This window comes from Streptococcus sp. M143 (genome assembly GCF_000162495.1).
Taxonomy (GTDB): domain Bacteria; phylum Bacillota; class Bacilli; order Lactobacillales; family Streptococcaceae; genus Streptococcus; species Streptococcus dentisani.
This window is the reverse complement of record NZ_GG730097.1, coordinates 237,714-294,481: the sequence shown is the minus strand read 5'-3', so window position 1 is coordinate 294,481 and position 56,768 is coordinate 237,714. Positions and strand designations below refer to the sequence as shown.

Here is a 56,768-nt window from a genome sequence, read left to right as displayed (position 1 = left end):
CATGAGTCAGATTTGCATAGGCTGCTGAGTGAGCAAAGCCCCAACCTGCTATCAAAGCTCCTATGATGTTGAACAAGGTACAGTAAAGTAAAATCTCAGCTGTTTTTTTCCAAGAGATTTTTTTCAAGAAACTACCCGCAGTCAAAAACATCATGTTGGAAGTTACCAACTCAGCATTTAAGAAAACAATGTAAGCCAATCCCCAAGCAAAAACGAATGGGAAGAGGAAACGTCCACTACCGGGTGCAATTTTATTAATCAAATCAGCACCAACTGCACCCGCAGCTGTACTAAATGTTAGAAAGGCACCTGCAAACATGGAACGAATCGCATATTTGAATTTACTTTGACTATAAAGACTTTCTTTCTTCTTACAAGCAAATTCAATCTTTGAGATAAATTCTGAAGAGACCATAAAAAACTCCTAAAACTTTTATTTGTGAATATTATAACATAAAGCACGCATTTTGAAAAGCCTTTCTTGTATACGTTTTCTACAAAGAAAATCAAGGCATTGGGGGAATTCCATAAATCTCTCCTTTACCCATTAACAGAAAAACATTTCAATGTTTCAAATTGATCATCCAAAAATTCAAACTCAAATAGGTGCCAGTCATCGAAGGTTTGCTCACAATAACTAACTATTCCTTGATTGTAGTCAATGATAGGTTTCCCCAGCTTGTTCTTCACATCTTCCTCGCTGACTTCTCCATACATTTCCTTAAGATCAGCTAGCATGAAGTTGATAATTCTATTGAGATTTTCCTGATAATTTTTTGATAACAGTTCAACTTTATCTATAAAGTCACAATCAGGCTCTTCGTCCCAAACAAAGGTCACTCCCTCATGCTCATAAGTGTATTGCTGTAAACTCTCATCAAAATTCATTGTTCACTCTCCAAATCATTATCATTTACTAAAAATTTATTAACATTAATCAAAATGTTCAAATGCTTTCATAAAAACGTCTTCCACACACGCGTATGATAAAATAACAACACTTGCAATGATTAGAAGATATCATCATAATGTTCACTCGCTTGTTGCACAAACTCGAAAATATTCAAAGATATGGGTTTCATTTCCAGTGAACCTAATGCCCCCAAATCATTCATATAAATAGTGTCGTCAGAATCTTTCTTTATAAAAAAAGCGACATCCCCATCTTGTCCAATCAGGAAAAAATCAGGTTCCCACTCTTCTATTTGGTAGGTGGAGTTTCTTTCTAGCAAATCTAACCTCGAATATAAGGTAATACCTGTATTCTCTATGACAAAGTCTCCTGCTTTGTCGATTTTGCTCAAGAATTCTGCGTATAGGTTTGGAAGTACCAAGTCAATCTGATTATTCATTATCAACTCCTCATCTATTTTTCCTACTGCGAAAGCTCTATACCTCATCTTCACCTAGTTCTCTAAAATGTGGAATATGGTATCCAAAATAACACTTCCCCGATTTTCCTATGAAGATTCCATGTCCAGCCATATTGGTAATTTCTCCCAAGAATATCATACGATAGATCTTTCAACCTACTGACCAGCTTCCTCTCACATTGAAAAAATACCATTAAAGCTGAATGATCATCTTACATTATCAAATTTTATAGTTTTCGATTTCTTCTCTACTCATACCTACAAGTTCTGTCGTCCACAATCCTACAATGTCTGACAAGACTGGATCGCAGGTATACTCTTCTTCCCCATCGATATACTTACAGGAAAATACAGGCTCCCTTGTCGCTGCTCGGTAAAATGTCATGGCTACTTCTTCTAGTTTTTCAGAGTTGAAATCAAGTGATAGTTTTTGATCCATATTTCCTCGTATCTGATCCCAATCTTCCTGCTTAATCTGATAGCTTTCTCGTATTTTAGACACATAACCTTTACAAAATGCTTTCAATAAGTCTGTGTTCTGATAAAGATACCGACAATTAAAATCCGAAATACAACCTGCATGAAGTAGGAATGTCAGTAAGTCATCCAGACTTTCTGCTACTCTCCCCACTTGACCCTCACTTCCGATAAAGCCTATGCTATTATCTTCGAGAAAAACATATTCGCCCCCACTACCGTCTTGAGCAAATGCCCTACAGGCAAGAGAGTATTCCTCATTGTTCCCTGAAAACTGGACTTCACTTACATTGTCATAAAAATAAATATCACACTCGATCATCAGTAAGGCCCTTAACTGTTCATTTTGTCTGACTTCTTGTAGTTTATCCATGATCATTCCTTTCTTAAACTAAACACTTATCCATCTATTACAATTCTAATATGGTAGTTTTTAGTTTCATTCTTTAGATTCTTCACAAGGAGATCATTCTGTTTTGATTTGCCACAGAAAAACGATAGGGGCTTTCTGTCTTTCTGTTCAATACACACATGATACCTTGCCCCATTCAATTTGATACTTTGAACACATTTGACATCAATCCTTCTGATGTCATTCAGAGGGATGATTCGCTTTGAAAACACATAGGCATTATGGATATAAAACCTGCCTTTGGCGATATGAAATGGGGAGAAAAAGTTTCCACCACTACGACGGACAATTATAAAACGACGCCAAAGGATTAGTAAAAGAATAGCTGCCAATAAATAAATGGAAAAACTAAAGACAGGATTTTTCCACAACGTTTTCATTCCAATCCAAAGATATTCGAACATGCATTATTCTCCTTTGACCGACGGTTCTATCTGACAAAAACCAGTGAAAAATACAATTCACTGGTTTTTGAGGTTAATAACGTTGTTTATATGGCTGATTAAAGGCGCTTAGGATATCATCAGATGTTTCAGAATAAGCTTTAACTTCTTTAAAATCACCTTTAACAATAATCCGCTCTGTCGCATTATAGTCCACACAAGTTACCAGCGTAATCTCCTTAACTCCTTCACGATCCTCGATTTCATCTACCCGATCGGGGGTTACGTGCTTCACTTCACGAATCTCATAGGTGTATACTTTATCTTTATCAGTCAGATAGATTTTCATCCCCGCTTTGGCATTGACCAAAGGTGAGAAGAGCATTTGACTTGCATTTTCAGCAGTAAAGATATGGTGACTAGCTAGAGAATAGTTGCCTTCCCCCATTTTCTGATTTGCTTTCATGGTTCCTGCTCCGTAGAACAAGTTTACATTATCCAAACCTTTAAAAATAGGCAGGTTAATCTCTACTTCAGGAATGGCAATCCCTCCGATAACTGGAAGTTGCTGAGCATCCCACTGGGCAGCTAACACCGCTTCCGATGAAATGGATTTGACAGAATCAAAATCGAAATTTCCCTCTGTCTCTTTATTTTCCTCAATCCTTTCCTTAGTCACCTGACTGACTTGATATTTATTGGTATTCCAAACCATAAAGATATCACGAATTTGAGCATTAAAAATCAAGACCAAGGACAAGAGGATGAGAAAGACTGCTAAGATATTGGTCAGCAGATTCCTGCGTTTCTTTTTTTTCTTTTTACTATCTTTTTCAGACATTATACTTCACTCTCTGTTTCAATTTCAGTCCTAACTTCTTCTTTTTCTGCTGCAGCAACCGTTGTAAAGGTCACAATCTTGGCATCTTGGTCTAGACGCATCACCTTAACTCCCATCGTTGAGCGTCCTGTTTGTGAAATATTGGCAACATTTGTTCGAATCATGACACCTGTATCCGTGATAATCATCAGGTCTTCATCCCCTTTAACAGTGAGGAGACCTGCAAGAGGACCATTCTTCTCAGCAACATTGGCTGTCTTCATCCCTTTACCACCACGACATTTAGTAGGATATTCAGTAGCAAGTGTACGTTTACCGTATCCTTTTTCAGTGATGATAAGGACCTCATCCTGGTCAGTAATAACACTTGCGCCAACTACTGTATCACCTTCACGAAGATTGACCCCTCGAACACCAGTCGCGATACGGCTCATGCCACGAACGGCTGACTGATTAAAGCGAACAGCATAACCAAACTTAGTACCAATGATAATATCTGTGTCTTCTTCTGTCAATAGAACATTAATCAATTCGTCCTCATCCTTAAGATTCAAAGCCTTGAGTCCATTTTGACGAATATTGGCAAATTCTTTGACGCTGGTTCTCTTCACGATTCCGTGACGAGTTGTAAAGAAGAGATAGGCATCATCACTACGTTCAGACTCAACGTTGATAATGGTCTGAATGCTCTCACCCTCGTCCAACTTCAAAAGATTGACAACCGGCAATCCTTTGGCTGTACGACCATATTCAGGGATTTCATAACCTTTTAGTCGGTATACTCGTCCTTTATTGGTAAAGAAGAGCAAATGATCATGGGTGCTGGTTGACACCAACTCACGCACAAAGTCATCATCCTTAACTCCCGTACCTTGGACTCCACGACCACCACGTTTTTGAGCAGTGAACTCACCTTGGTCCAGACGTTTGATGTAGCCCTTATTAGAAAGGGTAATCAAAACATCTGTCTCTTCAATCAAGTCCTCATCTTCAAGGGTTAAGACCTCTCCGACCATCAACTCGGTACGACGTTTGTCACCAAACTTGCGTTTGACTTCGTCCAATTCCTCTTTGATGATTTGAGCCACGCGCTCAGGCTTGACAAGAATATCTGCCAAATCTGCAATCAAGGCAATCAATTCATCATACTCTGACTGAATCTTATCTCGTTCCAATCCTGTCAAACGACGAAGACGCATATCAAGGATAGCCTGACTTTGACGTTCAGAAAGCCTGAACTTGCTCATCAACTCAGCTTGCGCTTCCGCATCCGTTTCACTAGCACGGATGATACGAATCACTTCATCAATATGGTCAAGTGCGATTAAAAGACCTTCTAAGATGTGCGCACGCGCTTCTGCTTTTTCCTTGTCAAAACGGGTACGGCGAACAACCACTTCTTTTTGGTGCTCGATATAAGCATCCAAGATTTGACGAAGGGACAAGATCTTCGGTACGCCATTCTGAATCGCCAACATATTGAAACCAAAATTGGTTTGCATCTGGGTCATCTTGAAGAGGTTGTTAAGGATAACATTCGCAGACGCATCGCGTTTGACCTCTATCACAAAGCGAACCCCTTCACGGTTGGACTCATCACGTACTGCTGTAATGCCCTCAAGACGTTTTTCCTGAACCAAACGAACAATATGTTCATGCACCTTAGTTTTATTGACCATGTAAGGAAATTCCGTTACAACAATCCGTTCGCGACCCGTCTTAGTGGTTTCAATCTCTGTACGAGAACGAAGAACAATCGATCCTTTACCAGTCTCATATGCCTTATGAATACCTGATTTCCCCATGACAAGAGCACCAGTTGGAAAATCTGGACCGGGCAAGACTTCCATCAAGTCCTTAGTCGTCACTTCAGGATTATCCATAACCAACTTCACTGCATCAATGGTTTCACCCAAGTTGTGAGGTGGAATGTTGGTAGCCATCCCTACGGCAATCCCAGTTGCCCCATTGACCAAAAGGTTTGGAAAACGAGCTGGCAAGACCAAGGGCTCACGTTCGTTAGCATCGTAGTTGTCTACGAAATCAACTGTGTTTTTATTGATATCACGAAGCATTTCAAGAGCAATCTTGCTCATACGTGCCTCAGTGTAACGCTGTGCGGCAGCACCGTCTCCATCCATGGAACCAAAGTTTCCATGCCCATCGACAAGCATGTAACGGTAGCTCCACCACTGAGCCATACGAACCATGGCTTCATAAATAGATGAATCCCCGTGTGGGTGGTATTTACCCATAACATCCCCTGTAATACGGGCTGATTTTTTATGAGGTTTGTCTGGTGTAACACCTAATTCATTCATTCCGTAAAGAATACGACGGTGAACAGGTTTTAAGCCATCTCGAACATCAGGAAGGGCCCGCGCTACGATAACACTCATGGCGTAATCGATAAAGCTGGTCTTCATCTCCTTTGTCAGATTGACATTCACTAAATTTTTATCCTGCATTAATAAATGCCTCATTTCACTATTAGTAATTAGATATATTATACCATAAAATGTCCTTTATTTCAGGCTTCTGAAACTACTAAAACGTTTACATCGATAACCGAATAGAATATTCGTGACAAAGCTTTTTAAAAGTGATAGAATGAAAGTGTCTGGGGATTCCCCTAAAAAAAATGAAGGAGATGTTTAGATAATGACTTCAACTAAACAACACAAAAAAGTGATCCTTGTTGGTGACGGTGCCGTGGGTTCATCTTACGCTTTCGCACTTGTTAACCAAGGAATTGCACAAGAGCTTGGAATTATCGAAATTCCACAATTACACGAAAAAGCTGTTGGTGATGCGCTTGACCTTAGCCACGCCCTTGCCTTCACTTCACCTAAAAAAATCTACGCTGCTCAATACTCTGACTGTGCAGACGCTGACCTTGTTGTTATCACTGCAGGTGCTCCTCAAAAACCAGGTGAAACTCGCCTTGACCTTGTAGGTAAAAACTTGGCTATCAACAAATCAATCGTAACACAAGTTGTTGAATCAGGTTTTGATGGTATCTTCCTTGTTGCGGCTAACCCAGTTGACGTTTTGACTTACTCAACTTGGAAATTCTCTGGATTTCCTAAAGAACGCGTTATCGGTTCAGGTACTTCACTTGACTCAGCACGTTTCCGTCAAGCACTTGCTGAAAAATTGGATGTTGATGCTCGTTCAGTTCACGCCTACATCATGGGTGAACACGGAGATTCTGAATTTGCCGTTTGGTCACACGCCAACATCGCTGGTGTAAACCTTGAAGAATTCCTTAAAGACACTCAAAACGTTCAAGAAGCTGAATTGATTGAATTGTTCGAAGGTGTTCGTGATGCTGCCTACACAATCATCAACAAAAAAGGAGCTACATACTATGGTATCGCCGTAGCGCTTGCTCGTATCACAAAAGCAATCCTTGATGACGAAAATGCAGTACTTCCACTTTCTGTATTCCAAGAAGGTCAATACGGAGTTGAAAACGTCTTTATCGGTCAACCAGCTGTCGTTGGTGCACACGGTATCGTTCGTCCAGTAAACATCCCATTGAACGATGCGGAAACTCAAAAAATGCAAGCATCTGCTAAAGAATTGCAAGCAATCATTGATGAAGCATGGAAAAATCCTGAGTTCCAAGCAGCTTCTAAAAACTAATCATAACCACCCGTCTAACGGGTGGTTTGCACCAGGGCTATAAGCCCAAATTACCAGCCAGCGTCTAAAGGCGCTGGCTTTCACGTTGTTCAAGCCTCATTGCTCTTGACTCGTCACTTACCTCTTAAAGAGGCTTTAGTATTACTTACCACTATCCCTAAAGAGATCCTCATATTCTTTTACACTTAATTTATCTAGTGCTATATCATGCTTTTCCTGTTCTTGAATATATTTCTTAATTGTGGCTTCATTAAGCCCTACTGTACTTACATAATAACCTTCTGCCCAGAAATGCCGATTCCCAAACTTGTACTTGAGGTTGGCGTGTTTGTCAAACATCATGAGTGCACTTTTACCTTTTAAATACCCCATGAAACTTGAAACACTTATCCTCGGTGGAATACTGACTAACATATGTACATGGTCTGGCATTAAGTGACCTTCGATAATCTCAACACCTTTATAACTACATAATCGATGGAATATTTCTCCCAAACTGCTTCGATATTGATTATAAATTACTTTTCGTCTATACTTAGGGGTGAACACAATGTGATATTTACACATCCACTTTGTGTGTGATAAACTATGTGCCTTTTGTGCCATATTTTTCTCCTTTCGCTTTACAATTGGCTTGAACACCTTTATTGTATCGCGTTTGGAGTTTTTTTGGGTATAAACTTCGACGCGCACCCGCATAGCGGGTGGTTTATTTGTCTCGCACCTTGCGGTGCGAGACGGACTAATAGTCACATAACAATTAAAATAAGGTTCTCATTTCATGGGAACCTTTTTCTTTTTGCCCCAAAAATACCCCAAAGCAACAAAAAAAGCCTGTCGCACAAGCTAGAAAGCTTGATACAATAGGCTTTTTGAAAATTCATTATTTAACAGCGTCTTTAAGAGCTTTACCAGCTTTGAATGCTGGAACTTTAGAAGCTGCGATTTTGATTTCTTTACCAGTTTGTGGGTTGCGACCTTTACGTGCTGCACGCTCACGAACTTCAAAGTTACCGAAACCAATCAATTGAACTTTTTCACCAGCTGCAAGGTATTCAGTTACTGCTGCAAATACAGCGTCAACTGCTGCTGCTGAATCTTTCTTAGTCAATTCTGTAGCTTCCGCTACTTTAGCGATCAAATCTTGTTTGTTTGCCATGTTAATAATTCCTCCAAATAATTTCTAATTAACAAATATAATCATATCCTAAAATTGCCCACAGGTCAAGTCAAAAACGCTATTTCTAACGATTTTTCTCTATTTTTTTAGGAATGATATCGAACCAAGACAGCCCACGCATTTTCACCTGTATGGGTTTGAATGATGGAGCCTGTTTCCAGTACTGAGATTGGTTTTTCAACATAAGTTTGTAAAACATTCTTCATCTCATTGGCCCATTCATTGGTACCAGCGTAGGAAATTCCAATTTCCGCAACGGATTTATGAGAAAGGGTCTCGGCCAACTCGTCAAGCCATTTTTTAAATGTCTTAGCACCGCGCCCCTTTACAATAGGTTGCAGTTCATGATCCTTCATCTGCATAACAACTCGGATATTCAAAAGAGAGCTTAGCAAACCTGTCACACGTCCGATACGTCCACCCTTAACTAGGTTTTCTAATGTCGAAACACCGATATAAAGTTCGGTATGATTTTTCACATCTTCCACACGTGCCAAGATAGTTTCTAAATCTTTGCCTTCTTGGGCAAGTTTAGCAGCTTCAACAACTTGAAACTTCATAGCTTGGTCAGTAAAAGAACTATCAATAACGGTCACATCAGCAGTTGAGAGACTTGCTCCTTGGCGAGCAGCTTCAACAGTTCCAGACAAGGCATGGGACATGTGAATAGCGAGTATCTGACTGCCGTCTTTACCTAGTTCTTCAAAAACTTCAGCAAATACTCCCACTGGAGGCTGACTGGTTTTGGGCAGGTTTTTACTTTGCTGCATAAGATGAAGGAATTCCCCTTCTTTCAAATCTGCATCAGAATAAAGGATACCATCAATCATCACAGATAAAGGAACAACGGTGATATTTAATTCTTTAACCACTTCTGGTTCAATAGTAACAGAGGAATCCGTTACAATTTTTACTTGTGTCATATCTTCAATCTTTCTATTCTTCTCAATAAGATAGGGATTTATCACTTTTATTATATCAAAAAATTGTTAAAAAATCATGATGAATCCAATGAAAAAGCTTGGAATTTTGGTATAATCTATCTATAGAAAAGCGAGGAAGAGTCATGATCCGAAAAGTCCAGCCTATTATCACTATCATACTTGGGGCAGCTATTTATGCCTTTGGTCTTACCTACTTTGTAGTTCCTCATCATTTGTTTGAAGGCGGAGCAACTGGTATCACATTGATTACCTTCTATCTCTTTAAAATTCCTGTCTCAGTGATGAATCTCTTGATTAACATCCCTCTCTTTATCCTCGCTTGGAAGATATTTGGTCCGAAAACTCTCTACTCCAGCCTTTTGGGAACCATTTCCCTCTCGATCTGGCTTGCTGTCTTTGAACGAATTCCTTTACAATTTGACTTGCAAGGTGATCTCATTATTGTCTCTTTAGTTTCTGGTGTTTTACTGGGAGTTGGTTTAGGAATTATCTTTAATGCTGGTGGTACAACAGGTGGATCAGATATTGTTGCTCGCATCCTCAACAAATACACCAATATTTCAATTGGAAAATTGCTTTTTGGGATTGACTTTTTTATCCTGATGTTAATTTTGATCATCTTCCAGGACCTTCGTCTGGTTACCTATACCCTCTTATTTGACTTTATCATCGCTCGTGTTATCGACCTGATCGGTGAAGGAGGTTATGCTGGTAAAGGATTTATGATTATAACTCAATTTCCAGATCGGTTAGCCGAAAAAATTAACGATGAACTCGGACGCGGCGTAACCTTTATATCTGGTCAAGGTTACTACAGCAAAAAGGATTTAAAAATTATCTACTGTATCGTCGGTCGAAATGAAATCGTTAAAATGAAGGATGTGATTCACCAAGTCGATCCTCAAGCCTTTATCACCATCACAGAGGCTCATGAAATTCTGGGGGAAGGATTTACTTATGTAAAAGATTAAAAAAGCTGGGAATTCCCAGCTTTTATTCTTCTTCAGAAAGTGTAGAGTGACGATAGCCATAAGTAAAGTAAATCACTAGTCCAACCAACAAAGCAAGTCCAAAGGCAATCCATGTTTCCTTGGTATACTGAAGCATAAAGGAAAGACAGATAAGAATGGAAAGGATTGGCAAAAGCGGCACTAAAGGAGTTTTGAATTCTCCTTCTTTTGGCATGCCCTTATCCTTTCTGAGCTTGATAATACCGTAGGCTAGCAAAATGAGATAAGCTAGCGTACAGATATTTAAAAAGGCAGCGATACTGGCTAGCGGAAAGACTCCTGCTGCAATGGCTGAAGCAACTCCTGTTAAGATGGTCGCATTTTTAGGAACGCGACTGGTCTTGCTTAATTGTTTGAAGCTTTGAGGTAAAAGTCCATCACGTGCTAAGCTATAAATCATCCGAGACAGAGCGTAGGTCATGGAAATACATACGGTTATCAGGGTTAGAATGGCCACCAATGAAACGTAGTTGGCTGCCCAGCCAATTCCGATACTACGCAATGAAAAGGCCACTGCATCGTCCACATTGAGTTGGCTATAGTGAACAATCCCAGTCAATACTATTGTTACCAAGGCATAGAGAATGGTGACAATTGTCAGAGAAAGCACAATTCCGCGAGGAATATTTTTTTGCGGACTTTGAATTTCATCAACTGCCATGGAAATCGACTCAAAACCGAGAAAACCGAAGAACATCAAAGAGGCTCCTGCCATAACCCCGGTACTTCCTCCATAAAGCTGACCAAAACCAAAAGGAGCAAGATTCGACCAATTTTCTGGCTTGATGTACCAAATACCAACTAGGATAAATAAGGCAAGAGCAGAGAATTTCAAAACTACTAAAAGCGAATTAAAGCGTAAGGCTGCCTTGGAATTTAATAAAACCAATCCTGTTACCAAAGCAAGCACCAAAATAGGTAAAAGGTCGATATAGGTACCTTGTTCAGGGTTAAAGGTGCCATTCAAGGCTTGGGGCATGGAAATACCATAATTACTGAGTAAGCCCTTAAAGTAAGCTGCCCAACCAGACGCCACACCTGAAACAGCTGTCATAAATTCCATGATGGTCAACCAACCAGCAATCCATGCTGGTAATTCTCCTAAAATCGCATAGAGATAACTATAAGCGCCACCAGTTGCAGGCACACGCGAGGCAAATTCTGCAAAAAAGAGAGCTGATAGAGAAACACACAGGGCAGAAATCACGATGGAAACCACTAGTGATGGACCAGCTAGTGTAGCTGCCGCTGTTCCTGTAATGGTGAAAATCCCCGTCCCTACCATGGCACCGATCCCTAATAGAATCAAATCCCATAATTTCAAATGGCGATGCATTTCCGTTCGTCCCAGACTAACATCCTTGGTTCTAAAAATATTCATACTTCATCTCCACTAAATATAGTTGTTTTATTTTACCATATAAAAGCATTTTTGTGAATATTTATTAGGTTCTTTTTTGAAAAAAATTCTGAACAGGAAGACTTCCTGTTCAGATTTTGCATATTCTTACCCAACAGACCCTTCCATTTCATAGCTAATCAAGCGGTTCAGCTCAACTGCGTATTCCATTGGTAGTTCTTTGGTGAAGGGCTCTACAAATCCCATAACGATCATCTCAGTAGCCTCAGATTCTGACAAACCACGACTCATGAGGTAGTAGAGTTGTTCCTCTGAAATCTTAGATACCTTGGCTTCGTGTTCCAAAGCAACTTGCGAGTTGTGAATTTCATTAAATGGAATAGTATCTGACGCTGATAAGTCATCCATGATAATCGTATCACACTCGATGTGAGAAACAGATTTCTTAGAGTTCTTGTTAAAGGTCACTTGTCCACGGTAGTCAACCTTTCCTCCACCTTTAGCGATGGATTTAGAAACGATAGACGAGCTTGTATGTGGAGCGTTGTGGATCATCTTAGCACCAGTATCCTGGTGTTGACCAACATTGGCAAAAGCAATCGAAAGCATGGTACCACGCGCCCCTTCTCCATCTAGGTAAACAGATGGGTATTTCATGGTTGTTTTGGCACCCAAGTTACCATCAATCCACTCAACAGTCGCATCTTTCAAAGCTTTAGCACGTTTTGTTACCAAGTTATAGACATTATCAGACCAGTTTTGGATGGTTGTATAACGCATATAAGCTCCGTCCAAGGCAAAGATTTCTACAATGGCCGCATGTAAGCTATTGCTTGAATAAGTTGGCGCTGTACATCCTTCTACGTAGTGGACACTTGCTCCCTCGTCAACGATAATCAAGGTACGTTCGAACTGACCTGTATTTTCGTTGTTGATACGGAAATAAGTTTGAAGCGGAATGTCTACCTTGACTCCTTTTGGTACATAGATAAAGGTTCCACCAGACCATACTGCTGAGTTAAGGGCTGCCAACTTGTTATCAGTCGGCGGTACCAACTTAGCAAAGTATTGTTTAAACAAGTCTGGGTATTCCTTGAGGGCAGAATCCGTATCTGTAAAGATAATACCTAACTTCTCAAATTCTTCTTTCATGTTATGATAAACCACTTCCGACTCGTACTGGGCAGAGGCTCCTGCTAGATAAGCACGTTCAGCTTCTGGAATCCCGATACGTTCAAAGGTTTCTTTAATCTTTTCAGGTACATCATCCCAAGAACGGGCTGGTTTGTCAGATGGTTTTTGGTAGTAGATCAAATCATCAAAGTCAATCTCTGACAAGTCTGCTCCCCATGTTTGCATAGGCATTTTCTTGAAGGTTTCATAAGATTTCAAACGGAATTCTAGCATCCACTCAGGTTCACCCTTGGCAGCTGATAGTTCACGAATAACACCTTCGTTGAGTCCTTTTCCTGTCGATAGGACAGGCTCTACATCATCATGGAAACCAAATTTATATTCACCAAGATCAATTGGTTTTGGTTCTACTCTTTCTTCAGCCATAATATCCTTTCTTTCATTATATATTTCTATGTTTCTTATTTATCTTCTTGATTTTCAATTGTCTTCTTAAGAGCGTTCCAAGCTAGGGTTACACACTTGATTCGTTGAGGGAATTTGGCAACACCTGACAAGAAGGCTGCATCGCCTAGTTGATCTTGGCGGTCATCTTTTTGTCCTTGAACCATTTCAGAAAAAATGGTCGCAAGTTCTAAAATTTCTTGCTTGGTCTTCCCTAAAACGGCATCTGTCATCATACTAGCAGAGGCAGTTGAAATCGTGCATCCTGAATTTAGAAAAGCAATATCTTCCAAACGATTTTCTGCATCAAACTTGACAGATAGGTTGATGACATCCCCACAGGTTGGATTATTGAGACTAATCTGCTCAGCATCTTCCAGCTTCCCTTGGTGATGTGGATTTTTCGAATGGTCCGTTACCACTGCCATATAAAGGCTATCTAGTTTAGAAAGTGCCATTGAAAAACTCCTTTGTCTTTTGTAGGGCATCGATCAACTTGTCGCAATCTGCCTTGGTATTGTAGATATAAAAACTTGCACGAGCTGTTGCAGGGACTTCCAAATACTGAAGCAAGGGTTGCGCACAGTGGTGACCTGCACGAACTGCTACTCCTTCATAATCCAGAGCCGTCGCAAGATCGTGAGGATGAAGATCTCCTAAGTTAAAGGCAATAACACCTGAACGTTGAGCCAAGTCCTGAGAACCATAAATAGTCAATCCTTCAATGGCCTGCAGTTTTGGAAATACGTATGAGATTAATTCCTGTTCATGGGCTTCAATCGCATCCATACCAAGATTTTCAAGATAATCCACTGCTGCAGCAAGTCCGATAGCACCTGCCATATTTGGCGTTCCAGCCTCAAATTTCCAAGGCAATTCCTTCCAACTAGCAGATTGCTCATAGACGAAATCAATCATCTCGCCGCCAAATTCTACGGGTGACATTTGTTCCAGATACTTTTCTTTACCATAAAGAACACCGATACCAGTCGGACCAGTCATCTTGTGACCTGAAAAGGCAAAGAAGTCCACATCCAAATCCTGGACATCAATCTTCATATGTGGTGTAGATTGAGCACCATCCACCACCATGATAGCTCCAACTTGGTGGGCTAATTGGGTGATTTCTTTGATCGGATTGACCACACCAAGAACATTTGAAGCATGAGCTAGGGAGACAAACTTAACTTTATCAGTCAATTTAGCTCGCAAGTCATCCATATCCAGAGCTCCGTCCTTGAGATAGACATAGACAAGTTCTGCTCCAGCCTTGCGACAGGCCTCCTGCCAAGGAATGATATTGGAATGGTGTTCCATTACTGAAATCAAGACTTGGTCTCCCTCAGTCAGAATTTCCTCAGCAAAGCGTGCCACCCAGTTAAGGCTGGTTGTCGTTCCTCTGGTAAAGAGAACTTCCTTTGTAGAGCCTGCATTGATAAACTTACGAATGGTTTCACGAGCAGCTTCATAAGAAGCTGTCGCACGCTCTGCCAAGGTATGAACACCACGGTGAACATTGGCATTGTCCTGCTCATAGTAGCGGTTGATTGTTTCCAGAACTGCTAGTGGTTTTTGTGTCGTCGCAGCATTGTCCAGATAGACCAGAGGTTCATCGTTGACAATCTGGTCTAAAATTGGAAAATCCTTACGAATCGCTTCTACATCTAACATAGGCTTCCCCTTAGCGTTTTGACAATTTTTCTTCTATAGTTGCAATCATTTCGTCACGAACTTCTTTGACTGGAATCTCAACAATAACGGAACCAAGGAAACCACGAACAACCAAACGCTCAGCTGTCGCCTTATCCAAACCACGGCTCATGAGGTAGTACATATCTTCTGGATCCACCTGCCCGATAGAAGCCGCGTGACCTGCAGTTACGTCATTTTCATCAATCAAAAGAATTGGGTTGGCATCTGAACGTGCTTGGTCTGAAAGCATGAGAACACGGCTCTCTTGTTGCGCATCTGCTCCCTTAGCACCCTTGATAATGTGGCCAATACCGTTGAAAGTCAAAGTTGCTTTTTCAAGAATAACCCCATGTTGGAGGATATTTCCGATTGAGTTACATCCGTAGTTAGTCACTCGAGTATCAATCCCTTGAATCTGACGGCCACTTGATAAGGCGACAACCTTAAGATCAGCATGGCTACCATTTCCAATCAAGTCACTATCAAAGTCCGCAACGACATTTCCTTCGTTCATGACACCGATTGCCCAGTCAATGCTTGCATCGTTGCCAAGTTTACCACGACGGCTAATGTAGGCAGTGACATTTTCACCTAAACGGTCAATAGCAGCAAATTTCACTTGCGCACCAGAACGAGCAATCACTTCTACAGTAATATTAGCAGTTGCCTTAGCACTACCTTCACCTCGTGACTCTAAACGTTCAAGATAACTAATCTTGCTGTTTTTACCAGCGATGATGAGGATATGCTTGTTAAATGGCACATCGCTATCGCTATCTTGGTAGAAAATTCCTTCGATAGGCTCTGTGATTTCTACGTTATCTGGAATATAGAGAACAGCACCACTGTTAAAGTAAGCTGTATGGTAGGCTGCCAACTTGTCGTCATCATACTTAACTGATGACATGAAGAATTCCTCGATAAGCTCTGGAATTTCTTCTAAAGCTGAGTGAAAGTCTGTAAAGACTACTCCTTGTTCAGCTAACTCAACTGGAGTTTGCTCAAAAACAGTTTGGGTTCCTACTTGCACCAATTTCAAGTGATTGTCTAGAGCTGTAAAATCTGGAACATTTGCTGATGGTTCGCTTTCTGTAATCGTACCATCTCCCAGATTCCAACGGTGGAATTTGACACGCTCAATAACTGGTAATTCCAAACTCTCAATCTTATCAAAAGCCTTTTGACGGAGGTCTGACAACCAGCTTGGTTCAGCGTGCATTTCTGAAAAAAGTTTAATAGTTTCTTTAGTCATTTACTTCTCCTAAAAGATACGAGGAAATTACAATTCTTCCTTGTAGTCGTAGCCAAGTTCTTCAGCTAGTTTTGCGTATCCTTCACGTTCCAAACGGGCTGCCAATTCTGGACCTCCAGAAAGGACAACACGACCTTCCATCATCACGTGTACCACGTCTGGTGTGATGTAGTTCAAAAGACGTTGGTAGTGAGTGATGATCATAGCACCAAAGCCTTCACCACGCATAGCATTGACACCTTTCGATACAACTTTAAGGGCGTCAATATCAAGACCTGAGTCAATCTCATCCAAAAGGGCAAATGTTGGTTCCAACATCAAGAGTTGAAGAATTTCATTACGTTTTTTCTCACCACCAGAGAAACCTTCGTTGAGGTAGCGCTCAGCCATTTCTTCTTTCATGTTGAGCAATTCCATTTTCTCGTCTAGTTTAGTGATAAACTCACGAACTGAAATCTTCTCGTCATCTTCTTTACCAGCATTCATAGCTGCACGAAGAAACTCAGCATTGGTAATTCCTGGAATTTCTGATGGGTACTGCATGGCAAGGAAAAGTCCCATACGCGCGCGTTCGTCCACTTCCAATTCAAGGATGTTTACGCCATCAAACAAGACTTCACCTTTGGTAACTTCGTAGTTAGGATTCCCCATGATAGCGGCAGAAAGAGTTGATTTACCAGTACCATTTGGTCCCATGATAGCTGCGATTTCTCCTGTTTTCAGAGTCAGATTGACTCCTTTCAAAATTTCTTTTCCTTCAATCTCAACGTGAAGATCTTTGATCTCTAATACTGACATGATAATTCCTTTCTTTTTCAAACATTTTGCTCAATACTTTAGGAAATTGCTTACAATCCCTAAAAAATAGGACAAAAGGTCAATAAATATACTCTACTAGTATAACAAAAAAAAGCCTAAAAGGCTTTGATTTTGTCTAGAAGCTGGGGGGCTAATCCTTGCGGTTTAAGTGTTGATCAATAGCATCTACGATTTTTCCCATCACGTAACTTAATCTAAAATTTCGAAAGAGTAGAATGGCCCAAAAGGCTGCCATAACGTAGCGACCAGTCATCAAAGATTCATTGAAAAAATAAGTCTCAGCAGCCGTGAATAATGCTATTATGATAAATTGTTGTCTATTCATAGGATTATTGTACCATGAAATCCACTTTTAGTCTTCTTCGACCATGACTTTATCAGCCAGAAATTCGAATCCTTCTGGAATCAGGCTCTCTTCTTCAACCTCTTGCTCGACTTGAGAAGACTTGTTTTTAGCTGAAAATGCTGCTCGAACCCCTTTCCATTCCTCTAGGGAAATAGCCAGAATTTCAGGTGAAAATCCAGCAGCTTGGCTAAGAATATTGCCAAACATGGTATTGAGATTGTCCCTTTTCATGGTTTGCCCAGCATTGAAATTAGACTCAAAGGCTAAAATAGCATGGTGTTCATTGGCCGCAACTGGTTGAGAACCTACGAGAAGAGCTTTATCAGGTCCAGCTAAGCTTTCGATCACTTCTCCCCATGCATTCTGGAGGCGAATCAAGTTTTGTCGCGCTAAATCAGGATTTTCGACAGCTTCTTGCAGGATAGACTGAACTTTATTACGATCTACTCGATAGACAGTCTTAGAAGTGGCTGGACGACTAGGAACTGGCGCAACTTGTTTAGGAGCTGTGCCCACATTGGCAAGTTCTTGTTTGAGACGGGCGACTTCCTGTCTCAGTGCAGAAATTTCACTTTCAACAGCTCCTGAAAGCGCTGGCTCAGGCTTAATCTCAGCTAAACGAATGGTCATCATCTCAGCATAAATCTTGGGTTGCAAGCTAGCCTTCATATCTGCTAAACTCACTGTCGCTAGATGAATCATTTCAAAGAGACTTTCCTGGGAAAGAGCTAGATTGTCCATAAAAACTGAACTATGATGAGTATTTTCGCCACCTGTCTGAACAACCAGTAGATCACGCAAATACTGCAAGAGATCCGTCACAAAACGAGTCATGCTCTTGCCATTTTCAAACAAAAGATTCAAAGAATCAAGCGCTTTTGGAACATCCTGCTGGGACAAGGCAGCTACATAATCATCAAGTGCTGATAAACTAATAGTACCTGTAATCTCCTCAGAGATGGCAGTCGTGAGCTCATTCCCTTGCGTCAAACTCAAGGCTTGATCCAAAATAGACAAGGCATCCCTCATCCCACCTTCAGCCCGTCTAGCGATAATTTCCACAGCCTCTGGTTCAGAACTGATATTTTCTTTTTCTAAAATATGATGAATATGTTCCTTGATATCTTGCGTTCTAATCGATTTAAACTCAAAACGTTGGACACGCGATAAAATGGTTGCTGGAATCTTGTGCAATTCGGTGGTCGCCAAGATAAAGACAACATTCTGAGTTGGTTCTTCCAAAGTCTTCAAAAGCGCATTAAAGGCTCCTGTAGACAGCATATGAACCTCGTCGATAATGTAGACCTTATAACGTGCCAAACTAGGTGCATAGGTGGATTTATCACGAATTTCACGGATTTCATCAACTCCATTATTTGAAGCCGCATCCATTTCAATAACATCTTCTAGGCTACCTTCTGTCACTGCCTGACAGATATAGCAGTGATTACATGGTTCTCCATCCACTTGGTTTGGACAGTTCATGGCCTTGGCAAAAATCTTGGCTACGCTGGTTTTCCCAGTCCCACGAGGGCCTGAAAAAAGATAAGCGTGACTAATCTTTTCCTGCTCAACCGCTTGTTTTAGGGTTTTAGCCACAACCTCTTGACCTACCAGTTGTGAAAAAGTCTGGCTTCTATATTTTCGATAAAGTGCTTGATACATTAGGCTTTCTCCTCAAACATCGTAAAGTCCCATTCTGTCTTCTCAAGCAAAATAGCGACAAATTGTTCCAAGTAATCGCGGTCAACGGCATTGTAATCATCAATAAGTGAAGAATCCAGGTCTAAGACACCCAGCAATTGACCATTCTTGAGCATGGGAACCACGATTTCACTCTTGGCCATACTATCACAAGAAATGTAGTTTGGATAGGTGCTCACGTCCCCTACTAAAACAGTCTCTTGAAACTCAGCAGCTTCTCCACACACGCCTTTTCCAAGCGGAATGCGAATGCAAGAAACACCACCCTGAAAAGGCCCTAAAACCAACTCGCTTCCATCAAACAGATAAAATCCTGCAAATACAGTATTCGGAAAGCGAGATTTTAGGAGGGCACTAACATTAGAAAGATTGGCAAGAACGTTGCTCTCACCTTCAAGTAAAGAAGAGAGTTCCTCGTTTAACAATTGATATTGTGATTGTTTTTCTGAATCTAACATAGAACTATTATATCAAAAATGGGAAAGAGACAAAAGAAAAATCCCTTGTTTTAAACAAAGGATTTTGTGATTATCAATTGATTAAAGTTCGATATCACCGAACAAGTCAGCCATTGAGAATCCTGTTTGTGTTTCTGGAAGTTCGAAATCACGTTTTTCTTGACGTTTTGGACGACGTGGACGAGCAGCACGTTTTTCTTCTTTTTGTCCTTCTTCTTGAGCTGGACGCTCTTCAAGAGCTTTGATAGAAAGTGATACACGTTCTGCGTCAGCGTTAACATCAAGGACTTTAACAGTAACTTCTTGACCAACAGTAAGAGCTTCTTTTGGATTTTCGATACGTTTGTGTGAAATTTGTGATACGTGAACAAGTCCATCGATACCTGGCAATACTTCAACAAATGCACCGAAGTCAGTCAAACGTTTAACTGTTCCTTCTACTACATCACCTTTAGCCAATTTTTGCTCAACGCCATCCCATGGTCCAGGTGTTGTTGCTTTAAGTGAAAGTGATACGCGTCCTTCTTCTTCGTTAAGATCAAGGATCTTCACTTCAATTTCTTCACCAACAGTTACAACTGATTTAGGTGATACGTTACGTTCGTGTGACAATTCAGTCAAGTGAACCAATCCATCAACACCACCAAGGTCGATGAAAGCACCAAAGCTAGTGATACGAGCAACTTTACCAGTTACGACATCACCAACAGCCAATTTACCGAATACTTCAGCACGAGCCGCTGCAGTAGCTGCTTCAACAACTTCACGACGTGAAAGGATGAAGCGGTTTTCTTTAGGATCAACTTCTTTGATTTTAGCATCAAATTCTTGACCTACGAAACGCTCAGTGTTACGTACGAAACGAGTATCCAACATTGAAGCTGGGATAAATCCACGAACACCTTCAAATTCTACTGAAAGTCCACCTTTAACGGCACGAGTTCCTTTAACAGTAACAACTTCTTCTTCGCGTCCTACAAGTTTGTCCCATGCTTTGCGAGCTTCAAGGCGTTTTTTAGATACAAGGTATGTAACTGTATCAGTATCTTTACCAACTACTTGACGAAGTACAAGAACATCCAATACTTCTCCTACTTTCACAAAGTCATTGATATCTGCATCGCGATCGTTTGTCAATTCGCGGAGAGTCAAGACACCTTCAACACCAGTCCCAGAGATTGCAACGTTAGCTTGAGTCGCATCAACTGTCAATACTTCAGCACTAACAACATCACCAGGCTCAACTTGGCTAACGCTATTTAGCAAATCTTCAAATTCGTTCATCTAAAAAATCCTCCAACAATCAAGTTTTTTCAAAAACTTGACATACTTATAATTTTTTCCTAAGCACCCGCAAAGACATGTTCATATCGTTCACGTCTTTCAATTATAAAAATAAAATACCCTAAGATATTTTTCTTTTTATCTTGAATTTATTACCTAAGAACTGGGGTAGCTGGATTCGAACCAACGCATGAGGGAGTCAAAGTCCCTTGCCTTACCGCTTGGCTATACCCCATTGATGAATGGAGAGAGAGGGATTCGAACCCCCGAACCCGAAGGAGCGGATTTACAGTCCGCCGCGTTTAGCCTCTTCGCTATCTCTCCAATGTTTAACGAGAACTATTATATCATGAAATTTTCAATAAAACAAGTATTATTTTGTCAAATTATAGTTTTCAATCAAAATTTCCACAGCTTTTTCAAGTTTTTTATAAAAACTATCGACATTTCCATTCTTTATGATGGCAAATTGGCTATCTAATTCGGCAATTTCCCCAATAACCTTTTTCCCGATCGTCAAAACGTATCCTTCATAGCTGTCTTTTCCAACAGTCACTTTTGCATCCGTTAATTGAATTTCAATTTTCTTATCTTTTTTACTCATACTCTACCTCTTTTCACTTTTTCTATTGTACAAGAAAATGCTCAAACTAGCAAGAAAAAACTCCATTTCAGCCATTACAACTGCTACGGAGTTCTTCTTTACTTCATGACTTTTAGTCTACTTTGACACTCCATCCTTCAGGCGCTTCTACATCACCAAATTGGATACCGGTCAATTCATCATAAAGTTTACGTGTCACAGGACCTACTTCTGTTTCGCTATAGAAAACATGGAAATCATCGCCATGTTGGATGCCTCCAATTGGAGAAATGACCGCTGCTGTACCACAAGCTCCTGCCTCTACAAAACGCTCCAAATTATCAATCGGAACATCACCTTCGATCGGTGTCAAGCCCAAGCGGTGTTCAGCCAAGTACAGCAATGAGTACTTGGTAATAGATGGTAAGATAGATGGGCTTAATGGCGTTACAAATTCGTTGTTCGCTGTAATTCCAAAGAAGTTGGCTGATCCGACTTCTTCAATCTTTGTATGTGTAGATGGGTCTAGGTAGATAACGTCAGAAAAGTTGTGAGACTTGGCCATTTTACCTGGAAGGAGACTAGCAGCATAGTTCCCACCTACCTTGGCCGCACCTGTACCATTTGGAGCTGCACGGTCGTATTCATCCTGAATCAAGAAATTTGTTGGAACCAATCCACCCTTAAAGTAATTTCCAACTGGCATAGCAAAAATGGTGAAAATATACTCTTCTGCTGGTTTAACCCCGATAATATCCCCAACACCAATCAAAAGTGGACGAAGATAAAGGGTGCCACCTGTTCCATACGGTGGGACGTATTCTTCATTTGCACGCACAACTGCTTTACAAGCTTCTACAAACATTTCTATCGGAACTTGTGGCATCAAGAGACGGTCGCAGGTACGTTGCAGACGCTTGGCATTTTCGTCAGGACGGAACAGTTGAATACTGCCATCTTTAGTACGGTAGGCTTTTAATCCCTCAAATGCTTGCTGTCCATAATGGAGACTTGGAGAAGACTCTGAAATATGCAAGGTTGCATCCTCTGTCAATTCTCCTTGATCCCATTGACCATTTTTGTAGTGAGCGATATAACGGTAAGGTAATTTCATATAAGAAAATCCAAGGTTTTCCCAATCAATTGCAACTGTCATGTGTTTCTCCTTTATACTATTCAAACTATGTGTTCTATTCTACACTTTTCTAGTAAAATTTCAAGTATTATTTGTAATTTTCTGAAAATTTTTTCAACACAAAGAAATCAGCCCCTTGGACTGATTCTTTTTAAGGATTTGCTTTATCATCTTTAAAGACTTCTTTGAGGTAAGCATCGAAAACTTCTTCATCTGAAATGGTGTCTGAGATAAAGCTTCCGTTGCTAGTACGTTCTGACAAGTTCAAATCTTGCAATCGGCTTTCATAGATTGTTCCCTTGTTAGATTGGACAAGCAAAATTTGGTCGTTTTCTTCCACTTCTGTACTAAAGAGATCACCGATGAAGCCTTGCTCTACAACTGCTCCAGCCAAGAAGACACGGTGCGGTTTGTTTTTCAACTCACGCAAAACTTGTAGGCCTCGTTTGGCACGGCTGGTCGCTGGAATTTCCTCAATGGAAACGCGTTTCAAGCTTCCGCGTTGGGTTAGGAGGTAGAATGATGAGGTGTTACAGATAAAGGCTGCCTGAAGCGCATCATTTGCTTTTAGGTTCATAGCCTTGACACCTGCAGCCTTGGCTCCGACAACCGGAACCTCTTCGATATTGAAACGAAGGGCGTAACCGTTTTGACTAATCAAGAGTACATCATCTAGTTTAATCGGAGCCACTGCTACAATTTGGTCTGTCTCGTCTTTGAGTTTAGCGTACTTGACAGATTTAGACTTATAAGTTCTCCATGGAGAGAACTCTTTGCGTTCTACACGCTTGATTTGACCAAGGCGAGTCGCTGCAAAATAGGTAGTTGCATCATCAAACTGATCCACGACTTCTGCATAGAGAATTTCTTCGTTAGTTTCAAAGTTTGTAATGGTCTGACTCAGATGCTCTCCGATATCCTTCCAACGAATATCTGCCAATTCATGAATTGGACGATAGATAACATTTCCAAGACTTGTGAACATCAAGAGGTGCTGGGTTGTCTTGGCAGTTTGTACAAAGATCAAACGATCATCATCACGTTTGCCAATTTCTTCCAGAGTGGATGCTGCAAAGGAACGTGGACTGGTACGCTTGATATAACCTGCCTTAGTCACGCTGACATAGGTATCTTCCTCGGCAATCAAACTAGCTGTATCAATCTCGATTACTTTTGCTGTATCTTCCAAAGTACTCAAACGTGGTGTCGCAAATTTCTTTTTGACCTCACGGAGTTCTTTCTTCATGAGATTGTACATAGTTCGTTCATCACCAATGATAGCCGCCAGCATGGCAATCTTTTCACGCAATTCTGCTTCTTCTTCCTGCAAGACAACGACGTCTGTATTGGTCAAACGGTAAAGTTGTAAGGTCACGATGGCTTCAGCCTGCTCTTCTGTAAAATCATAGCTAACCTTAAGATTTTCCTTAGCGTCAGCCTTGTTCTCAGAAGCACGGATAAGGGCAATGACTTCATCCAAAATCGAAATCACGCGAATCAAACCTTCGACGATATGGAGACGTTTCTCAGCCTTTTCCTTGTCAAAGCGGGAACGTGCCAAAATCACTTCACGACGGTGGGCAATATAGCTAGACAAGATTGGGACAATCCCCACCTGACGAGGTGTGAAATTGTCAATCGCCACCATGTTAAAGTTGTAGTTGATTTGTAAGTCGGTGTATTTGAAGAGATAGTTAAGAATGAGCTCGGTATTAGCGTCTTTCTTGAGTTCGATAGCGATACGAAGACCGTCACGGTCAGACTCATCACGAACCTCAGCAATACCTGCCACCTTGTTATTGACACGAACATCATCGATTTTCTTGACCAGATTGGCTTTATTGATTTCATAAGGAATCTCGGTAATAACGATTTGTTCCTTACCACCTTTTAGCTTTTCAATCTCCGTCTTAGATCGAACAACCACGCGCCCTTTCCCAGTTTCATAGGCCTTCTTGATTTCGTCACGCCCTTGGATGATAGCTCCTGTAGGGAAGTCTGGTCCAGGCAAGAATTCCATGAGTTTGTCCACCTTGGCTGTTGGGTGATCAATCATGTAAACCGTCGCATCAATGACCTCAGCCAAATTATGCGGTGGAATATCTGTGGCATAACCAGCCGAAATCCCAGTAGATCCATTGACCAAGAGGTTTGGAAATGCTGCTGGCAAAACCGTCGGTTCTTTCTCGGTATCGTCAAAGTTCCAAGCAAAGGGAACTGTCTTTTTCTCTATATCTTGAAGAAGATAACCAGCAATCTCAGACAAGCGCGCCTCAGTATAACGCATAGCTGCAGGCGGATCTCCGTCCATAGAACCGTTATTACCGTGCATTTCAACTAGAATCTCACGATTTTTCCAGTCCTGTGACATACGAACCATGGCATCATAGATAGAAGAATCCCCGTGTGGGTGGAAATTCCCCATGATATTCCCGACAGACTTAGCTGACTTACGGTAGCTCTTTTCAAAAGTATTGCCATCCTTATTCATCGAATAAAGAATACGACGCTGAACCGGCTTCAATCCATCACGAATGTCTGGCAAAGCCCGATCTTGAATGATGTACTTGGAGTAGCGACCAAAGCGCTCTCCCATGATGTCCTCCAAGGACATGTTTTGAATGTTACTCATATAGGATACAAAGCCCGTAAAATGCAAAGTGAAAATAGGAAATTCTTAAAGCGAGCGACGCTCTCAAGAGAATTTATCTTTTTCACACAGCATTTAGGACGTGTTCAACTCCTTTCAAAGAATGTAGAGTGGTTTTTACATTAAAATTGGTATTAAGAAAAATATTTTTAGATACTATTTAAGTCATTCACAAACACTTATTTAGATTAAGCAAAAGCATCTATTCCCTATGGATTGTTCTTTCTTCTTTGAAGTGTGTACAAATATAGACAAGGTAAATAAGAAATTATAGCAGTTAATATCAGCAAGATATCAAATACAAACTTTTGCCCTCGAAATAGCTCCTCCCAATGCATTGTATTAAGATAATGAAAAATTAAACCGAATAAATAACAGAAACTTACAGGGAAGACTCTCCACTTGATTGATTTGTATAAATAATATAAGCGTATTGAGTGATAGAGCGTGGAAGAAATAAGCATAGGTAAACAAAAAGAAATTAGAAAGAAAGAAAATCTTAAAGCATCATCAAAAAGCTCTGTGCGATCTATTGAAATAAGCCAAATATTACACATCGTTATAATAATCGGGAAAAATAATCCATACACCCTTTTATGTAACTTATTTCTTTTGATAGCTAGAAATATAGAGGACACCAATACTAAAATTTGTACTCCTGGGAATCCCATAAAAAATGTAGCAAATACATAATCTAACATACTAGTTCAACCTCTCCTCAGCATACTTAATCATCTTCTCAGCTACTTCTTTATCGTAGTCAAATCCCATCTTTTGGGCAAGGAATTGAGCTTCTTGGTGGAAAAGTTGCATCGTAGCAAATAAAGACTGAGTGATTTTGTCACTACTAGAGAAATCAAGCAGATTTGAGAATTCTTTCTCTTTCTCAGCAGACGAATAGTTAAAGAGATATTTATAGTTCTTGCCAATATCAATCGTCCCCTTATCTGCTGCAACTCGCCAAGCCAAGACCTTCAAGAGTTCTTGTTGACAAATTCCGTAGAGATGATCCGTGGCATAGATGGCTTGCTTGCGACAAATCCCTTTAACCACGTAGGCTGACACCCACCAAAATTCATTACAAGCTTTTTCGAAATCTATCTGACTAGCTGGACTTGTCCAGTAACGCTCTGGACTTGTAGTATAGGACTCAAACAAGCCCTTCTCGTCTACTAAAACTGTATAACCAGCTTCGCTATCTACCCATTCTTGGATGTGGTCTTTTGGGCAAAGGGTTAGATCAATCCTATTGCCATCTTCAAATAGCATCAGATAAAGTCGACGGTTTCCTAAGATATTATGCTGCTCAATCAGACGATTGCCAAACTGATCCAGCCAAGACAAGTCTGAAATTAGGTTTTCAAGATTATCAACAAGATAAACAACATCATAGTCTTGAAATTCATCTTTCGGAGCATGATCATTTGTTCTAGAACCCGATAAAGCAACAGCATCGACTTTTAAACTTTCAGCTATTTGTAAAATCAGATTCATCATTTCTGTTTCAGTTCTCATGGGAATACCTGCCTTTTTAGTGAAAACTCTTGATTCTGTAAAGGATATGTCTATAAAGAGGACTGACTGCTGGAACTTTTTCATTATCAAATTCTTTGACAAATTCCATGCCTAGCTTTTGCATGACTTTTTGCGAAGGGAGATTGTGCAAGGATGTAAAAGAGTAAACTTCTGACAAGCCAGCTTGCTGGAAAGCGAAGTCTAGACAGGCTTGGGCAGCCTCCGTCTCATAACCACGATTCCAAAACTCTTTTCGCAAACGCCAGCCGATTTCTACAGCTTCTTTTCCAGCAAAAATCCGTAAATCCGAATGGTGCAGACCTACCAAGCCGATAAACTCCTGATTGTCTAAGTCACTCAGGGACAAACTTTTTACTTCATATACTTTTTTCATTTTTCTTTTTGAATATTTTTGTGCCAGTCTCTCCCATGAGACAGACAAACTGACTTTTTTTCTGTCAGTCACTTTTTTAGGAAGATATTTTGGGGGAAGTGAGGTACGCAAGGGTATTTGTTAGTCAGTTTCTTCCCAAAGTAAAGAATACTCGCTAATTAGTGATAGTTTTTCTAATAATAAAAGTTGTTTTTCTCGTGATAGACCACAGAAATATTCCATGAAATCTTGCTCAATAATTTCAACTTTATCAATAGGGATTAAGTTATAAAACCACTCATCATTCTGTAAAATATTTTTAAAAAATAGAGTAGAAACTAACGACATCTCCGAAGTCCAAGGATAATCATAATCACTAATACGCTCCTCATTATATTTTAGCCATGATTTAATCCCATAAGAAATAACAAATTGAACTTGGTTGTCTCTGTAATGTGTCATACCATACTTCTGTTTATGTGTTACAGCTTTTTTTACTCCCTGATATAATATACAGTAGACTTTTGACGGCGAATATTCAAATAAAAGATTTTTAATTTCTGTTTTTATAAGTTGCTTAGCCTTATTTTCATCTTTCTCGCTATACCCTGAAGAATATTCAAAATGAAATTCCTCCCTAAATTGATAGTCAAATAGTTTAAACAATTCTTTTTCAGCCAACTCTAACCACAGTTGATTTATTTCAGTCTCAGTAAATTTAAGATTTGTTAAAAACTTAAAATTTGAAAACCAGTGTTCATCTTTCTCTGAATAAACATTTTTTAAATTTTGAAAAGAGAAACGTACTCTTGTCTTATAAAACACATTTGGAAATTTTTCATTTGCAAATTGGGGGTCTTGTTTAATTTCTTTATTACTACAAAATGCAGTTGTAGAGCTTCTTGGGGATATTTCTAAAATATTCTTTTCTTTCAGAAAGTATATTTCATCAATGGGATAATTACCATCAAAAAACATTTGTGGTAATTTTTGATTTTTGATTTTTGATTTCCGAGAAAGAAGGAATATCAAATTCATCTTCACTAATATTAAATCCCTGTAAAATAGTTGATAAATATAGCTGCTCTCGTAGCCCAAACCCGGATATATATCGAATTTCTTCAAGAAAATAAGTGTCCTGTATTTTTCGACGCTTTTCTTTTGAACAATAATCACAAGAGCAGTCATCATCATTATTTTTATGCCCACAACTGAAGCATCTATTGTCTTGAACGAAATAGTTATCTAACTGGTCATTATTAACTAGCTTGTCATAATCCCTTTTTGTCGGTAGTTGGATGTATTTTTCTTCACCACATATCTCACAAATAAACGAAGTAGAAACTTTTGGAAATTCTTTTCTTAAATTAGATGCTATAGTATGAATAGAATATTTTTTAATAATTTCGTTAAGTTTTAAATTGTTTTGATAGTAATCAATAAGAATATTTTTTACTACCTCATCAGTAAATCCCGATAACACATCACCTTTTGTGCTATAGTCAATATTCCTCAAAAATTTAATCATAAATTTCTCCTCATTTACGGCTATCACTCTTAATCTTACTAAATCATTAAAACACTGTCGCTTCTTCCAGCGTAAACTTGACATTATCCTCAATCCACTTACGGCGTGGTTCGACCTTATCTCCCATGAGGACATTAACACGGCGTTCAGCGCGTGCTAGGTCTTCGATCGTAACGCGGATGAGAGTACGTGTCTCAGGATTCATGGTTGTTTCCCAGAGTTGGTCCGCATTCATCTCACCAAGACCTTTGTAGCGTTGGAGGGTTGCGCCTTTACCGAACTGCTTACGAAGTTCTTCTAGTTCTCCGTCCGTCCAAGCATAAGCTACCTCTTCTTTCTTGCCTTTGCCTTTGGACATCTTGTAAAGAGGCGGAAGGGCGATATAGACATGGCCTGCCTCAACTAGCGGACGCATGTAGCGGTAGAAGAATGTTAAAAGAAGAGTTTGGATATGGGCACCATCGGTGTCCGCATCGGTCATGATAATGATCTTGTCATAGTTAGCATCTTCAATAGAAAAGTCTGCTCCCACACCCGCACCGATGGTATAAATCATGGTATTGATTTCTTCATTTTTGAGAATATCTGCCATCTTGGCCTTGGCTGTATTGATAACCTTACCTCGAAGGGGCAAAATAGCCTGGAACTTACGGTCACGACCTTGCTTAGCAGAACCGCCGGCAGAATCCCCCTCGACCAGATAGAGTTCATTCTTTGCAGGGTTTTTAGACTGAGCTGGAGTCAATTTCCCAGACAACAAGCCCTTGTCTTTCTTATTTTTCTTACCATTTCGGCTCTCGTCACGCGCCTTTCGTGCTGCTTCACGAGCATCACGCGCCTTGATAGCCTTGCGAATGAGATTGGAAGCCAGTTCACCATTTTCCATTAGGAAGAAGGTCAACTTATCAGCCACAATTCCATCCACAACCGGACGAGCCAGAGGGCTTCCAAGTTTGTCCTTGGTCTGACCCTCAAACTGGAGGTGTTCTTCCGGAACTAGGATAGAAAGAACAGCTGCTAGTCCTTCACGGTAATCTGACCCTTCTAGGTTTTTATCTTTTTCCTTGAGGAGTCCCGTCTTACGCGCGTAGTCATTCATAACCTTAGTAATGGCTGACTTGAGTCCTGTCTCATGCGTTCCACCATCTTTCGTACGAACGTTATTGACAAAGGATAGAATATTATCTGAAAATCCATCATTGTACTGGAGGGCAACTTCCACTTGGAAACCATTGTCTTCCCCCTCAAAGTACAGAACTGGTGTCAAGGTTTCCTTGTCTTCGTTCAGATAGGAAACAAAGTCCTGAACTCCATTTTCATAGTGGAACTCGATTGCTTCATCTGTACGCTTATCCGTCAAAGACAAGGTAACATTTTTCAAGAGAAAGGCAGACTCATTGAGACGTTCTGAAATGGTATTGTACTTGAAATCAGTCGTAGAAAAGATCGTCGCGTCAGGCATGAAGGTAACTTTGGTACCTGTCTTAGACTTGGGTGCTGTACCAATTTTTTTCAAGGTTGTGACGGGTTTCCCACCATTTTCAAAACGTTGCTTGTAGACTGTACCGTCACGAGTAATTTCAACTTCTAGCCAACTAGAAAGGGCATTAACGACTGAAGATCCCACCCCGTGGAGACCACCAGATGTCTTATAACCCCCTTGACCGAATTTCCCTCCAGCGTGGAGAATGGTAAAGATAACTTCAACAGTTGGAATTCCCATGGCGTGCATCCCAGTCGGCATTCCACGACCATGGTCCTCTACTGTCAAACTTCCGTCTTTATTGATAGTCACATCAATGCGGTCACCAAATCCAGACAAGGCCTCATCGACTGCATTGTCCACAATTTCCCAGACTAGGTGATGGAGACCAGCACCGTCAGTCGATCCAATATACATCCCCGGACGTTTACGGACCGCATCCAACCCTTCTAGCACCTGAATGGCATCATCATTGTAGTTATTAATATTGATTTCCTTTTTTGACACAAGGAACCTCCTATTTGTTCATCTTTTCTATTTTACAGGTTTTCTAGGGATTTTGCAAAGTTTTTCCCGTTCAGCTGTCACAATTTCACAAGAGATTCTCAACCTTTCTACACCATTTCATGGTATAATAGAACCATGATGACATTTGTATTATTAATTTTAGCTTATCTACTAGGTTCGATTCCGTCTGGTCTATGGATTGGACAAGTTTTTTTTCAAACAAATCTGCGCGAACACGGTTCTGGAAATACTGGTACGACCAATACTTTCCGTATTTTGGGTAAGAAAGCAGGTATGGCAACCTTTGTGATTGACTTCTTTAAAGGGACCTTGGCCACTCTCCTTCCAATTCTTTTCCACCTTCAAGGTGTATCACCTCTCGTCTTTGGTCTTTTGGCCGTGATTGGACATACCTTTCCTATCTTTGCAGGCTTTAAAGGTGGTAAGGCTGTCGCAACCAGTGCTGGAGTGATTTTCGGATTTGCGCCTGTTTTCTGTCTTTATCTAGCAATCGTATTCTTTGGAAGCCTCTATCTAGGTAGTATGATTTCACTATCAAGCGTTACTGCTTCTATCGCAGCCGTTATCGGAGTTCTCCTATTTCCACTATTTGGATTTATCCTGAGCAGCTATAACCCTCTCTTCATTTTGATTATCCTAGCACTCGCTAGCTTGATTATCATTCGTCACAAGGATAATATCACACGTATCAAAAATAAAACTGAAAATCTTGTCCCTTGGGGATTGAACCTAACTCATCAAAATCCTAACAAATAAAACGCCAGTTTGAACTGACGTTTTTTATATGCTTATTTTGATTTGATGTAGTTGATACCGTCTGCCTTAGGTGCAACTGCTTTTCCAAAGAAGGCTGCCAAGACAAAGATGGTCAAAACATAAGGCGCAATTTGTAGGTAGACCGCAGGTACTCCTTGTAAGAAAGGAAGCTGGGAACCGATAACTGCCAAACTTTGAGAGAGTCCGAAGAAGAGACTTGAAAGCATAGCACCGATTGGGTTCCATTTACCAAAGATCATTGCCGCAAGGGCGATAAATCCAGGACCGACAATAGTTGTCACTGAGAAGTTAACTGAGATTGATTGAGCATAAATCGCTCCCCCAATTCCACCTAAGAATCCTGAAATAATAACTCCAAGATATCGCATCTTGTAGACATTGATCCCCAAGGTATCCGCTGCCTGAGGGTGTTCACCAACAGAGCGAAGGCGAAGACCAAAGCGTGTCTTAAAGAGAATAAACCAAGCAAAGAATGAGAAAGCAATCGCGATATAACCTAGTAGACTGGTAGACTTGAAGAAGATATCTCCAATCACTGGGATATCAGCCAAAACTGGGAAATCAAAACGTCCAAAAGTCTGGCTTAAGTTATCCGTTTGCCCTTTGTTATAAAGAACTTTAACCAAGAAAACTGCTAGGGCAGGAGCCATCAAGTTCAATACTGTACCACTGACAACATGGTCCGCACGGAAATGAACCGTCGCTGCTGCGTGGATGAGGGAGAAAATGGCTCCCACGAAACCAGCAACCAACAAGGAAATCCAAGGAGTCGCTGCTCCAAGTTGTTCTGCAAACTCAAGGTTAAAGACAACCCCAGAAAAGGCTCCCATAACCATAATTCCTTCAAGACCGACGTTAACGACACCACCACGTTCAGAGAAAACTCCTCCGATACTCGTGAAAATAAGTGGTGCTGAGTAAATCAGCATAGAAGAGACCAAGAGGGTGAGTAATGTTGTAATAGACATCCTTACTTACCTCCTTTAACTTGTTTTTTCGGTTTGACAAAGCGTTCAATAATATAGTGAACACTGACAAAGAAGATAATAGACGCTGTTACAATGCTGACAAGCTCAGACGGAACTTGCGCTGCGTTCATACCCGGTGCTCCTACTTGCAAAACTCCAAATAAGAAGGCTGCAAAGAGAATTCCAATTGGTGAATTTCCAGCAAGCAAACTAACTGCCATCCCGTTAAATCCGATAGCTAATGATGATCCCTGAACGTAAACGTTTTGGAAGGTTCCAAGACCTTCGACCGCTCCACCGAGACCAGCCAAAGCACCAGAGATAATCATTGATAGGATGATTGTACGTTTTGCTGAAATACCAGCGTACTCTGAAGCATGGGGATTGAGACCAACTGCTCGAATTTCAAAACCGAGAGTCGTTTTCTTAAGCAAGAACCAAATCACCCCAACAGCAATGATAGCAAAGAAGATACCGATATTCATACGAGAATTACCAGTCAACTCAGATAACCATGGTGTCTGGTAACTAGCATTGGCACTCACACGAATTGTTGAGTCTGTACTTTGCATAAAGTCTTTCGGGAAAGAATGAATAAAGGCGTTCCCTACATACAAAACAATGTAGTTCATCATAATGGTTACGATAACCTCTGACGTACCGAGATAAGCTCTGAGAATACCTGGAATCGCACCAACAATTCCACCTGCGATCAGAGCAATCACTACAGTCGCTAGAATCAACATTGGGCGTGGCATGTCCGGATGCGACAAAGCAAACCAACCGCTGAGAATCCATCCCGCAAGCGCTTGACCAGGAAGTCCAACGTTAAAGAAACCTGCCCGACTAGCAACAGCAAAACCAAGACCAATCAAGACTAGAGGCCCCATGGCACGAAAAATTTCCCCAATCCCACGAAGGCTACCAAAAGCTGTATAAAACAACTCCTCATACCCCCAGATAGCATCGTAGCCGAAAATCCACATGACAATGGCTCCGAGCAAGATTCCTAAGAATACGGAAATCAAGGGAACCGAAATTTGTTGTAATTTTTTAGACATCACTCTTCTCCTTTCCCAAGTTTCCACCAGCCATCAAGACACCAAGTTCTTGTTTGTTAGTCGTTTCTGGCGATACAATACCTTGAATCTTACCATCATGGATAACAGCAATACGGTCTGAGACATTTAAAATCTCATCCAATTCAAAACTGACAACGAGAACAGCCTTGCCATTATCACGTTCCTCAATCAAGCGTTTGTGAATGTACTCAATGGCACCAACGTCCAAACCACGAGTTGGCTGGCTGACGATAAGGAGTTCAGGATCACGATCAATCTCACGAGCAATAATCGCTTTTTGTTGATTTCCTCCTGAAAGAGCTGCTGCTGGAACAAATTCGCTTGCCGCACGGACGTCAAATTCCTCCATTAATTTCTTAGCATGTGAAGTGATATTGGCATAGTTCAAGATACCATTCTTGCTGAGTGGTTCTTTGTAGTAGGTTTGAAGAGCGATATTTTCTGAAATCATCATCTCCAAAATCAAGCCATCACGGTGACGATCCTCAGGAACATGCCCCACGCTTAGTTCTGTAATTTGTCGAGGATGCATCCCCACGATTGATTTGCCTTTTAATTCAATACTACCAGACTCAACCTTACGAAGACCTGTAATGGCTTGAATGAGTTCAGATTGACCATTGCCATCAATACCTGCAATACCAACAATCTCACCAGCACGAACATCCAAAGAAAGATTCTTCACAGCTGGAACACCACGGTTTTCATTAACAACCAAGTCCTTGATAGACAAGACCACTTCTTTTGGTTGTGGTGCCTGTTTCTCCGTTTTGAAGGAGACAGAGCGCCCTACCATCATTTCTGCCAAATCGGCATTGGTAGCTCCAGCAATCTCAACCGTCTGGATTGATTTCCCACGACGGATAACTGTCACTCGATTAGATACCGCACGAATTTCATCCAGTTTATGGGTAATCAAAATAATGGATTTTCCTTCTTTGACAAGGTTTTTCATGATAGCCATCAACTCGTCAATCTCTGAAGGAGTCAATACAGCTGTAGGTTCGTCAAAGATAAGGATATCAGCACCACGGTAAAGTGTTTTCAAAATTTCTACACGTTGTTGGGCACCAACGGAAATGTCCGCCACCTTAGCAGCAGGATCCACTGCCAAACCATAACGTTCAGAAAGAGCCTTGATTTCTTTAGTAGCTTCAGCTATATCTAGCACACCATTTTTAGTGATTTCACTCCCCAAAATGATATTTTCAGCTACTGTAAAAGCTTCAACCAACATAAAATGTTGGTGAACCATCCCAATTCCTAGACTAGCAGCTTTAGAAGGGGAATCTAGTTTGACAACTTGACCATTCACCGCAATTTCACCACTAGTTGGCTCAAGAAGTCCTGCCAGCATATTCATCAGAGTGGATTTACCCGCTCCATTTTCTCCTAAAAGTGCATGGATTTCACCTTTTCGCAGTTGCAAGTTGATCTTGTCGTTTGCTACAAATTCACCAAACACCTTGGTAATATCCCGCATCTCAATGACATTTTCGTGTGCCATATGCTCTTCCTTTCAGAGGTTTATTTTATTTCAATAAAACCTGCTAATCACATTAACAAGCTCTATTGAGACAAAAATTGCCTCAATTCTTAAAGAAGCGACCGATGGCCGCTTCCTAAGAAATGACTTTTATTCATTATTTTTCAGGAACTTTTACACTTCCGTCAAGGATTTTAGCTTTTGCATCTTCGACAGCCTTTTTACCTTCTTCTGAAAGGTTTGTTACTGCCAAGTCAACCCCTTTATCTTTCAATGAGTAGACGATAACTTGTCCACCAGGGAATTCACCTTTTTCTGTTTTGTTGGCAATATCTTTTACAGTTGTACCAACTTGTTTCAATGTAGATACAAGAACGAAGTTTGATTCTTTACCATCTTTAGAAGTGTATTTACCTTCTGCTGCTTGGTCACGGTCTACACCAATAACCCAAACTTTTTCGTTTTCATTTTTGCTTTCGTTCAAAGATTTTGCTTCAGCAAAGACACCAGCACCTGTACCACCAGCTGCTTGGTAGACAACGTCTGCACCTGCAGCGTATTGAGCTGCTGCAATTGTTTTACCTTTGGCAGCATCACCAAATGAACCAGCGTAGTCAACTTGTACTTTGATAGATGGGTCTACTGAGGCAACACCAGCCTTAAATCCAGCAGCGAAACGTGAAATAACTTCAGATTCGATACCACCTACAAAACCAACTTGTTTTGTTTTAGTTGTTTTAGCTGCTGCAACACCAGCAAGGTAAGCTGCTTCGTTATCAGCAAATGTTACGCTCGCAACATTCTTTTGATCTTTGATCACATCATCAATCAAGACATAGTTTAAGTCAGAGTGGTCTTTTGCTGCCTCTTCAACTGCATTGTGAAGTGCAAAACCAACACCGAAGATCAGGTTGTAACTTCCAGCCGCTTGTTGCAAGTTGTTAGCATAGTCTGCTTCACTTGTTGATTGGAAATAAGTAAAGCCTTTATCTTTAGAAAGATTGTGTTCTTTACCCCAGTCTTGCAAACCTTCCCAAGCTGATTGGTTAAATGATTTATCATCAACACCACCAGTATCTGTTACGATCGCTGCTTTCGTCTTCATTTCAGATGAAGATGAAGCTGCGTTACGAGAAGAGCGGTTACCACATGCAGCAAGTCCAACTGCTGCCACTGCAACTAGACCAAGGCCTAGCCATTGTTTCTTGTTCATTACTGAACCTCCTAAATAAGATGTGCAACGATGTTGCAAGTATAGATCGTTTGGTCACGTAGACCACAGCCACTCGAAGAGTAGCTCAGACTAATTTAAGTCTGTAAATGAGTATGGAAGTAACTCCCCGACCGTCATCTCGACCGTCGATTTATCTTTAGCGACAAGTGTCACCTTTAGATCTTGTTCAAAAAACTCAACCATGACCTGGCGACAAGCACCACATGGCGAGATGGGTTTTTCAGTTTGTCCGTAGACAATCAACTCTGAAAATTCCCGTTGCCCCTCCGAAACTGCTTTAAAAATAGCAGTACGTTCTCCACAATTAGTCAAGGGATAACTAGCATTCTCGATATTAACACCCGTATAAATGCTACCGTCCTTGGCAACTAAAACAGCTCCGATGGGAAAGTGAGAATAGGGGACATAGGCATACTTGCTGGTTTCAATTGCTAGTTCAATCAACTCAGTAGTCGCCATATGCTAGTTCTCCTTTTAAAATGGTCACACCAGCTGATGTTCCGATACGAGTAGCGCCTGCTTCCACAAAAGCAACAGCATCCGCATATGAACGAGCTCCACCAGCTGCCTTAACTCCCATATCTGGCCCGACTGTTTTACGCATCAACTGAACATCCTCAATAGTGGCACCACCAGTTGAAAATCCAGTGGATGTTTTAACAAAGTCAGCTCCTGCTTTTTGGGATAATTGGCAGGCCACAACCTTTTCATCGTCTGTCAACAAGCAGGCTTCAATAATAACCTTAACCAACTTGTCACCACTTGCTTCTACAACAGCACGGATGTCCGACTCAACTAAATCAAGATTGCCTGATTTGAGGGCGCCGACATTGATAACCATATCAATCTCATCTGCACCGTTTTGGACAGCTTCTTTTGTTTCAAAAGCTTTCACAGCTGAAGTTGTTGCTCCAAGAGGGAAACCAACTACTGTACAAACCTTTACATCTGAGCCTTCAAGCCCTGTTTTGGCATGTTTAACCCATGTGGGATTGACACAAACGCTGGCAAAGTCATACTCACGCGCTTCAGATAGCAAACAATCAATTTGTTCTTGACTCGCATCTTGCTTCAAAAGCGTATGATCGATATATTTATTTAACTTCATATTCGGATTCTCCCTAGTTTTATGAGATAATTTCTATAATTTCTCGTAAACTTTGCACTCCATCATTTATTTTAACATATTTTTGAAATTCTGTAACTAGTTCAGAAGAAATTTTTCCATTTGTATAAACTTTTGCAACAATTTCCCCTTTTTGAACGGAGTCTCCAACTTTCTTTTCGAAAACAATCCCTGTTTCATAGTCCAGGTCATCAGACTTGACTGCACGACCGGCACCTAGTCTCATGGCATAGAGCCCAAATTCCATTGCAGGAAGAGCTGAAATAACACCCGTATCTTGAGCTGGAATTTCCACCACATGGTCAACTTTGACGGGGCGATAGAGATCATCTAAATCACCGCCTTGTGCTGCCACCATTTCTTCAAACTTAGCCAGTGCTTGGCCATTCTCAAGATGTTGACGGATTTCCTCGACCGTTTTCTCAACATCAGCCAAGCCAAGCATAATCTGAGCTAGCTCGCAGATAAAATAACTAATATCTTCTCGGCCTTTACCTTGAAGAATCTCGATTGCCTCAAGAATTTCGAGACGATTGCCAATGGCTCTTCCCAAGGGTTGGCTCATATCCGTAATGACTGCTACCGTCTTTCGACCAACTGCCTTACCAAGATCCACCATGGTTTGAGCCAATTCACGCGCCTCATCAACCGTCTTCATGAAGGCACCCTCACCGACCGTTACGTCTAGTAAAATGGCATCCGCTCCTGCAGCAATTTTCTTGCTCATAACAGAACTAGCAATCAAAGGAATCGTGTCGACAGTTGCAGTCACATCACGGAGGGCATAGAGAAGCTTGTCTGCTTTAACCAGCTGATCGGACTGCCCAATGACAGATACACCAATGTCCTGCACCTGGCGAATGAAATCTTCTTGACTACGCTCGACTTGATAGCCCTTAATGGACTCCAATTTATCAATTGTCCCACCAGTATGGCCTAGACCACGACCACTCATTTTAGCAACGGGCACACCGAAACTCGCAACAAGGGGAGCCAAAATCAAGGTCACCTTATCACCTACACCACCAGTCGAATGCTTATCAACTTTAACCCCACCAATAGCTGACAAGTCAAACTCCTGACCTGTCTTGACCATATTCATCGTCAGGTCAGAAATCTCTCGTGTCGTCATTCCTTTAAAATAAACAGCCATAGCAAAAGCTGACATCTGGTAGTCTGGAACAGTTCCTGCCACATAGCCTTCTACCAGCCATTTGATTTCAGTTGCAGTCAGTTCTTGACCATCTCGTTTCTTTTGAATTAAATCAACTGCTCTCATTCTTTCACACTTCTAAGGATATAGTATCCCTTATCTTTCTTTACGATTTCACAATTTCCAAAAACGTCTTCCATCTTACTTTTAGCACTCGGAGCACCTTGCTTTTTCTGAATGACAATGGTTAAATCACCTCCATCTTTCAAGAAATCTCTGCTCTTTTCGATAATCTCATGAACAACTTGTTTACCCGCTCGAATAGGCGGATTAGAAATAACATGGTCAAATTTCCCTTCAACTTGTTCATAGATATTGGATTGGAAAATCGTTGCTTCTACTTTATTTCGTTCAGCATTTTGTCGAGCCAAGTCTAGAGCACGATTATTGATATCAACCATGGTTGCCTGAACTCCATAAGCCTTGACCAAAGAAAGCCCTAAGGGCCCATAACCACAACCCACATCAAGGACCGTTTCTCCTTCATTAACCTCTAAACACTTCAATAAAAACTGACTCCCAAAGTCAACCATTTTCTTGCTAAAAACACCCGCATCCGTCAAAAAGGTCATGTTTTCTCCCAACAACTCCACTCTCAACTCATGAATGTCGTGAGCAGCATCAGGATTTTCTGCATAATACATTTTACTCATAAAACTATTTTACCATATTTTAGTGAAATGTTAAATCGTTTACAAAGCTGAAGTTCAACAAACAAACTAAATCTGTTATGATAATAATTAAATGATCTTTGTATTTTTCACTCTATTTTTCCCTGTTAGAGGCAACTTATAGCAACTTTCAAGAATCAGAATGATAAATATCGAATTTCATTCTCTCTTTGACTACGAAATATGATATACTAAGATATCGAACGAGGAAAAATTATGACCAACGAATTTTTACATTTTGAGAAAATCAGCCGCCAAACCTGGCAGTCCTTGCATCGCAAGACAACCCCTCCCTTGACGGAAGAAGAACTAGACTCCATCAAGAGTTTTAATGACCAAATCAGCCTACAAGATGTGACCGACATCTATCTGCCACTGGTTCACCTTATCCATATCTATAAAAAAGCCAAAGAAGATTTGTCTTTCTCAAAAGAAATCTTTCTTCAAAGAGATAGCAAGCCCCAACCTTTTATCATTGGGGTTTCTGGTAGTGTTGCTGTGGGGAAATCGACCACTAGTCGCTTACTTCAGATTCTTCTATCACGTACTCTCCCGGATGCTACTGTAGAACTAGTGACAACGGATGGCTTTCTCTATCCCAATCAAACTTTAATTGAGCAAGATATCTTAAATCGCAAAGGTTTTCCAGAGAGTTATGACATGGAAGCCTTGCTGAATTTTCTTGACCGCCTAAAAAATGGACAGGATGTCGATATTCCAGTCTATTCTCATGAAGTGTATGACATCGTCCCTGGGGAGAAACAACGCGTTAAGGCTGCGGATTTTGTCATCGTTGAAGGAATCAATGTCTTCCAAAATCCTCAAAATGAGCGCCTTTACATCACTGATTTCTTTGATTTCTCCATCTATGTGGATGCTGCTGTCGAGGATATTGAAAGTTGGTATCTGGATCGTTTCTTAAAACTCCTCAGCTTTGCCCAGAATGATCCTGAAAGCTACTACCACCGTTTTACTCAAATGCCAATAAGAGAGGTCGAAGCCTTCGCTCATCAGATCTGGACTAGCATTAATCTAATAAATCTGCAAAACTATATCGAACCGACAAGGAATCGTGCCGAGATCATTCTCCACAAGGCTAAAAACCATGAAATCGATGAAATTTACCTAAAAAAATAATTTCCCCTTGTCAAAACCTAAGTTTTCAGATATAATGGTATAGTTAGTAAATATGGAGGTAAGAACATTGGCAAACATTAAATCAGCTATCAAACGCGCTGAATTGAACGTTAAACAAAACGAAAAAAACTCAGCTCAAAAATCAGCTATGCGTACTGCTATCAAAGCTTTCGAAGCAAACCCTTCTGAAGAACTTTTCCGTGCTGCTAGCTCAGCTATCGACAAAGCAGAAACTAAAGGTTTGATTCATAAAAACAAAGCAAGCCGCGATAAAGCTCGTCTTTCAGCTAAACTTGCTAAATAAGAAACAGTCCATAGAGGCTGTTTTTTTGTCCTCTAATCAGAAAAGGTAGAAAATGAAAATCGCAATCATCGGATATTCTGGAGCTGGTAAGTCAACCCTAGCTGAAAAATTATCAAACTACTACTCCATCCCAAAACTGCATATGGATACACTCCAATTTCAACCTGGTTGGCAAGACAGTGACCGCGAATGGATGTTGACCGAGATGAAAAACTTTCTCACAAAGCATGAAGCTTGGGTCATCGACGGTAACTACTCTTGGTGCTATTACGAGGAAAGAATGCAGGAAGCTGACCAAATCATCTTTCTCAACTTTTCCCCATTGTCTTGTCTCTTTCGAGCCTTCAAACGTTATCTCACATATCGCGGCAAGGTCAGAGAAAGTATGGCTGCAGGCTGTCCTGAACGATTTGACTGGGACTTTATCAGATGGATTCTCTGGGATGGACGGAGCAAATCCGCTAAGGAACGTTATCAGCAGATTCAAGAAAGCTATCCAGAGAAAGTAATTGTTCTCAGGTCGCAAAAGGAGATGGACTACTTCTTAGAAAATCTCGCGCATAACAAGAAAAACCAACGTGCCTAACGTTGGTTTTTTGCTTTACCCAATCACACTTCCGTTTGGTACAGCTGGATCAACTGTGAGAAGGGTTAGTTTGCCATCATGTTCAGCTGAGAGGATCATTCCTTGACTGACATATTTTTTCATCATCTTGCGTGGTTTGAGGTTGGCAACGATTTGGACTTTCTTGCCGACCAATTCTTGTTCGTTTGGGTAGTATTTTGCAATTCCTGAGAGGATTTGACGGTCTTCTCCATCACCAGCATCTAGTCGGAATTGGAGCAACTTGTCAGAACCTTCCACTTTAGACACTTCTTTGACTTCTGCGACACGGATCTCGACCTTATCAAAGTCTTCAAACTTGATTTCATCCTTGTTGAGTTTGAGTTCAACTTCATCTGGATTCCATTCTTTTTCGACTGCTGGTTTGTTGCTTTCCATTTGTTCCTTGATATAGGCAATCTCTTCTTCCATGTCCAGACGTGGGAAGATTGGTGTTCCTTTGGCAACAACAGTCACACCTGCAGGGAAATCTGTCAAGCTCAAGTTTTCTAGGCTAGAAACTTCTGCTAGACCAAGTTGTGCCAATACAGCGCGACTAGTTTCCATCATAAATGGTTCAATCAAGTGAGCTACGACACGAAGGCTGGCTGCCAAATGGCTCATGACACTTGCCAACTGGTCACGAAGGGCTTCATCCTTAGCCAAGACCCATGGAGCTGTCTCATCGATGTATTTGTTGGTACGTGAGATAAGAGTCCATACTGCTTCAAGGGCACGTGGGTAGTCAACTGCTTCCATGTGTGTATGGTAGTCAGAGATAGATTGCTCTGCTACTTGAGCAAGAGCATTGTCAAACTCTGTCACACCTTCTACATAGGCAGGAATTTGTCCATCAAAATACTTGTTAATCATAGAAACCGTACGGTTTAGGAGATTTCCAAGGTCATTGGCCAATTCATAATTGATACGGCCTACATAGTCCTCAGGAGTGAAAGTTCCGTCTGAACCAACTGGAAGGCTACGCATGAGGTAGTAACGAAGTGGGTCCAGTCCATAACGCTCCACTAGCATTTCAGGATAAACGACATTCCCCTTAGACTTAGACATCTTGCCGTCTTTCATGACAAACCAACCATGGGCAATCAAACGATCTGGCAATTTGATATCCAACATCATAAGAAGGATTGGCCAGTAGATAGAGTGGAAACGAAGAATGTCTTTTCCGACCATGTGGAAGACCGTTCCATTCCAGAACTTATCAAAGTTACCATGTTCATCTTGACCATAGCCAAGAGCAGTCGCATAGTTGAGGAGGGCATCAATCCAAACGTAGACAACGTGTTTTGGATTGGATGGGACCGGAACTCCCCATGTAAAGGTTGTACGAGAAACCGCTAAGTCTTCCAAACCTGGCTCGATAAAGTTACGCAACATTTCATTGAGGCGACCATCAGGAGTGATAAAGTCTGGATGCGATTTGAAAAATTCTACCAAACGATCTTGGTATTTGCTGAGGCGAAGGAAATAAGATTCTTCTGAAACCCACTCCACTTCATGTCCTGATGGAGCGATACCGCCTGTTACATTTCCAGCTTCGTCACGGAAAACTTCTGCAAGCTGGCTTTCTGTAAAGAATTCCTCATCTGAAACTGAATACCAACCAGAGTATTCGCCCAAGTAAATATCATCTTGAGCAAGTAAGCGTTCAAAGACCTGAGCCACTACTTTTTCATGGTAATCATCAGTTGTACGGATGAATTTATCATATGAGATATCGAGTAATTTCCAGAGTTCTTTGACTCCAACCGCCATCCCATCAACATAGGCTTGAGGTGTGATGCCAGCTTCTTCAGCCTTTTGCTGGATCTTCTGACCATGCTCGTCAAGACCTGTCAGATAAAAGACATCGTAACCCATGAGGCGTTTGTAACGCGCTAGAACATCACAGGCGATGGTTGTGTAAGCAGAACCGATATGAAGTTTACCAGATGGATAGTAAATCGGTGTTGTAATATAAAAATTCTTTTCAGACATAATTTTTCCTTTCCAGGCAAATGAAACCTGTTTTTCTAACACTTCATTATATCATATTTTTAGTGATTTTCGATAGGAAAATCCATACAAAAACAAGATAGACAAATGTCCATCTTGTTTATCTTATTCATAGCGAAGGGCTTCAATTGGATCAAGCTTAGACGCTTTATTGGCTGGCAAGACTCCGAAAATCATACCAACGCTGGCCGAAACAGCCAAGCTAAAGAGAGCGATCGGTAGCGAGACACCAATTTCTATTCCTTCCATCATATTTTTTAACAAAGCGCCTGCTAGCGTGGTCAAGCCCGCTGCACTTACTAGGCCGATGACTCCACCTAGCAAGGTCAAGATCATGGACTCAATCAAAAACTGTACCAAGATATTAGCCCGTGTAGCTCCCAATGCTTTACGAAGACCAATCTCACGAGTACGCTCCGTTACAGAAACCAGCATGATATTCATAACCCCAGTCCCTCCCACAAAGAGAGAGATTCCTGCGATAGCACTAATAATAGCGGTCATAAAACCAAAGATTTGCTGAACCTCTGCAAAAGCGGCGGTTTCGTCTACAACCTGATATTCTCCCTGCTGTACTCCTGCAATTTCTGTCATCTTGCGTGCGAGTTCTGGCCCCAAAGTCGGAGTTAGACTCGTGTCATTCACACGAAAGACAATATTAGAAATTTCCTCTACATTAAAATTAGCTGCTACAGAAGCATTGGTTGTAATTGGTAAGCCACCTACACCAAACATCTTAGCACTTTTAACAGCAGGACTAGAGTAAACACCAATCACGCGATAGCTATATCCATTGGCTGAAATGATTTGATTGAGTGCTGCCTGAGGCGAGTCAAAAAGACTTTTAGCGAGTTCTTCATCTAGCAAAATCACACTTGCAAAATCTCGGTAGTCTTGTTCTCTCAGATCCCTACCTGCAATAATTTTATTTTCTACAGCAGACATATAAGTCATATTTCCACCTGTCAGACTTGCTCTCTCTACCTTTTTATCCTTATAGGTCAAAGTAACATTTGTACTATTAGTCACATAATAGCCATCCACGCCTTTTAGTTTGGCAGCTTCCTTAACCCACGATTCCTGTGTTTTAGGTGGTTCTACGTGAACATCTTCTTCTTTACCAGATAGTGTCAGTGCAGATTGCTTTTGTGTAAAGGAACCATCCTTACTTTTAATTGGTGAGAAAAATACCTGAATATTTTTCTGAGATTTTGTCATATTTTTATTGACCTGACGAGACATAGAGTCCCCTAAAGCCATGATGACAACTACTGAAGAGACCCCGATGATAATGCCAATCATGGTCAAAAAAGAGCGCATCTTGTGTGCCATAATAGATGAAAAGGCAAATTTCAGATTTTGCATCTTAGTTCTCCTTTCCTTCCAAACGAGCGCTATCAGATGAAATAACCCCATCACGGATTACAATCTGGCGTTTTGCATAGGCTGCAATTTCGGGCTCGTGCGTTACCATAATAATAGTCTTGCCTTCTTCATTTAACTCAACCAAGAGTTCCATGATTTGGCTTCCTGTTTTCGTATCCAAGGCGCCTGTCGGTTCATCAGCTAGGATGATTGAGGGATCGTTAACAAGAGCACGCGCAATGGCCACCCGTTGTTTTTGACCGCCAGACAACTCCGAAGGAAGGTGATGAATACGATCAGTCAACTCTACTTTACTCAGATATTCCTCTGCCAATTTGCGACGTTGGGCAGCTGGAACTCCTGCATAAATCAAGGGTAACTCGACATTTTGAACAGCATCCATCTTTGACAGAAGAAAGAACTGTTGAAAGACAAAGCCAATTTGTTGGTTACGTACCTGTGCCAACTGCTTTTCACCTAGACGGGCCACTTCTTGACCTTCTAGATAGTATTCGCCGCTAGTTGGGGTGTCCAGCATTCCGATGGTATTCATCAGAGTAGATTTACCCGAACCAGATGGTCCCATAATGGCAACAAATTCCCCTTCGCCAATCTCCAAATTAATATTTTTCAAGACCTGCAGTTCCTGTTCACCATTTCGATAGCTCCGGCAGATGTTTTTTAGACTAATTAGTTGTTTCATCAGCCTTCACCTCTTTTCCTTCTTCCAAGGAAGTCGTTGGATTACTGATGACTTTGGTTCCGTCTGTCAAACCAGATGTGATCTCTTGGTTTTCTGCGTCAGCATTTCCTAGGCTAACTTCGATTTTCTTAGCCTTATTCTCTTCGTCAACAACCCAAACGTAGTTTTTTCCGTCTTCAGTAATGACACTGGTTAAGGGTACGAGGATTGATTTCTTGTCACTTTTAACCTCAACACTAACGGTAAAACCTGGTCTCAAATCACCAATCTCACTCGTTACTTCAATCGTATAGGGATATTTAGAACCAGTATTCCCCCCAGTTATAGCATTCGTTCCTTCTCCACTATTTTTAGGGTAAGCTGAAATAAAGCTGATCTTCCCTGTCCAAGTTTTATCTTGGTAAACTTTAGAAGAGAAGGTCACTTCTTGGCCAACAGAAAGGTTGGCAAGATTGTACTCGGAAAGTTCTCCCTTGACTTGTAGATTGTCGTTACTTACTACATGAACCATCACTTGATTTGCAGCAGTTGTGGACTTTGATACATTGCGATTAACTTCTACAACTGTACCTTCTAGCGTACTCAAAACCTTTGTTGCGTCCAATTGGGCCTGCGCCTTTTTAAGTTGTGCCTCTGCATCAGCACGACTATCACGAGCATCACTAATCTGAGAATCAATGGAAGAGACAGAAGAACCCTGTGCTCCATCATCATATTCTTCCGAATCAGCTAGAGTGTTGTTTCGTGATTCCTTCAAGTCATTGATACGACGATCAGCCTTGGCTATGGCACGGTTAGCTGCATCATAAGCAGACTGCGCTTCTGTGCTGTTGTATTTTACGAGCGCTTGTCCTTTGTCAACCTTATCTCCAACAGAAACCAAGATTTCATCCACCTCACCCTTACTTGCATCCAAATAAACATATTGTTCATTTTTTGCGGTGACGGTACCAGATAAAAGAACAGAGGAGGCAACTGTTCCTTCCTTTGCGACTACGAGATGCGATGTGTCATCCTTACCGGCAGCCTGAGAGGGCTGTCTAAATAGCAAAATACCCACTGCACTGGTTATAATAATACTTGCAGCACCAATAGCTGTGTATAGTTGCCATTTTTTAGTTTTCTTATTCCCCTTCATCACAAAACTCCTATTTTATTTTCAATACAAAGACTATTATAGCAAATTTACCTACTCTAAACAATGATTGTTCAGAGAGAAAAGAGAACAATTCAGGAAACATGCCTTGTTTCCATTTGATTTATGCAGAATTGTACTAGTAACATCATACACCTTATTTCTATATTTAGCAAGTGATTTCTGCTATTTCTTTAGAGCGTAGCAGATTTTTGCATTCAAAAAATAAAAACGATAGAATATGACTATCAAATCTATAAGGAGTTTTCTATGAGAGAATATGATATCATAGCCATCGGTGGAGGGAGTGGCGGTATCGCCACTATGAACCGAGCTGGTGAACACGGTGCTAAAGCAGCTGTTATCGAAGAGAAAAAATTAGGTGGAACTTGTGTCAACGTTGGCTGTGTTCCTAAGAAAATCATGTGGTATGGAGCGCAGATTGCTGAAAGCTTCCACCACTACGGTCCTGACTACGGTTTTACGAGTTCAGATGTTCAATTTGATTTCGCAAAGCTTCGTCAAAATCGTGAAGCCTACATCGATCGTGCCCGCTCGACTTATGATGGAAGTTTCAAGCGCAACGGGGTTGATTTGATTGAAGGTCGTGCTCATTTTGTTGATTCCCACACAGTCATCGTTAATGGTGAATTGATTCGTGCCAAGCATATCGTGATTGCGACTGGCGCTCGTCCAAGCATCCCAACTATTCCAGGAGCTGAACTCGGTGGCAGCTCAGACGATGTCTTTGCTTGGGAGCAACTTCCTGAATCCGTTGCGATTCTTGGAGCTGGTTATATCGCTGTTGAATTAGCAGGTGTTCTCCACGCACTAGGAGTAAAAACGGATTTGTTTGTCCGTCGTGATCGTCCCTTGCGTGGTTTTGACAGCTATATCGTTGAAGGACTTGTCAATGAAATGGAAAAAACAGGCCTACCTTTGCACACGCATAAGGTACCCGTCAAGCTCGAAGAAACGGAGGAAGGTATTACCATTCATTTTGAAGACGGTTCTAGTCATACTGCCAGCCAAGTTATCTGGGCTACCGGTCGCCGGCCAAATGTAGACGGTCTGGAGTTAGAAAAGGCTGGCGTCACACTCAACCAACGTGGATTTATCCAAGTAGATGAATACCAAAATACAGTTGTAGATGGCATCTATGCTCTTGGAGATGTTACTGGTGAGAAAGAACTGACCCCAGTAGCCATCAAGGCAGGACGTACCCTATCTGAGCGCCTCTTCAACGGCAAAACAAATGCCAAGATGGACTACACGACTATCCCTACTGTTGTCTTCTCCCACCCAGCAATCGGAACGGTTGGTTTAAGCGAGGATCAAGCTATCAAAGAATACGGCCAAGATAACATCAAAGTCTACAAGTCAAGCTTTGCATCTATGTACTCTGCCGTTACAAGCCATCGTCAAGAATCTCGCTTCAAACTCATCACCGCCGGTGCTGACGAAAAAGTTGTTGGCCTACATGGACTTGGTTACGGAGTGGATGAGATGATTCAAGGATTTGCTGTTGCCATCAAGATGGGAGCAACAAAGGCAGACTTTGATGCTACAGTAGCTATCCACCCAACTGCTTCTGAAGAATTTGTGACCATGCGCTAATTATCGAAAGAGACCTCAAGAGGTCTCTTTTTACATGCAAAATCGGCTGTTACAAAATTGTTACCTCGTTACAAAAAATAGGTTGACTTTTTCTCCTGAATTAGTATAATAGTTACTATAATTTTAAAAAGAGGTTAACAGTTTTGAAAAAAGCTCATATCTATGCTATCCCTGCTATCGGTGCTGCTCTCATCGCCGTATTGGCTCAAATTAGTCTCCCTATCGGTCCTGTCCCCTTCACTCTACAAAACTTTGCGATCGGTCTGATTGCAACTGTTTTTAGACCAAGGGAAGCCGTCCTATCTGTTGCTCTCTATCTCCTGCTGGGTGCCATTGGTCTACCTGTCTTTGCAGGGGGAGGAGCTGGATTTCACGTTTTAGTTGGTCCAAGCGCAGGCTATCTCTGGTTCGACCTTGTCTATGCAGGACTTACATCTTATCTCATCCATCAAAATAGTGGCCATATCCGCATTTTCCTAGCCAACCTCTTGGGTGATTCCCTCGTCTTTGTCGGAGGTATTCTCAGCCTCCACTTCCTTGCTGGTATGCCATTCGATAAGGCACTAGCAGTTGGTGTCCTTCCTTTTATCCTCCCTGATCTTGGTAAGATCATTGCGATTAGTTTCATTGGTCGCCTACTATTACAACGACTTAGGGGACAAGCATACTTCTCAATTTAACCCAAAAAGGATACTGAGTCAAAAACTCAATATCCTTTTATTAGTTTCCTTTAAAGGCATCTACCATTACCTGAAATTCCTCGTTTGTAAGGGTGATTCCTTTGCCCATCTTGGTATGATCAGGGCTCCAAGTTCGAATATCAAACTTTGCTGGTGCGCCATTAAAGCTGACTCGATTTAGTTCTTTTGTCCATCCTTTTTCATTTTCAGACAAGGTCAGTAAGTGTTCTTCGATTTCAAATGTAAATTCTGCCATTTTTAACTCCTTTATGTGATATGCTTTCTCTAGTCTATTCGTAAAAATCTTGTAGTTTTTAGGAAAATTTTATATAATGTGGATATATAAGAAGGGAGACGCCTATGACGTACACATTCAAGCAAGTCTTAGATAAGATACAAGACTTTCTCAGTGGACATAATGAACAAGATTATTCTGAAAACGACTCCCTTATTAGCACAATTGAACAGGCCGTCCAGAAAAAAACGGCTGTTCATGTCATACTTGCTGAGACAAGTTTTACAGGTGATATTGTCAAATACGATACCAGCCGTCAACAGATTGTTGTCAAAAATTTTACAAAAAATGTAACTCGTATCATCCGAATCGCTGACATCAAAAGGCTACGCTTTGTCCCATCTACTGTCCAGAGAGCTCAGAAAAATAGATTTAAGAAAGAGTGAGATGCTTTTCATCCCACTCTTTTTCTTAACGAATTTGTTCAAAATGCAGATGGACTGCGATGTGGTCACCGTAACCACTTCTCTCCAAATCACGTTGTAAGCGGTAAGAAATATAATGTTCGGCTATTGTGATATATCCTGCCCCCAACAAACGATTTTCAACCATTGACTGAATCATGCTGATAGTTGCACGTTCCACTTTTGCTTCTTCCAAGTCCAAGACTACTTTTTTAGTGACTTGAGCTAGGTTTTGACGTAGGTCATCTGTTAAAACATAAACCGTCTGAGCTGCTTTTAGGACAGCTTGGTAGATTTTATCTGGATCAAAGTCTGCAACTTCTCCGTTACGTTTGATTACTTGCATAAGGTTCTCCTTTATTCTTTGTTTTCTCTGATTTCTGCCAGCATTTTTCCTTCTTCTGCTGTCAGTTGGTAGTTTTCTAGCAAATCTGGTCTGCGCTCGTAGGTTTTCTTTAAACTCTCATAAAGTCGCCACTGACGAATCTTCTCATGGTGCCCACTCATAAGCACATCTGGAACCACCATGCCTCGATAGTCATAAGGACGTGTGTATTGGGGATATTCGAGGAGTCCTGAAGAAAAACTATCGTCTTGATGACTAGACTCCTTACCAATCACTTCAGGAATCAGGCGAACCGTAGCATCAATCATGGTCATGGCAGCCAATTCACCACCAGTCAGGACATAATCTCCTAGGGAAATTTCATCAGTTACCAAGGTCTTGATGCGCTCGTCATACCCTTCGTAGTGACCGCAGATAAAAATCAGTTCCTCTTCTTTAGCCAAATCTTCAGCATAGGCTTGATCGAACTGTTTCCCAGCAGGATCGAGAAGAATGACGCGGGGATTTTTCTTTTCAATGGCGTCAAAGGCATCGAAAATAGGTTGGGCGCGGAGCAACATTCCCTGACCGCCTCCGTAGGGCTCATCGTCAACATGACGGGCCTTTTCAGCATATTCTCGAAAATTATGATACTGGATATCCAAGAGCCCTTTTTCTCGAGCTTTTCCAACAATCGAGTGCTCAAGCGGAGAAAACATCTCAGGAAAGAGGGTTAAAATATCAATCTTCATCATCTAGTCCTTCTAAGATTTCCACTTGGACCCGCTTGTTTGGAATATCAACATTGAGAACTACTGGCGGAATGTAAGGCAAGAGTAGGTCGCGTTTTCCTTTTCTCTTGACCACCCAGACATCATTGGCACCTGGTTGTAGAATCTCCTTGATAGTTCCAATCAAGTTGTCTCCCTCGTAAACTTCCAAACCAATAATCTCGTGATAGTAGAATTCTCCATCGTCTAAGTCGTTCAAATCTTCCTCAGCGACCTTGAGACTATAACCCTTGTACTTTTCAATCGCATTGATATGGTACATGTCTTTGAATTTGATAATGTCAAAATTCTTATGCTTACGGTGGTTAGCGATGATCACTGTTTGAACAAACTGATCTTTTTCATCGAATAAAGCCAGCTCTGCCCCTTTTTTAAAGCGTTCCTCAGCAAAATCCGTCACAGACAAGACTCGCATCTCACCTTGTAAACCCTGCGTATTGACGATTTTCCCAACATTAAAGTAGTTCATCTTGTCTCCTGTATCTATTTCTATCCTTTATTTTATCACGTTCCAGGGATTTTCACAAGTTGGATAGCTCCTATCTTACAAGTCTACTACCTCTTCAAAAAAATCACCAACTATCTGATTAAACTCTTGAGGATGGTCATTCATCGGTTGGTGTTTGCTATCTGAAATCGTTACTTGACGCGCATTGGGGTTTAAAGCAATGATACCATCATAGATTTTTTTTAGGTGTTTTGGAAAATCGTTTTCGCCTCTTACTAATAGCATGGGTGGATTTCCATGATAACCTTCTATCTCATGGGCAGCCAAAAAACCTGTGATACCAAGGTTCAAAAAAACATCTCGTCCAGTTTCTATAATGGCCTTCTTGACCAATTCTCTTGTGATAGGATTATCTGTACACATCTTTGAGTTCTTATCTGCAATCACCTTCCAAGGAATCGTTTTGTACATAAGAGAACTATATTTGATTCGACCCCTTTCTTTCTCTGATAGGTAACGATGCTGTCCCCAACTATCTACCATGACCAAGGCTAGAACTCGTTCTGGATGACGATAGGTGTACTCTTGAAGTGGATTTCCTCCCCAAGAATGACCAACCAATATCACCTTATCTAGCTGGAAATAGGACAAAATAGCATCTACATCTTGAACAGCACCTTCTAAGTCGGGTAGGCCAACTTTCATAGGTGATTCCCCCTGCCCTCTAACATTCACAAAGTAGAGGTCAAATCCTTCAAAGGCATCATACTGATGAGCCCACATCTGACTACGACCACAAGCTCCATGATAAAAAATAATATGTCCTTTACTTGAGCATCCAGGGCGATGATAAACAACCAAATCACAATCTAATACTGGTATAATGTGACGTACCAAAGTCTCGGTTTTTCTGTTATAAAAAGCAATAGCTTCAGCTATATCATTTTGCTTCATTTCTACACTCTCTCCTCTTTATCCTAATATCATTCTTTTTATCTATTTTATCATGCTATATTAAAATCATGGTTTTCTAAACTTGATTTCATTAAAAATTTTGAATTTTCTGCATTATTTGGATAAAGAAAAAGACTGCTAAGCAATCTTTACTTTTTTCTAATCAGATTCATGCCTAAAATTCCAGCAATAATCAAAGTTGCTCCAATCACATGGTAACTATAAATTGGTTCGTGGAGGATAAGAGCCCCAGCTAGAATGGTCAAAACTGTTCCAAGATTACCAAAGACACTGACGGTTGATGCCCCGAGGCGAACAATAGCATAGATAGAGAGACTACCAGTCACGATAGAGGCTAGTATTCCCAAATAGAGGATGGAAAGCAGATAGGACACCTGTTCAAGTGGCGCAAAGTAAGCTAATATGTTGCCATCTAGATAGTGCGAGGTCAGACTTAGCATATTAAAGGTGACGAAGCCAACAAATATCACAACAGCTGTCATATCCATAGCCCGATAGCGTCCTCCTTTGGACTTGCTGAGGATATTGTTTATTGCATTGGCGAGAACAGATCCCAACATCAAGACAAAGCCCAAGCTAGCAGTTTCAGTACTAAAGTTCGCTCCTTTACTAAGGAAGATGAAAACTACTCCTGCTACGGATAAAAATAAAAAGAACTTTTGTAGCAAACTAGTCTTTTCCTTGAGAAAGACCGATGCCAAAAGGAGAGTAAAAATCGGTACAAGCGCTTGTAAAATTCCCGCTTCAGAAGACGATATATACTGTAAAGCAAAGGATTGAAAAATAAAAAAGAGAAGTGGATAGAAAAGACTCATAGGTAGAATAGAAAAAATATCTTTTTTACTTAAACTCACTTTGATAAGTTTGGTTTGATGAAGGGCGACCAATACTAAAGCTGCGATTGTATAGCGATGCGCTAAGTTGGTGAGAGGACTAGCATAGCCCAAAGCAATCTTTGTCAATAAAAAAGAAAATCCAATGATTGCTGAAAAGGATAAGGCTGCTAGGTATGCTTTTGTTTTCTCGGTCATAGATTGTTACTCCCTTTAAAAATAGCTATTCTCAAGATTGATTGGCTAGAATTCTTTGAGACTGCCTTTCCATTGTAGCATAGTAGAATCCTATATGCTATTTCTAGGATTCGTATTTTATGCCTTCTTTCACCGTTTATCTATTACATTAGCTAAAAAGGATTCAGCCAGTCTGATCTGCTTTTCTCGTTCTTGTCTCACGAGTTCTAACTTGTCTGCCTCTTGGAGATTCCTTACTTTGATAGCATAATCCGCGGAAACGATGGCGTGTCCTCTCATATGGGCTGTTGAAATAGCTTGTACAAAGACTCTGGCAGCGTACTTAGCGATTTGATTTTGGGCATTTTTAGAGAGGAGATTTGCTGCGAAACCTGCTTTTCTCAACTCATGAGGTGATATCTCATTTCTCAATCGTGCATCAAAAGCCTCATAAGCTTGCCGAATTATTTTATTTTTCTCACCTTCATCACCGATATCAATTAAAGATAAGAAATCTCGCGAGTTCTCTAATGCCCATCGAGCTAGTTCTTTCTGAGGAAGTCTATCCAGTATTTGTTCTAGTTCCAATCTTTTCTCAGAGTCGTCCCAAATGGCAACTTTGTAAGGACTGGGTAGGTGATTCATTTTAGTCTTATAGGCAGTTCGTTCAAACTCATTCCATGCATAATCCTCTGGTCTCATTGCTTTCTCATTCTTTCTTACTAGCTAGCGTAAACTAGGAGAAACCTTTCATATCAGTGAAAAGAGATTATTCCTAGTTCTCTTGGAAGTTATCCAAAAATTCTTCCAAATCTCGTTCATGTTGGTACTTAATGGCAGCCTTCTTATCTTTGTCAAAGATGGTTTTGGTTAGGTCAATATCGTTGATAGCCGCGATTGCGACGGTGTAATGAATGATATCAGCCAGTTCTTTGGCTAGTTCCTCGTTTGAGTCCTGAACGCCCTCTTTTCGACCAGAGCGCCCATTCAAGACCTCGGCTACTTCTCCGACTTCCTCCACTAGCTTGATAAAGAGGCCTTCCTCAGTTCGAGATTGCTGGTAATGTTCGAGTAAGTAAGCTTGTAATTGTCTAAACGTTAAATCTTTCATCTTCTGCTCTCCACAAAAAAAGCGAGACATCTGTCCCGCTTTTTTATTTTTCATCGATAACGATTCTTACTTTTTTGTCTTCAGTTGGGACAGAGTAGACAATCGTTCTTATCGCTGAGATAGTGCGACCCTTACGACCGATAACACGACCGACATCGCTTTGGTCAAGATCCAAGTGATACTCCAAAAACTCTGGTGTGTCTTCAATCTTGATAGTTAAGGCATCTGGTTGTGAAATCAAAGGTTTCACAATCGCAATAATGAGATTTTCAATCGTATCCATCTGTCAACCTACTTTAAACTTATTTTGAGAATTTAGAATCGTGGAATTTTTTCAATACGCCTTCTTTTGAAAGGATGTTACGAACTGTATCTGAAGGTTGAGCTCCATCAGCCAACCATGCAAGAACGCGGTCTTCTTTCAAAGTCACTTGGTTTTCAGCAACAAGTGGGTTGTAAGTTCCAACTGTTTCGATGAAACGTCCGTCACGTGGTGAACGTGAATCTGCTACGTTGATACGGTAGAAAGGTTTTTTCTTAGAACCCATACGAGTCAAACGAATTTTAACTGCCATTTTTAAAGTCTCTTTTCTTATTTTTTATTTCGGTGAAATAGCTGAGCTATTTAGCACATGTTCTATTATAGCAGATTTCTGACAGGTGTCAAGAAAAAAACTTGACAGAGTTAAAAATTTTTAAATTTTTTAGAAATTTATTAGACTAATAGAGATAAATTAGAAAGAAAAAATTTATGAATACTACTTTTGATAACTACCCTGTCAAGCCCTATATCTCTCTTAATCGTGATGTCGAAGCTTGGCTACTAAATCTCAAGCCCGTTCCCAAATGACACATGGACCTATTAGCAGATGATTTACTAGCAGGAGATATCATTCTCCTATGGAGAATCAACTTTGGCACTTTTACAACCGAAACATGATTTTAAAAACTCCCATTCGAATATGATTCAAAATTCGCTTAAAATCAATGTTTTCCCACTTTTTCAGAAAACAAATTTTCATCTAATTTAAATAACTTTCAATTAAATGGTGTGAATTTTGCTTAAAATCATCAAAAACACCCCATGGTGTGAACCATGAAGTGTTGTAAATGCTGTATTGTAGCTAGTTTTTAACGTTTAGAAAACTACCTAGCTTTACGAGCTTTCTTAAAATCTGGTTTGGAAAGTATGCGTTTCAGTTGGACTAAAAACAGCGAAATATCAAGGATTTTAAGAACGATATCTACTAATTAATTTATAAAATATGAATTAATAGATTCTAAATAGGGGAATAGTTTAGGTCTGTAATCATTAAAATAATACACCTAACTTTGGTCACCGTTTTTTAGTTATTCACTCTTTTTTCAGATAGTGTTTTTAAAGTTATGATGTAAAATGCCGCAATTAAAACACTATACATCATAATCGGAGGATAGAGAATTAAGGATAGAATCAATCCCACTCCTTTAATTATTAGGTCAGGTATCAATAACTTTCTATATTGTGCGGTAGCTTCAAGTAATTCTTTCTGATCTATATTGGGTTTATCAATTACTTTATGTAAAAACCAGTTTGCTACCGTTGAAACAATAACGATCAGTCCATAAAAGAGCTGTGCCGTATGGTTCATGAAATGACTACTAACGATTCCAGTAGCATAGGGCATAAATGAAACAAAAAATAAAAGAAACAAATTCCACCAAACAATTTGTGGGGAAATTTTCTCAACCTTTTCCCATAGTGTGTTTAGTGCCATCCATAACGATCCTAACCAGAAAAAGGAAAGAAAATAAGCAAAGAAATTTTGCCGTAAATCCCAAAAAGCTTGAAGACTTGGTGTCGTTGGTTTTTCTAATTCTAAGATTAGGATAGTCATTATAATTGCTAGAACCGCATCTGTCAATGCAATTAATCTATCTTTCTTCATCAGATTACATCACCTTTCATTTTGTAGCATTCTATCTCATCGTATAATATTTATTAATCTTAAATATTAGATATTCATTTCATACTTTGAGTACAAACAAGATACACTAAAAAACATGTATCTGTCATATTTTATTTAACTTTAGAAATATTCATCCATCTAATTAATAAATATATCATATTTCACAATAAATGACTACTATCAAAGATACATTTTCTTTCAAATTCCTCCCTTTTCAACTTGGCTAACTTGAGCTGCATTACCTAGGTCGATTTGCTTTAAATTATACTTTTTTCTTAAACATTTGATACGAGTAGGTATTACTTATGGGAAATTTTCATCAAAAAATTTCATATATAATCCCCTATAATCATGGAAAAGTAGTAAAAATAGTTGTTATCCTAGTTGATTAAAAAAAATCTCTGATTTCCTCATCTTTTATAAAATAATATATAATTTTCCCCTCTCTTCTAGTGTCCAAGATGTTTTGATTGGCTAGTTTACGAAGATGGTGGGAGGCAGATGCCATACTGAGATTTAGTAAACAGGCTATATCGCAGACACAGAGTTCTTCGACGGCAAGGAGATAAAAGATGATATTTATCTGTTTATTATCGGTAAATTTTGATAAAATGCGAAGTGATTTTTGGACTTTTTCCTTTTCAAGGTAGTTCGTTGCGGTTGTAACATTTTGTTGATTTATAATATTCACTTGGCAGATACTATCTTTTTTCATAATTTTTTCTCCTAGCCGAACACAGTCCTTAGCATGTCAAAGCTGTTGTTTTCAATCAGAATATACATCCCCAA

Annotated in this window: 60 protein-coding genes, 2 tRNA genes and 2 pseudogenes (1 of these 64 only partly in view); 10 read left to right on the top strand and 54 right to left on the bottom strand. The window is 40.5% G+C overall.

Annotation, left to right across the window (positions count from 1 at the left end; genetic code table 11):
- The 7 genes from HMPREF0850_RS08125 to gyrA form a co-directional block, all read right to left on the bottom strand.
- Positions 1-415: the 5' portion of a formate/nitrite transporter family protein gene (locus tag HMPREF0850_RS08125; RefSeq protein ID WP_000254769.1), read on the bottom strand. The gene continues 383 nt to the left of window position 1, outside the view; only the first 415 of its 798 coding nucleotides appear in the window; its start codon is at positions 413-415; the stop codon falls past the left edge of the window.
- Between the two features lie 125 nt (positions 416-540).
- Positions 541-888, bottom strand: a complete 348-nt coding sequence (locus tag HMPREF0850_RS08120; protein WP_001008304.1) for a hypothetical protein — start codon at positions 886-888, stop codon at positions 541-543.
- A gap of 122 nt (positions 889-1,010) precedes the next feature.
- Positions 1,011-1,352 carry a hypothetical protein gene (locus HMPREF0850_RS08115; protein WP_009013962.1) on the bottom strand — a complete coding sequence of 114 codons (342 nt, stop codon included), beginning with the start codon at positions 1,350-1,352 and terminating at the stop codon, positions 1,011-1,013.
- A gap of 241 nt (positions 1,353-1,593) precedes the next feature.
- Positions 1,594-2,223 (bottom strand): hypothetical protein, encoded by a 630-nt coding sequence (locus tag HMPREF0850_RS08110; RefSeq protein ID WP_000359636.1) that lies wholly within the window; start codon positions 2,221-2,223, stop codon positions 1,594-1,596.
- A gap of 26 nt (positions 2,224-2,249) precedes the next feature.
- Positions 2,250-2,666, bottom strand: coding sequence for a hypothetical protein (locus tag HMPREF0850_RS08105; RefSeq protein WP_000464498.1), 417 nt, complete (start codon positions 2,664-2,666; stop codon positions 2,250-2,252).
- A 73-nt stretch (positions 2,667-2,739) separates the two neighbouring features.
- A complete protein-coding gene (locus HMPREF0850_RS08100) occupies positions 2,740-3,486 on the bottom strand; it encodes a class A sortase (RefSeq protein WP_001290412.1) in 747 nt (248 codons plus the stop codon).
- Entirely contained in the window at positions 3,486-5,954 is a 2,469-nt protein-coding gene (gene gyrA, locus HMPREF0850_RS08095; protein WP_001153007.1) for a DNA gyrase subunit A, read from the bottom strand. Before gyrA ends, HMPREF0850_RS08100 begins: the two co-directional genes overlap by 1 nt.
- Before the next feature lie 193 nt (positions 5,955-6,147).
- Here gyrA and HMPREF0850_RS08090 point away from each other — a divergent pair, with 193 nt between their 5' ends.
- Positions 6,148-7,134 carry an L-lactate dehydrogenase gene (locus tag HMPREF0850_RS08090; RefSeq protein WP_000204720.1) on the top strand — a complete coding sequence of 329 codons (987 nt, stop codon included), beginning with the start codon at positions 6,148-6,150 and terminating at the stop codon, positions 7,132-7,134.
- A gap of 141 nt (positions 7,135-7,275) precedes the next feature.
- On the opposite strand, the gene tnpA is transcribed toward HMPREF0850_RS08090, so the two are convergent.
- From tnpA to HMPREF0850_RS08075, 3 genes are all read right to left on the bottom strand, one after another.
- Positions 7,276-7,740 carry an IS200/IS605 family transposase gene (tnpA, locus tag HMPREF0850_RS08085; RefSeq protein ID WP_000057439.1) on the bottom strand — a complete coding sequence of 155 codons (465 nt, stop codon included), beginning with the start codon at positions 7,738-7,740 and terminating at the stop codon, positions 7,276-7,278.
- Positions 7,741-8,017: 277 nt separating this feature from the next.
- Complete coding sequence (locus HMPREF0850_RS08080; RefSeq protein WP_001284636.1) at positions 8,018-8,293, bottom strand: HU family DNA-binding protein; 276 nt, start codon at positions 8,291-8,293, stop codon at positions 8,018-8,020.
- A 107-nt stretch (positions 8,294-8,400) separates the two neighbouring features.
- A complete protein-coding gene (locus tag HMPREF0850_RS08075; RefSeq protein WP_000195452.1) occupies positions 8,401-9,237 on the bottom strand; it encodes a DegV family protein in 837 nt (278 codons plus the stop codon).
- Positions 9,238-9,380: 143 nt separating this feature from the next.
- Between HMPREF0850_RS08075 and HMPREF0850_RS08070 the strand changes: the two genes are divergently transcribed.
- Complete coding sequence (locus HMPREF0850_RS08070) at positions 9,381-10,229, top strand: YitT family protein (protein WP_000619966.1); 849 nt, start codon at positions 9,381-9,383, stop codon at positions 10,227-10,229.
- A gap of 22 nt (positions 10,230-10,251) precedes the next feature.
- Here HMPREF0850_RS08070 and HMPREF0850_RS08065 read toward each other — a convergent pair whose 3' ends face one another.
- From HMPREF0850_RS08065 to parE, 20 genes are all read right to left on the bottom strand, one after another.
- On the bottom strand, positions 10,252-11,649 hold the full coding sequence (locus HMPREF0850_RS08065) for an APC family permease (protein ID WP_001020288.1): 1,398 nt from the start codon (positions 11,647-11,649) through the stop codon (positions 10,252-10,254).
- Between the two features lie 126 nt (positions 11,650-11,775).
- Positions 11,776-13,188 (bottom strand): Fe-S cluster assembly protein SufB, encoded by a 1,413-nt coding sequence (sufB, locus tag HMPREF0850_RS08060; protein ID WP_000797063.1) that lies wholly within the window; start codon positions 13,186-13,188, stop codon positions 11,776-11,778.
- A gap of 35 nt (positions 13,189-13,223) precedes the next feature.
- A complete protein-coding gene (gene sufU / locus HMPREF0850_RS08055) occupies positions 13,224-13,664 on the bottom strand; it encodes a Fe-S cluster assembly sulfur transfer protein SufU (protein ID WP_001218503.1) in 441 nt (146 codons plus the stop codon).
- Positions 13,651-14,877, bottom strand: coding sequence for a cysteine desulfurase (locus HMPREF0850_RS08050; protein ID WP_000887699.1), 1,227 nt, complete (start codon positions 14,875-14,877; stop codon positions 13,651-13,653). The genes sufU and HMPREF0850_RS08050 overlap by 14 nt, the downstream gene beginning before the upstream one ends.
- A gap of 10 nt (positions 14,878-14,887) precedes the next feature.
- Positions 14,888-16,150, bottom strand: coding sequence for a Fe-S cluster assembly protein SufD (gene sufD, locus HMPREF0850_RS08045; protein ID WP_000159852.1), 1,263 nt, complete (start codon positions 16,148-16,150; stop codon positions 14,888-14,890).
- Between the two features lie 27 nt (positions 16,151-16,177).
- On the bottom strand, positions 16,178-16,948 hold the full coding sequence (gene sufC, locus HMPREF0850_RS08040; RefSeq protein ID WP_000114489.1) for a Fe-S cluster assembly ATPase SufC: 771 nt from the start codon (positions 16,946-16,948) through the stop codon (positions 16,178-16,180).
- Positions 16,949-17,099: 151 nt separating this feature from the next.
- Positions 17,100-17,294 (bottom strand): DUF3272 family protein, encoded by a 195-nt coding sequence (locus HMPREF0850_RS08035; protein WP_001081605.1) that lies wholly within the window; start codon positions 17,292-17,294, stop codon positions 17,100-17,102.
- A 27-nt stretch (positions 17,295-17,321) separates the two neighbouring features.
- Positions 17,322-18,980, bottom strand: coding sequence for a DNA polymerase III subunit gamma/tau (gene dnaX / locus HMPREF0850_RS08030; RefSeq protein WP_000283837.1), 1,659 nt, complete (start codon positions 18,978-18,980; stop codon positions 17,322-17,324).
- The gene (locus tag HMPREF0850_RS08025) at positions 18,980-19,477 is read right to left on the bottom strand and encodes a GAF domain-containing protein (protein ID WP_000887132.1); all 498 of its coding nucleotides are present in this window, start codon (positions 19,475-19,477) and stop codon (positions 18,980-18,982) included. The genes dnaX and HMPREF0850_RS08025 overlap by 1 nt, the downstream gene beginning before the upstream one ends.
- A gap of 81 nt (positions 19,478-19,558) precedes the next feature.
- Positions 19,559-20,761: a 30S ribosomal protein S1 gene (gene rpsA, locus HMPREF0850_RS08020; RefSeq protein WP_001001617.1), complete on the bottom strand. Its 1,203-nt coding sequence runs from the start codon at positions 20,759-20,761 to the stop codon at positions 19,559-19,561.
- Between the two features lie 163 nt (positions 20,762-20,924).
- A tRNA-Gln gene (locus tag HMPREF0850_RS08015) sits at positions 20,925-20,996 on the bottom strand.
- 8 nt (positions 20,997-21,004) lie between these two features.
- Positions 21,005-21,085 (bottom strand) — tRNA-Tyr (locus HMPREF0850_RS08010).
- 49 nt (positions 21,086-21,134) lie between these two features.
- A complete protein-coding gene (locus tag HMPREF0850_RS08005) occupies positions 21,135-21,365 on the bottom strand; it encodes a DUF2969 domain-containing protein (protein WP_000037107.1) in 231 nt (76 codons plus the stop codon).
- Positions 21,366-21,477: 112 nt separating this feature from the next.
- Positions 21,478-22,515 (bottom strand): branched-chain amino acid aminotransferase, encoded by a 1,038-nt coding sequence (locus tag HMPREF0850_RS08000; RefSeq protein ID WP_332248999.1) that lies wholly within the window; start codon positions 22,513-22,515, stop codon positions 21,478-21,480.
- A 115-nt stretch (positions 22,516-22,630) separates the two neighbouring features.
- Positions 22,631-25,111: a DNA topoisomerase IV subunit A gene (gene parC, locus HMPREF0850_RS07995; RefSeq protein ID WP_009013958.1), complete on the bottom strand. Its 2,481-nt coding sequence runs from the start codon at positions 25,109-25,111 to the stop codon at positions 22,631-22,633.
- A 720-nt stretch (positions 25,112-25,831) separates the two neighbouring features.
- Positions 25,832-26,644, bottom strand: coding sequence for an aminoglycoside 6-adenylyltransferase (locus HMPREF0850_RS07990; RefSeq protein WP_001258608.1), 813 nt, complete (start codon positions 26,642-26,644; stop codon positions 25,832-25,834).
- A gap of 16 nt (positions 26,645-26,660) precedes the next feature.
- Complete coding sequence (locus tag HMPREF0850_RS07985) at positions 26,661-27,110, bottom strand: GNAT family N-acetyltransferase (protein ID WP_311164874.1); 450 nt, start codon at positions 27,108-27,110, stop codon at positions 26,661-26,663.
- A 48-nt stretch (positions 27,111-27,158) separates the two neighbouring features.
- Entirely contained in the window at positions 27,159-27,995 is an 837-nt protein-coding gene (locus HMPREF0850_RS07980; RefSeq protein WP_000464624.1) for a hypothetical protein, read from the bottom strand.
- Entirely contained in the window at positions 27,985-28,545 is a 561-nt protein-coding gene (locus HMPREF0850_RS07975) for a hypothetical protein (protein ID WP_000589293.1), read from the bottom strand. The genes HMPREF0850_RS07980 and HMPREF0850_RS07975 overlap by 11 nt, the downstream gene beginning before the upstream one ends.
- Positions 28,546-28,591: 46 nt before the next feature.
- The gene (gene parE, locus HMPREF0850_RS07970) at positions 28,592-30,535 is read right to left on the bottom strand and encodes a DNA topoisomerase IV subunit B (RefSeq protein WP_000037254.1); all 1,944 of its coding nucleotides are present in this window, start codon (positions 30,533-30,535) and stop codon (positions 28,592-28,594) included.
- 135 nt (positions 30,536-30,670) lie between these two features.
- Between parE and plsY the strand changes: the two genes are divergently transcribed.
- Positions 30,671-31,312, top strand: a complete 642-nt coding sequence (plsY, locus tag HMPREF0850_RS07965; protein ID WP_009013955.1) for a glycerol-3-phosphate 1-O-acyltransferase PlsY — start codon at positions 30,671-30,673, stop codon at positions 31,310-31,312.
- Positions 31,313-31,344: 32 nt separating this feature from the next.
- Here plsY and HMPREF0850_RS07960 read toward each other — a convergent pair whose 3' ends face one another.
- The 8 genes from HMPREF0850_RS07960 to HMPREF0850_RS07925 form a co-directional block, all read right to left on the bottom strand.
- Positions 31,345-32,301 carry an ABC transporter permease gene (locus tag HMPREF0850_RS07960; RefSeq protein WP_000029129.1) on the bottom strand — a complete coding sequence of 319 codons (957 nt, stop codon included), beginning with the start codon at positions 32,299-32,301 and terminating at the stop codon, positions 31,345-31,347.
- Positions 32,302-32,303: 2 nt separating this feature from the next.
- Positions 32,304-33,362: an ABC transporter permease gene (locus tag HMPREF0850_RS07955; protein WP_000038676.1), complete on the bottom strand. Its 1,059-nt coding sequence runs from the start codon at positions 33,360-33,362 to the stop codon at positions 32,304-32,306.
- Complete coding sequence (locus HMPREF0850_RS07950; protein ID WP_000929826.1) at positions 33,355-34,890, bottom strand: ABC transporter ATP-binding protein; 1,536 nt, start codon at positions 34,888-34,890, stop codon at positions 33,355-33,357. The genes HMPREF0850_RS07955 and HMPREF0850_RS07950 overlap by 8 nt, the downstream gene beginning before the upstream one ends.
- A gap of 136 nt (positions 34,891-35,026) precedes the next feature.
- Positions 35,027-36,082, bottom strand: coding sequence for a BMP family lipoprotein (locus HMPREF0850_RS07945; protein ID WP_001036146.1), 1,056 nt, complete (start codon positions 36,080-36,082; stop codon positions 35,027-35,029).
- Between the two features lie 90 nt (positions 36,083-36,172).
- Positions 36,173-36,562, bottom strand: coding sequence for a cytidine deaminase (locus tag HMPREF0850_RS07940; protein ID WP_000246115.1), 390 nt, complete (start codon positions 36,560-36,562; stop codon positions 36,173-36,175).
- Positions 36,549-37,211: a deoxyribose-phosphate aldolase gene (gene deoC / locus HMPREF0850_RS07935; protein WP_000773691.1), complete on the bottom strand. Its 663-nt coding sequence runs from the start codon at positions 37,209-37,211 to the stop codon at positions 36,549-36,551. Before deoC ends, HMPREF0850_RS07940 begins: the two co-directional genes overlap by 14 nt.
- Before the next feature lie 19 nt (positions 37,212-37,230).
- Positions 37,231-38,508, bottom strand: coding sequence for a pyrimidine-nucleoside phosphorylase (locus HMPREF0850_RS07930; protein ID WP_001202933.1), 1,278 nt, complete (start codon positions 38,506-38,508; stop codon positions 37,231-37,233).
- Positions 38,505-39,095: a class I SAM-dependent methyltransferase gene (locus tag HMPREF0850_RS07925; RefSeq protein WP_009013953.1), complete on the bottom strand. Its 591-nt coding sequence runs from the start codon at positions 39,093-39,095 to the stop codon at positions 38,505-38,507. The genes HMPREF0850_RS07930 and HMPREF0850_RS07925 overlap by 4 nt, the downstream gene beginning before the upstream one ends.
- A 234-nt stretch (positions 39,096-39,329) precedes the next feature.
- Here HMPREF0850_RS07925 and coaA point away from each other — a divergent pair, with 234 nt between their 5' ends.
- The 3 genes from coaA to HMPREF0850_RS07910 all read left to right on the top strand — a co-directional run bounded on the left by coaA (position 39,330) and on the right by HMPREF0850_RS07910 (position 41,140).
- Positions 39,330-40,250, top strand: a complete 921-nt coding sequence (coaA, locus tag HMPREF0850_RS07920) for a type I pantothenate kinase (RefSeq protein ID WP_000180478.1) — start codon at positions 39,330-39,332, stop codon at positions 40,248-40,250.
- A gap of 67 nt (positions 40,251-40,317) precedes the next feature.
- On the top strand, positions 40,318-40,554 hold the full coding sequence (gene rpsT / locus HMPREF0850_RS07915; protein WP_001274000.1) for a 30S ribosomal protein S20: 237 nt from the start codon (positions 40,318-40,320) through the stop codon (positions 40,552-40,554).
- 52 nt (positions 40,555-40,606) lie between these two features.
- Positions 40,607-41,140: a DNA topology modulation protein gene (locus tag HMPREF0850_RS07910; protein WP_000684214.1), complete on the top strand. Its 534-nt coding sequence runs from the start codon at positions 40,607-40,609 to the stop codon at positions 41,138-41,140.
- Positions 41,141-41,155: 15 nt separating this feature from the next.
- On the opposite strand, the gene metG is transcribed toward HMPREF0850_RS07910, so the two are convergent.
- The 4 genes from metG to HMPREF0850_RS07890 form a co-directional block, all read right to left on the bottom strand.
- A complete protein-coding gene (metG, locus tag HMPREF0850_RS07905; protein WP_001291353.1) occupies positions 41,156-43,153 on the bottom strand; it encodes a methionine--tRNA ligase in 1,998 nt (665 codons plus the stop codon).
- 123 nt (positions 43,154-43,276) lie between these two features.
- Positions 43,277-44,536, bottom strand: coding sequence for an ABC transporter permease (locus tag HMPREF0850_RS07900; protein ID WP_001180412.1), 1,260 nt, complete (start codon positions 44,534-44,536; stop codon positions 43,277-43,279).
- Position 44,537: 1 nt separating this feature from the next.
- Positions 44,538-45,239, bottom strand: a complete 702-nt coding sequence (locus HMPREF0850_RS07895) for an ABC transporter ATP-binding protein (RefSeq protein WP_000811477.1) — start codon at positions 45,237-45,239, stop codon at positions 44,538-44,540.
- Positions 45,223-46,377: an efflux RND transporter periplasmic adaptor subunit gene (locus HMPREF0850_RS07890; protein ID WP_000677995.1), complete on the bottom strand. Its 1,155-nt coding sequence runs from the start codon at positions 46,375-46,377 to the stop codon at positions 45,223-45,225. Before HMPREF0850_RS07890 ends, HMPREF0850_RS07895 begins: the two co-directional genes overlap by 17 nt.
- Before the next feature lie 267 nt (positions 46,378-46,644).
- Between HMPREF0850_RS07890 and gor the strand changes: the two genes are divergently transcribed.
- Positions 46,645-47,991 carry a glutathione-disulfide reductase gene (gene gor, locus HMPREF0850_RS07885; RefSeq protein ID WP_001209559.1) on the top strand — a complete coding sequence of 449 codons (1,347 nt, stop codon included), beginning with the start codon at positions 46,645-46,647 and terminating at the stop codon, positions 47,989-47,991.
- 143 nt (positions 47,992-48,134) lie between these two features.
- A complete protein-coding gene (locus HMPREF0850_RS07880; protein ID WP_000709014.1) occupies positions 48,135-48,671 on the top strand; it encodes a biotin transporter BioY in 537 nt (178 codons plus the stop codon).
- Positions 48,672-48,711: 40 nt separating this feature from the next.
- Here the strand turns inward: HMPREF0850_RS07880 and HMPREF0850_RS07875 are convergent, their stop codons facing one another.
- Positions 48,712-48,927: a YdbC family protein gene (locus tag HMPREF0850_RS07875; protein WP_000807435.1), complete on the bottom strand. Its 216-nt coding sequence runs from the start codon at positions 48,925-48,927 to the stop codon at positions 48,712-48,714.
- 104 nt (positions 48,928-49,031) lie between these two features.
- Here HMPREF0850_RS07875 and HMPREF0850_RS07870 point away from each other — a divergent pair, with 104 nt between their 5' ends.
- Positions 49,032-49,352 carry a hypothetical protein gene (locus HMPREF0850_RS07870; RefSeq protein WP_000222568.1) on the top strand — a complete coding sequence of 107 codons (321 nt, stop codon included), beginning with the start codon at positions 49,032-49,034 and terminating at the stop codon, positions 49,350-49,352.
- A gap of 25 nt (positions 49,353-49,377) precedes the next feature.
- On the opposite strand, the gene HMPREF0850_RS07865 is transcribed toward HMPREF0850_RS07870, so the two are convergent.
- From HMPREF0850_RS07865 to rpsP, 9 genes are all read right to left on the bottom strand, one after another.
- Positions 49,378-49,716, bottom strand: a complete 339-nt coding sequence (locus HMPREF0850_RS07865) for an ATP cone domain-containing protein (protein ID WP_001196053.1) — start codon at positions 49,714-49,716, stop codon at positions 49,378-49,380.
- Positions 49,717-49,727: 11 nt separating this feature from the next.
- Positions 49,728-50,447, bottom strand: a complete 720-nt coding sequence (gene trmD, locus HMPREF0850_RS07860) for a tRNA (guanosine(37)-N1)-methyltransferase TrmD (RefSeq protein ID WP_009013950.1) — start codon at positions 50,445-50,447, stop codon at positions 49,728-49,730.
- Positions 50,437-50,955 (bottom strand): ribosome maturation factor RimM, encoded by a 519-nt coding sequence (rimM, locus tag HMPREF0850_RS07855; protein ID WP_001105878.1) that lies wholly within the window; start codon positions 50,953-50,955, stop codon positions 50,437-50,439. The genes trmD and rimM overlap by 11 nt, the downstream gene beginning before the upstream one ends.
- Positions 50,956-51,030: 75 nt before the next feature.
- The gene (locus HMPREF0850_RS07850; RefSeq protein WP_000812223.1) at positions 51,031-51,888 is read right to left on the bottom strand and encodes an alpha/beta fold hydrolase; all 858 of its coding nucleotides are present in this window, start codon (positions 51,886-51,888) and stop codon (positions 51,031-51,033) included.
- 149 nt (positions 51,889-52,037) lie between these two features.
- On the bottom strand, positions 52,038-52,940 hold the full coding sequence (locus HMPREF0850_RS07845) for a DMT family transporter (RefSeq protein ID WP_000137041.1): 903 nt from the start codon (positions 52,938-52,940) through the stop codon (positions 52,038-52,040).
- A 129-nt stretch (positions 52,941-53,069) separates the two neighbouring features.
- Complete coding sequence (locus HMPREF0850_RS07840) at positions 53,070-53,621, bottom strand: putative immunity protein (RefSeq protein WP_001247193.1); 552 nt, start codon at positions 53,619-53,621, stop codon at positions 53,070-53,072.
- A gap of 73 nt (positions 53,622-53,694) precedes the next feature.
- The gene (locus HMPREF0850_RS07835) at positions 53,695-54,030 is read right to left on the bottom strand and encodes a MazG nucleotide pyrophosphohydrolase domain-containing protein (protein WP_009013949.1); all 336 of its coding nucleotides are present in this window, start codon (positions 54,028-54,030) and stop codon (positions 53,695-53,697) included.
- Positions 54,031-54,073: 43 nt separating this feature from the next.
- On the bottom strand, positions 54,074-54,313 hold the full coding sequence (gene kphA / locus HMPREF0850_RS07830; protein WP_000379617.1) for an RNA-binding protein KphA: 240 nt from the start codon (positions 54,311-54,313) through the stop codon (positions 54,074-54,076).
- Between the two features lie 19 nt (positions 54,314-54,332).
- Entirely contained in the window at positions 54,333-54,605 is a 273-nt protein-coding gene (gene rpsP / locus HMPREF0850_RS07825; protein WP_000268760.1) for a 30S ribosomal protein S16, read from the bottom strand.
- A gap of 176 nt (positions 54,606-54,781) precedes the next feature.
- Here rpsP and HMPREF0850_RS12805 point away from each other — a divergent pair.
- A pseudogene (locus HMPREF0850_RS12805) lies at positions 54,782-54,970 on the top strand (hypothetical protein).
- Positions 54,971-55,376: 406 nt separating this feature from the next.
- On the opposite strand, the gene HMPREF0850_RS07820 reads toward HMPREF0850_RS12805, so the two are convergent.
- Positions 55,377-55,958, bottom strand: a complete 582-nt coding sequence (locus HMPREF0850_RS07820) for a TMEM175 family protein (protein ID WP_000711074.1) — start codon at positions 55,956-55,958, stop codon at positions 55,377-55,379.
- Between the two features lie 396 nt (positions 55,959-56,354).
- Positions 56,355-56,694, bottom strand: a pseudogene (gene cadX / locus HMPREF0850_RS07815) (Cd(II)/Zn(II)-sensing metalloregulatory transcriptional regulator CadX).
- Positions 56,695-56,768 lie beyond the last annotated feature (74 nt).

Bases quoted from the DNA above. Each gene is read 5' to 3' on its own strand.
- HMPREF0850_RS08120 (WP_001008304.1), bottom strand. From the start codon at position 888: ATGAATTTTGATGAGAGTTTACAGCAATACACTTATGAGCATGAGGGA.
- HMPREF0850_RS08115 (WP_009013962.1), bottom strand. From the start codon at position 1,352: ATGAATAATCAGATTGACTTGGTACTTCCAAACCTATACGCAGAATTC.
- HMPREF0850_RS08110 (WP_000359636.1), bottom strand. From the start codon at position 2,223: ATGGATAAACTACAAGAAGTCAGACAAAATGAACAGTTAAGGGCCTTA.
- HMPREF0850_RS08105 (WP_000464498.1), bottom strand. From the start codon at position 2,666: ATGTTCGAATATCTTTGGATTGGAATGAAAACGTTGTGGAAAAATCCT.
- HMPREF0850_RS08100 (WP_001290412.1), bottom strand. From the start codon at position 3,486: ATGTCTGAAAAAGATAGTAAAAAGAAAAAAAAGAAACGCAGGAATCTG.
- gyrA (WP_001153007.1), bottom strand. From the start codon at position 5,954: ATGCAGGATAAAAATTTAGTGAATGTCAATCTGACAAAGGAGATGAAG.
- HMPREF0850_RS08090 (WP_000204720.1), top strand. From the start codon at position 6,148: ATGACTTCAACTAAACAACACAAAAAAGTGATCCTTGTTGGTGACGGT.
- tnpA (WP_000057439.1), bottom strand. From the start codon at position 7,740: ATGGCACAAAAGGCACATAGTTTATCACACACAAAGTGGATGTGTAAA.
- HMPREF0850_RS08080 (WP_001284636.1), bottom strand. From the start codon at position 8,293: ATGGCAAACAAACAAGATTTGATCGCTAAAGTAGCGGAAGCTACAGAA.
- HMPREF0850_RS08075 (WP_000195452.1), bottom strand. From the start codon at position 9,237: ATGACACAAGTAAAAATTGTAACGGATTCCTCTGTTACTATTGAACCA.
- HMPREF0850_RS08070 (WP_000619966.1), top strand. From the start codon at position 9,381: ATGATCCGAAAAGTCCAGCCTATTATCACTATCATACTTGGGGCAGCT.
- HMPREF0850_RS08065 (WP_001020288.1), bottom strand. From the start codon at position 11,649: ATGAATATTTTTAGAACCAAGGATGTTAGTCTGGGACGAACGGAAATG.
- sufB (WP_000797063.1), bottom strand. From the start codon at position 13,188: ATGGCTGAAGAAAGAGTAGAACCAAAACCAATTGATCTTGGTGAATAT.
- sufU (WP_001218503.1), bottom strand. From the start codon at position 13,664: ATGGCACTTTCTAAACTAGATAGCCTTTATATGGCAGTGGTAACGGAC.
- HMPREF0850_RS08050 (WP_000887699.1), bottom strand. From the start codon at position 14,877: ATGTTAGATGTAGAAGCGATTCGTAAGGATTTTCCAATTTTAGACCAG.
- sufD (WP_000159852.1), bottom strand. From the start codon at position 16,150: ATGACTAAAGAAACTATTAAACTTTTTTCAGAAATGCACGCTGAACCA.
- sufC (WP_000114489.1), bottom strand. From the start codon at position 16,948: ATGTCAGTATTAGAGATCAAAGATCTTCACGTTGAGATTGAAGGAAAA.
- HMPREF0850_RS08035 (WP_001081605.1), bottom strand. From the start codon at position 17,294: ATGAATAGACAACAATTTATCATAATAGCATTATTCACGGCTGCTGAG.
- dnaX (WP_000283837.1), bottom strand. From the start codon at position 18,980: ATGTATCAAGCACTTTATCGAAAATATAGAAGCCAGACTTTTTCACAA.
- HMPREF0850_RS08025 (WP_000887132.1), bottom strand. From the start codon at position 19,477: ATGTTAGATTCAGAAAAACAATCACAATATCAATTGTTAAACGAGGAA.
- rpsA (WP_001001617.1), bottom strand. From the start codon at position 20,761: ATGAACGAATTTGAAGATTTGCTAAATAGCGTTAGCCAAGTTGAGCCT.
- HMPREF0850_RS08005 (WP_000037107.1), bottom strand. From the start codon at position 21,365: ATGAGTAAAAAAGATAAGAAAATTGAAATTCAATTAACGGATGCAAAA.
- parC (WP_009013958.1), bottom strand. From the start codon at position 25,111: ATGAGTAACATTCAAAACATGTCCTTGGAGGACATCATGGGAGAGCGC.
- HMPREF0850_RS07990 (WP_001258608.1), bottom strand. From the start codon at position 26,644: ATGAGAACTGAAACAGAAATGATGAATCTGATTTTACAAATAGCTGAA.
- HMPREF0850_RS07980 (WP_000464624.1), bottom strand. From the start codon at position 27,995: ATGTTTTTTGATGGTAATTATCCCATTGATGAAATATACTTTCTGAAA.
- HMPREF0850_RS07975 (WP_000589293.1), bottom strand. From the start codon at position 28,545: ATGATTAAATTTTTGAGGAATATTGACTATAGCACAAAAGGTGATGTG.
- plsY (WP_009013955.1), top strand. From the start codon at position 30,671: ATGATGACATTTGTATTATTAATTTTAGCTTATCTACTAGGTTCGATT.
- HMPREF0850_RS07960 (WP_000029129.1), bottom strand. From the start codon at position 32,301: ATGTCTATTACAACATTACTCACCCTCTTGGTCTCTTCTATGCTGATT.
- HMPREF0850_RS07955 (WP_000038676.1), bottom strand. From the start codon at position 33,362: ATGTCTAAAAAATTACAACAAATTTCGGTTCCCTTGATTTCCGTATTC.
- HMPREF0850_RS07950 (WP_000929826.1), bottom strand. From the start codon at position 34,890: ATGGCACACGAAAATGTCATTGAGATGCGGGATATTACCAAGGTGTTT.
- HMPREF0850_RS07945 (WP_001036146.1), bottom strand. From the start codon at position 36,082: ATGAACAAGAAACAATGGCTAGGCCTTGGTCTAGTTGCAGTGGCAGCA.
- HMPREF0850_RS07940 (WP_000246115.1), bottom strand. From the start codon at position 36,562: ATGGCGACTACTGAGTTGATTGAACTAGCAATTGAAACCAGCAAGTAT.
- deoC (WP_000773691.1), bottom strand. From the start codon at position 37,211: ATGAAGTTAAATAAATATATCGATCATACGCTTTTGAAGCAAGATGCG.
- HMPREF0850_RS07930 (WP_001202933.1), bottom strand. From the start codon at position 38,508: ATGAGAGCAGTTGATTTAATTCAAAAGAAACGAGATGGTCAAGAACTG.
- HMPREF0850_RS07925 (WP_009013953.1), bottom strand. From the start codon at position 39,095: ATGAGTAAAATGTATTATGCAGAAAATCCTGATGCTGCTCACGACATT.
- coaA (WP_000180478.1), top strand. From the start codon at position 39,330: ATGACCAACGAATTTTTACATTTTGAGAAAATCAGCCGCCAAACCTGG.
- HMPREF0850_RS07910 (WP_000684214.1), top strand. From the start codon at position 40,607: ATGAAAATCGCAATCATCGGATATTCTGGAGCTGGTAAGTCAACCCTA.
- metG (WP_001291353.1), bottom strand. From the start codon at position 43,153: ATGTCTGAAAAGAATTTTTATATTACAACACCGATTTACTATCCATCT.
- HMPREF0850_RS07900 (WP_001180412.1), bottom strand. From the start codon at position 44,536: ATGCAAAATCTGAAATTTGCCTTTTCATCTATTATGGCACACAAGATG.
- HMPREF0850_RS07895 (WP_000811477.1), bottom strand. From the start codon at position 45,239: ATGAAACAACTAATTAGTCTAAAAAACATCTGCCGGAGCTATCGAAAT.
- HMPREF0850_RS07890 (WP_000677995.1), bottom strand. From the start codon at position 46,377: ATGAAGGGGAATAAGAAAACTAAAAAATGGCAACTATACACAGCTATT.
- gor (WP_001209559.1), top strand. From the start codon at position 46,645: ATGAGAGAATATGATATCATAGCCATCGGTGGAGGGAGTGGCGGTATC.
- HMPREF0850_RS07875 (WP_000807435.1), bottom strand. From the start codon at position 48,927: ATGGCAGAATTTACATTTGAAATCGAAGAACACTTACTGACCTTGTCT.
- HMPREF0850_RS07870 (WP_000222568.1), top strand. From the start codon at position 49,032: ATGACGTACACATTCAAGCAAGTCTTAGATAAGATACAAGACTTTCTC.
- HMPREF0850_RS07865 (WP_001196053.1), bottom strand. From the start codon at position 49,716: ATGCAAGTAATCAAACGTAACGGAGAAGTTGCAGACTTTGATCCAGAT.
- trmD (WP_009013950.1), bottom strand. From the start codon at position 50,447: ATGAAGATTGATATTTTAACCCTCTTTCCTGAGATGTTTTCTCCGCTT.
- rimM (WP_001105878.1), bottom strand. From the start codon at position 50,955: ATGAACTACTTTAATGTTGGGAAAATCGTCAATACGCAGGGTTTACAA.
- HMPREF0850_RS07850 (WP_000812223.1), bottom strand. From the start codon at position 51,888: ATGAAGCAAAATGATATAGCTGAAGCTATTGCTTTTTATAACAGAAAA.
- HMPREF0850_RS07845 (WP_000137041.1), bottom strand. From the start codon at position 52,940: ATGACCGAGAAAACAAAAGCATACCTAGCAGCCTTATCCTTTTCAGCA.
- HMPREF0850_RS07840 (WP_001247193.1), bottom strand. From the start codon at position 53,621: ATGAGACCAGAGGATTATGCATGGAATGAGTTTGAACGAACTGCCTAT.
- HMPREF0850_RS07835 (WP_009013949.1), bottom strand. From the start codon at position 54,030: ATGAAAGATTTAACGTTTAGACAATTACAAGCTTACTTACTCGAACAT.
- kphA (WP_000379617.1), bottom strand. From the start codon at position 54,313: ATGGATACGATTGAAAATCTCATTATTGCGATTGTGAAACCTTTGATT.
- rpsP (WP_000268760.1), bottom strand. From the start codon at position 54,605: ATGGCAGTTAAAATTCGTTTGACTCGTATGGGTTCTAAGAAAAAACCT.
- HMPREF0850_RS07820 (WP_000711074.1), bottom strand. From the start codon at position 55,958: ATGAAGAAAGATAGATTAATTGCATTGACAGATGCGGTTCTAGCAATT.